The organism is Desemzia sp. FAM 23989 (assembly GCF_045528345.1).
GTDB lineage: Bacteria > Bacillota > Bacilli > Lactobacillales > Carnobacteriaceae > Desemzia.
This window is the reverse complement of record NZ_JBGQQT010000001.1, coordinates 1-57671: the sequence shown is the minus strand read 5'-3', so window position 1 is coordinate 57671 and position 57671 is coordinate 1. Positions and strand designations below refer to the sequence as shown.

The 57671-nt window shown below is 37.5% G+C and carries 49 protein-coding genes and 1 pseudogene; 7 read left to right on the top strand and 43 right to left on the bottom strand.

The genetic code is table 11. The annotated features are described in order from the left end of the window. Positions 1 to 235 precede the first annotated feature (235 nt). Positions 236 to 1426, top strand: a complete 1191-nt coding sequence (locus ACEN36_RS00250) for a polysaccharide pyruvyl transferase family protein (protein ID WP_407102241.1) — start codon at positions 236 to 238, stop codon at positions 1424 to 1426. A 33-nt stretch (positions 1427 to 1459) separates the two neighbouring features. Here ACEN36_RS00250 and dat read toward each other — a convergent pair whose 3' ends face one another. From dat to ACEN36_RS00235, 3 genes are all read right to left on the bottom strand, one after another. Next, complete coding sequence (gene dat, locus ACEN36_RS00245) at positions 1460 to 2329, bottom strand: D-amino-acid transaminase (protein ID WP_407125740.1); 870 nt, start codon at positions 2327 to 2329, stop codon at positions 1460 to 1462. Positions 2330 to 2423: 94 nt separating this feature from the next. Next, positions 2424 to 3647, bottom strand: coding sequence for an ABC transporter permease (locus ACEN36_RS00240; protein WP_407125739.1), 1224 nt, complete (start codon positions 3645 to 3647; stop codon positions 2424 to 2426). Continuing rightward, on the bottom strand, positions 3644 to 4384 hold the full coding sequence (locus ACEN36_RS00235; RefSeq protein WP_407102239.1) for an ABC transporter ATP-binding protein: 741 nt from the start codon (positions 4382 to 4384) through the stop codon (positions 3644 to 3646). The genes ACEN36_RS00240 and ACEN36_RS00235 overlap by 4 nt, the downstream gene beginning before the upstream one ends. A gap of 152 nt (positions 4385 to 4536) precedes the next feature. On the opposite strand from ACEN36_RS00235, the gene ACEN36_RS00230 reads away from it, so the two are divergent. The 3 genes from ACEN36_RS00230 (at position 4537) to ACEN36_RS00220 (ending at position 6608) form a co-directional block, all read left to right on the top strand. Then, a complete protein-coding gene (locus tag ACEN36_RS00230; protein ID WP_407095723.1) occupies positions 4537 to 4971 on the top strand; it encodes an HIT family protein in 435 nt (144 codons plus the stop codon). After that, positions 4968 to 5345, top strand: a complete 378-nt coding sequence (locus ACEN36_RS00225; protein ID WP_407095722.1) for a YtxH domain-containing protein — start codon at positions 4968 to 4970, stop codon at positions 5343 to 5345. Before ACEN36_RS00230 ends, ACEN36_RS00225 begins: the two co-directional genes overlap by 4 nt. Positions 5346 to 5588: 243 nt before the next feature. Continuing rightward, entirely contained in the window at positions 5589 to 6608 is a 1020-nt protein-coding gene (locus ACEN36_RS00220; RefSeq protein ID WP_407102237.1) for a peptidylprolyl isomerase, read from the top strand. 55 nt (positions 6609 to 6663) lie between these two features. Here ACEN36_RS00220 and ACEN36_RS00215 read toward each other — a convergent pair. The 5 genes and pseudogenes from ACEN36_RS00215 to ACEN36_RS00195 all read right to left on the bottom strand — a co-directional run bounded on the left by ACEN36_RS00215 (position 6664) and on the right by ACEN36_RS00195 (position 13009). Further along, positions 6664 to 7518: pseudogene (locus tag ACEN36_RS00215) on the bottom strand (DsbA family protein). Next, positions 7515 to 7706 carry a hypothetical protein gene (locus tag ACEN36_RS00210; protein ID WP_407102236.1) on the bottom strand — a complete coding sequence of 64 codons (192 nt, stop codon included), beginning with the start codon at positions 7704 to 7706 and terminating at the stop codon, positions 7515 to 7517. The pseudogene ACEN36_RS00215 and the gene ACEN36_RS00210 overlap by 4 nt, the downstream one beginning before the upstream one ends. A 162-nt stretch (positions 7707 to 7868) precedes the next feature. Then, positions 7869 to 8837: a 3'-5' exoribonuclease YhaM family protein gene (locus tag ACEN36_RS00205; protein WP_407095719.1), complete on the bottom strand. Its 969-nt coding sequence runs from the start codon at positions 8835 to 8837 to the stop codon at positions 7869 to 7871. 85 nt (positions 8838 to 8922) lie between these two features. Next, complete coding sequence (locus ACEN36_RS00200) at positions 8923 to 11775, bottom strand: AAA family ATPase (protein ID WP_407125738.1); 2853 nt, start codon at positions 11773 to 11775, stop codon at positions 8923 to 8925. Further along, positions 11765 to 13009 (bottom strand): metallophosphoesterase, encoded by a 1245-nt coding sequence (locus ACEN36_RS00195; protein WP_407125737.1) that lies wholly within the window; start codon positions 13007 to 13009, stop codon positions 11765 to 11767. Before ACEN36_RS00195 ends, ACEN36_RS00200 begins: the two co-directional genes overlap by 11 nt. Positions 13010 to 13267: 258 nt before the next feature. Between ACEN36_RS00195 and ACEN36_RS00190 the strand changes: the two genes are divergently transcribed. Continuing rightward, positions 13268 to 13438, top strand: a complete 171-nt coding sequence (locus ACEN36_RS00190; RefSeq protein ID WP_407095716.1) for a hypothetical protein — start codon at positions 13268 to 13270, stop codon at positions 13436 to 13438. Positions 13439 to 13612: 174 nt separating this feature from the next. Here the strand turns inward: ACEN36_RS00190 and ACEN36_RS00185 are convergent, their stop codons facing one another. The 33 genes from ACEN36_RS00185 to ACEN36_RS00025 form a co-directional block, all read right to left on the bottom strand. Continuing rightward, positions 13613 to 13966 (bottom strand): YlbF family regulator, encoded by a 354-nt coding sequence (locus ACEN36_RS00185; protein WP_407095715.1) that lies wholly within the window; start codon positions 13964 to 13966, stop codon positions 13613 to 13615. A gap of 121 nt (positions 13967 to 14087) precedes the next feature. Further along, complete coding sequence (locus tag ACEN36_RS00180) at positions 14088 to 16205, bottom strand: PBP1A family penicillin-binding protein (protein WP_407125736.1); 2118 nt, start codon at positions 16203 to 16205, stop codon at positions 14088 to 14090. A 316-nt stretch (positions 16206 to 16521) separates the two neighbouring features. Further along, the gene (locus ACEN36_RS00175) at positions 16522 to 17478 is read right to left on the bottom strand and encodes a DHH family phosphoesterase (RefSeq protein WP_407095713.1); all 957 of its coding nucleotides are present in this window, start codon (positions 17476 to 17478) and stop codon (positions 16522 to 16524) included. Between the two features lie 45 nt (positions 17479 to 17523). Further along, the gene (locus ACEN36_RS00170) at positions 17524 to 18864 is read right to left on the bottom strand and encodes a DRTGG domain-containing protein (protein ID WP_407095712.1); all 1341 of its coding nucleotides are present in this window, start codon (positions 18862 to 18864) and stop codon (positions 17524 to 17526) included. A gap of 27 nt (positions 18865 to 18891) precedes the next feature. Continuing rightward, positions 18892 to 19575 (bottom strand): metal-dependent hydrolase, encoded by a 684-nt coding sequence (locus ACEN36_RS00165; RefSeq protein WP_407095711.1) that lies wholly within the window; start codon positions 19573 to 19575, stop codon positions 18892 to 18894. A 711-nt stretch (positions 19576 to 20286) separates the two neighbouring features. Continuing rightward, positions 20287 to 21414, bottom strand: coding sequence for a DNA polymerase IV (gene dinB / locus ACEN36_RS00160; protein WP_407102230.1), 1128 nt, complete (start codon positions 21412 to 21414; stop codon positions 20287 to 20289). A gap of 94 nt (positions 21415 to 21508) precedes the next feature. After that, entirely contained in the window at positions 21509 to 22156 is a 648-nt protein-coding gene (locus tag ACEN36_RS00155; protein ID WP_407095709.1) for a metal-dependent transcriptional regulator, read from the bottom strand. A gap of 221 nt (positions 22157 to 22377) precedes the next feature. Beyond that, positions 22378 to 22653: a post-transcriptional regulator gene (locus ACEN36_RS00150; protein ID WP_407095708.1), complete on the bottom strand. Its 276-nt coding sequence runs from the start codon at positions 22651 to 22653 to the stop codon at positions 22378 to 22380. Positions 22654 to 22841: 188 nt separating this feature from the next. Next, entirely contained in the window at positions 22842 to 23171 is a 330-nt protein-coding gene (gene yajC, locus ACEN36_RS00145) for a preprotein translocase subunit YajC (RefSeq protein ID WP_407095707.1), read from the bottom strand. Positions 23172 to 23261: 90 nt separating this feature from the next. Further along, positions 23262 to 24407, bottom strand: coding sequence for a tRNA guanosine(34) transglycosylase Tgt (gene tgt, locus ACEN36_RS00140; protein WP_407095706.1), 1146 nt, complete (start codon positions 24405 to 24407; stop codon positions 23262 to 23264). A gap of 35 nt (positions 24408 to 24442) precedes the next feature. Beyond that, entirely contained in the window at positions 24443 to 25048 is a 606-nt protein-coding gene (locus ACEN36_RS00135) for a TetR/AcrR family transcriptional regulator (RefSeq protein ID WP_407095705.1), read from the bottom strand. Positions 25049 to 25557: 509 nt separating this feature from the next. After that, a complete protein-coding gene (queA, locus tag ACEN36_RS00130) occupies positions 25558 to 26589 on the bottom strand; it encodes a tRNA preQ1(34) S-adenosylmethionine ribosyltransferase-isomerase QueA (protein WP_407095704.1) in 1032 nt (343 codons plus the stop codon). Positions 26590 to 26605: 16 nt separating this feature from the next. Beyond that, on the bottom strand, positions 26606 to 27622 hold the full coding sequence (gene ruvB / locus ACEN36_RS00125) for a Holliday junction branch migration DNA helicase RuvB (protein WP_407095703.1): 1017 nt from the start codon (positions 27620 to 27622) through the stop codon (positions 26606 to 26608). A gap of 22 nt (positions 27623 to 27644) precedes the next feature. Continuing rightward, positions 27645 to 28256 (bottom strand): Holliday junction branch migration protein RuvA, encoded by a 612-nt coding sequence (gene ruvA, locus ACEN36_RS00120; protein ID WP_407095702.1) that lies wholly within the window; start codon positions 28254 to 28256, stop codon positions 27645 to 27647. A 291-nt stretch (positions 28257 to 28547) separates the two neighbouring features. Next, the gene (gene msrB / locus ACEN36_RS00115) at positions 28548 to 28985 is read right to left on the bottom strand and encodes a peptide-methionine (R)-S-oxide reductase MsrB (RefSeq protein WP_407095701.1); all 438 of its coding nucleotides are present in this window, start codon (positions 28983 to 28985) and stop codon (positions 28548 to 28550) included. 111 nt (positions 28986 to 29096) lie between these two features. Next, complete coding sequence (locus tag ACEN36_RS00110) at positions 29097 to 29612, bottom strand: DUF3592 domain-containing protein (protein WP_407102229.1); 516 nt, start codon at positions 29610 to 29612, stop codon at positions 29097 to 29099. A 33-nt stretch (positions 29613 to 29645) separates the two neighbouring features. Beyond that, on the bottom strand, positions 29646 to 30062 hold the full coding sequence (locus ACEN36_RS00105) for a hypothetical protein (RefSeq protein ID WP_407095699.1): 417 nt from the start codon (positions 30060 to 30062) through the stop codon (positions 29646 to 29648). A 28-nt stretch (positions 30063 to 30090) separates the two neighbouring features. Beyond that, complete coding sequence (gene mutL / locus ACEN36_RS00100) at positions 30091 to 32091, bottom strand: DNA mismatch repair endonuclease MutL (protein ID WP_407102228.1); 2001 nt, start codon at positions 32089 to 32091, stop codon at positions 30091 to 30093. Positions 32092 to 32114: 23 nt separating this feature from the next. Further along, entirely contained in the window at positions 32115 to 34721 is a 2607-nt protein-coding gene (gene mutS, locus ACEN36_RS00095) for a DNA mismatch repair protein MutS (RefSeq protein ID WP_407125735.1), read from the bottom strand. Positions 34722 to 34794: 73 nt separating this feature from the next. Continuing rightward, positions 34795 to 35601 carry a TIGR00282 family metallophosphoesterase gene (locus ACEN36_RS00090; RefSeq protein ID WP_407095696.1) on the bottom strand — a complete coding sequence of 269 codons (807 nt, stop codon included), beginning with the start codon at positions 35599 to 35601 and terminating at the stop codon, positions 34795 to 34797. Between the two features lie 286 nt (positions 35602 to 35887). Further along, on the bottom strand, positions 35888 to 37489 hold the full coding sequence (rny, locus tag ACEN36_RS00085; protein WP_407095784.1) for a ribonuclease Y: 1602 nt from the start codon (positions 37487 to 37489) through the stop codon (positions 35888 to 35890). Between the two features lie 323 nt (positions 37490 to 37812). Further along, complete coding sequence (gene recA, locus ACEN36_RS00080; RefSeq protein WP_407095695.1) at positions 37813 to 38868, bottom strand: recombinase RecA; 1056 nt, start codon at positions 38866 to 38868, stop codon at positions 37813 to 37815. A gap of 133 nt (positions 38869 to 39001) precedes the next feature. Next, positions 39002 to 40267 (bottom strand): competence/damage-inducible protein A, encoded by a 1266-nt coding sequence (locus tag ACEN36_RS00075; protein WP_407102226.1) that lies wholly within the window; start codon positions 40265 to 40267, stop codon positions 39002 to 39004. A gap of 134 nt (positions 40268 to 40401) precedes the next feature. Then, complete coding sequence (gene pgsA, locus ACEN36_RS00070) at positions 40402 to 40983, bottom strand: CDP-diacylglycerol--glycerol-3-phosphate 3-phosphatidyltransferase (RefSeq protein WP_407095693.1); 582 nt, start codon at positions 40981 to 40983, stop codon at positions 40402 to 40404. An 80-nt stretch (positions 40984 to 41063) separates the two neighbouring features. Then, positions 41064 to 41963 carry a helix-turn-helix domain-containing protein gene (locus ACEN36_RS00065; RefSeq protein WP_407102225.1) on the bottom strand — a complete coding sequence of 300 codons (900 nt, stop codon included), beginning with the start codon at positions 41961 to 41963 and terminating at the stop codon, positions 41064 to 41066. Between the two features lie 157 nt (positions 41964 to 42120). Next, positions 42121 to 42846: an elongation factor P 5-aminopentanone reductase gene (ymfI, locus tag ACEN36_RS00060; protein WP_407125734.1), complete on the bottom strand. Its 726-nt coding sequence runs from the start codon at positions 42844 to 42846 to the stop codon at positions 42121 to 42123. Between the two features lie 4 nt (positions 42847 to 42850). Next, positions 42851 to 44143, bottom strand: a complete 1293-nt coding sequence (gene yfmH, locus ACEN36_RS00055) for an EF-P 5-aminopentanol modification-associated protein YfmH (protein WP_407125733.1) — start codon at positions 44141 to 44143, stop codon at positions 42851 to 42853. Beyond that, complete coding sequence (gene yfmF / locus ACEN36_RS00050; protein WP_407095689.1) at positions 44140 to 45405, bottom strand: EF-P 5-aminopentanol modification-associated protein YfmF; 1266 nt, start codon at positions 45403 to 45405, stop codon at positions 44140 to 44142. The genes yfmH and yfmF overlap by 4 nt, the downstream gene beginning before the upstream one ends. Positions 45406 to 45603: 198 nt before the next feature. After that, positions 45604 to 46563: an ABC transporter permease gene (locus ACEN36_RS00045; protein WP_407095688.1), complete on the bottom strand. Its 960-nt coding sequence runs from the start codon at positions 46561 to 46563 to the stop codon at positions 45604 to 45606. Between the two features lies 1 nt (position 46564). Beyond that, entirely contained in the window at positions 46565 to 47641 is a 1077-nt protein-coding gene (locus ACEN36_RS00040; RefSeq protein WP_407095687.1) for an ABC transporter permease, read from the bottom strand. Continuing rightward, positions 47631 to 49202, bottom strand: coding sequence for an ABC transporter ATP-binding protein (locus ACEN36_RS00035; protein ID WP_407095686.1), 1572 nt, complete (start codon positions 49200 to 49202; stop codon positions 47631 to 47633). The genes ACEN36_RS00040 and ACEN36_RS00035 overlap by 11 nt, the downstream gene beginning before the upstream one ends. A 422-nt stretch (positions 49203 to 49624) precedes the next feature. After that, the gene (locus ACEN36_RS00030) at positions 49625 to 50701 is read right to left on the bottom strand and encodes a BMP family protein (RefSeq protein ID WP_407095685.1); all 1077 of its coding nucleotides are present in this window, start codon (positions 50699 to 50701) and stop codon (positions 49625 to 49627) included. Between the two features lie 211 nt (positions 50702 to 50912). Beyond that, entirely contained in the window at positions 50913 to 53294 is a 2382-nt protein-coding gene (locus ACEN36_RS00025; RefSeq protein WP_407125732.1) for a DNA translocase FtsK, read from the bottom strand. Positions 53295 to 53623: 329 nt separating this feature from the next. Between ACEN36_RS00025 and ACEN36_RS00020 the strand changes: the two genes are divergently transcribed. Together ACEN36_RS00020 and yidC are read left to right on the top strand one after the other, a co-directional pair. Next, positions 53624 to 53911 (top strand): acylphosphatase, encoded by a 288-nt coding sequence (locus ACEN36_RS00020; RefSeq protein WP_407095783.1) that lies wholly within the window; start codon positions 53624 to 53626, stop codon positions 53909 to 53911. Positions 53912 to 53980: 69 nt separating this feature from the next. Further along, positions 53981 to 54901, top strand: a complete 921-nt coding sequence (yidC, locus tag ACEN36_RS00015; RefSeq protein ID WP_407125731.1) for a membrane protein insertase YidC — start codon at positions 53981 to 53983, stop codon at positions 54899 to 54901. 121 nt (positions 54902 to 55022) lie between these two features. Here the strand turns inward: yidC and ACEN36_RS00010 are convergent, their stop codons facing one another. Together ACEN36_RS00010 and ACEN36_RS00005 are read right to left on the bottom strand one after the other, a co-directional pair. Then, positions 55023 to 56411: an ATP-binding protein gene (locus ACEN36_RS00010; protein ID WP_407095682.1), complete on the bottom strand. Its 1389-nt coding sequence runs from the start codon at positions 56409 to 56411 to the stop codon at positions 55023 to 55025. A gap of 146 nt (positions 56412 to 56557) precedes the next feature. Further along, positions 56558 to 57250 carry a response regulator transcription factor gene (locus ACEN36_RS00005; protein WP_204210399.1) on the bottom strand — a complete coding sequence of 231 codons (693 nt, stop codon included), beginning with the start codon at positions 57248 to 57250 and terminating at the stop codon, positions 56558 to 56560. Between the last annotated feature and the right edge of the window lie 421 nt (positions 57251 to 57671).

Below are 57671 nucleotides of genomic sequence, written 5' to 3'. Positions count from 1 at the left end.
ATATCAGCTCAGACATCCATCCTACTCTTCGTTATCTATTTTAGATACAAAACTACCATCAGTCAAGCAACAAATTCAAAAATACAGAACTTCTAACGATGTAATAGTTTTCAGTCATTTTATGCAATAAACTTATGAGGTGCAAAAATGTTTATCTTTTGTTATTGTATCATTAATTCATACTTCTTTTTTTAAATTAAGCACCCTTATTGAGTGACCGAAAGGATGATGAGAAATGAAGAAAAGAGTCCTCGTTATTGGTGAGCATTTCTCAGAAAATTTAGGTGACGGAGTCATTTGCCAATCTGTTGAATTCCTGATCAAAGAAGCTTTTTCCAGTTCAAAGTTAGTGCGTTCTGACTTATCCGGGCGATCAGATTTTATGAATGAATACAACGGACAAAATAAGCTCATTGGTCGAAGCAAATACCTCATCTCTAAATGGGCCCATAGAGTGTTGAACAGAAATACTTTTCTTTACGCCTTATATATTCATGGACGCTGGAAAAGATCGAAAAAAACCAAAGAAATCAGCGACCAACCCTATGATTTAGCAGTATTTGCAGGTGGTCAATTATTTATGGATTATTTTAGTCTGCCTATCCATCGGCATATGAAGTATTTAGCAAAACACGATACACCGACCATTTTTAATGCATGCGGCATGGGGCGCGTCAACAGCGTATTATTGCAAAAACAGCTGCAACATGCTCTGAATCATCAAAATATTGATTCTATCAGTGCTCGGGATCACTTGAATCAAATGAATGAGAGATTACTTCCTACTCATCTGCAAGCTGCTCAATCTCATGATTGTGCTCTGTGGGCCTCTGAAGCTTTTGATATCCAAAAAAGCGGAAGCAATGTAATTGGTCTAGGAGTTATCAGCCAAAGCCGTAAGAAAGACGACAAAGTCATCAAAATGTATTCAAATATCATTACGTCATTGAATGATAGGGATATACGCTGGGAATTATTTTGCAATGGCAGTTTTGACGATTATGAGTTAGCACTTAAAATAGCCCAATTATGCGGCTATGATGAATCGGCTATCGCCAAGCGTCCATTGAAGCCGATAGAGTTAGTTCAAACCATAGCCAGCTACCGCAGTATCATTTCTTTCCGTCTGCACAGTCACATTATTGCTGTCTCTTTGGATATCCCTACCATTGCGATAACTTGGGATAGTAAAGTAGATTTCTTTTTTGAAAATATTCAACAGCCAGACAGAGTGTTCCAATATGGTTCTCATTTTAAAGAAGTTTTAGAAAAATTATTTGAAGCTGAACAAATTGGTTACAATAAAGAGTTGATTGACTCCCAAAAGAACGAGTGTCATTCTCTTTTAGTAAACACTGTTGCTCCAGCTCTAACCGACGATTTACTTGAACAAGAAGAAACACCCTTAGGCAGCTTAGAGTTGTGATCTCTGAGCCCCTGCAGGGTGTCTTTTTTTAACTTAGTTAGTGATGGTTATACTTCCACACTGAGCTTCGATCTCAGCCACAAAGTACTGTTGCAGCTTCTCAACGACAGGACCTCTTTTTCCTTGTCCTACAGCTACTCCGTCAATTTCAATGATCGGCATAGCTTCAATAGTCGTACTAGAAGAAAAAGCTTCGTCCGCTTGTTTCAGATCCTCTAACGTAAATGTTTCTTCTTTTACAGGGATGCCTGCTTTTTCTGCAGCTCTAAGTAAAACGATTTTAGTGATCCCCGGAAGGATCAAATTACCATCTGGATGTGTATAAACTATGCCGTCTTTTACCATCCACATATTAGAAGAAGAACATTCCGTCACTATTCCATCTCGATGCAAAACAGCTTCATCAAAACCTTCTTTATGCGCGGTATGCTTCGCTAAAATATTGCCTAATAAACTGATGGACTTGATATCACAATGCAGCCAACGAGTGTCAGGGACAATACCAGCAGTAATACCGTTCGTCATTTTAACTTGATTTCTTGGGACTACTGTCGTTGACGCCGTAAAAACCGGCGGCACATCAGTAGGGTCTGGAAAAATATGGTCTCTAGGAGACGATATTCCTCTACTGATTTGGAAATAAACATTCCCAGTATCGATTTTATTGATTTGGATCAATTCTTTTAAACGGCTTTTCAATTCATCTTTTGTAAAAGGAGCTTCCAGATCGATTTTATTCATGCCGGAAAAGAAACGGTCTACATGTTCATCTAAAGTGAAAAACTGTCCATTATAGGCCCGAACAACGTCATAAATCCCGTCCGCAAATTGATACCCTCTATCTTCCATATCAATTTTCACTTCACTTCTATCAACAATTTGGTCATTCCAGATGACTTTCATTTGCTTTCCTTCTCCCTAAAAAATTTTTATTTTTTTTCTATCCTATCAAATTTTTTTCGTAAATGCATTATTTTTTTTATTTGTCTGTTTGATTTTACCCTTTATTGAGCTTTTTGATGCGGGAAGCTAAGTAGAATCGACTGAACAACCAACTAAACAGGACATTTAATATAAATAACCCTATACTGACAACGATAGGCATTGTTAATAGATTAGCCACTAAAAACAAACTGCTTTGAATCACTAGTAAGAATAACAAAATGGTTTGCATCGCAGATAATTTCTGATTCTTATCAACAGGATACAAAACGGATAACAAATGGTTATCGTAATGGTAATACAATGGAATCAATTGGAATCCTGTCAAATAAAGAAATAAAACACTCATCATACCATTCAACAGAGGATTGGCTAACAAAGCAATCACCACAACACCTATCAAGCTCAAACGAAACACTAATCCGCTATATTCAGTTCCTCGCACAATAGCTTTAGAAAACAGATACAAGTAGGTGTTTTGATGTTTTAATGGAATCCGCTTTAATAGGTTGTCAAAATATGCTCTTCGTTTGATCGTTCCTTTTAGTGCTGGAATGTCTGTAAATAAATTAATAAACTGATAAATCAATTTTAAACGTGCCGTTTCTTTTTGGACCAAGTATTCCCATTGATAGCGGAAGATTTGTCTAGCCTTTCCTATTTGGAAATGCCAGAACACACTTCCTGCAACAGCACTGACAAGACCAGCTAATGGATGCAGATATAACGCGAACATACTGCTCACTACGACCAGAAGAATCACCAGAATGGTTAATTTGCTGCGCTCTTTTTCTATGGGTTGTTTGATTTTCAACCATTGCGCATCTAATTCTACTTCCTTCAGGACAGCTAAGTAAGCAAAAAAGAATATCCAGTCCGTAAACATAAATGAACTGGTCGCTACTAATAAAGGCATCACAGCGGCCGAAATAAACGCTATAACAGCTAATGGCAGAATCATGCTGTAGCCTTTAGCCTTCTTGAAATAAGCGTCCATCTCCTTTTCTTTTTGCAATAAAAAGACGATATCTGCTGACTGAGTTAGAGTGGCTAATTTCCCAATAAACAGGATACTCGAAAAAACAATTACCGCTATCATACGTCCGTAAATGAAATTTGTAGACACCGTTTTTAACGTTTCTGAGTAGCCGTACCCTAATGCTCCCAATAAAAATAAACAAACGATGACAAAGTGGTCATTCAGTACATACTTCAAATACTTCATCATCGTTTTTTGATGATCTGCTAAGCGTCTTTTCCATATGTCTACCACACTCATACTGAACGACCTTCTTCTTTGGTCAGCTCGATGTAAATCTCGTCTAGATTAGCATCCGGCATATGGAAAGCTTGCCGCAGATCGGCTAAGGAGCCTTTTGCCCGAACTTTTCCATCATGAAGAATGATAAATCCGTCGCAATATCTTTCAGCAGTCGCCAAAATATGGGTAGACATCAAAATGGATGCTCCAGATTTTTTCTTCTCGTCCATCAATTCCAGCAATGCATGGATAGCTAAAGGATCAAGACCTAAAAAAGGTTCATCAATGATGTAAAGACTTGGATCAACTAAAAAAGCGCAAACGATCATGACTTTTTGTTTCATCCCTTTTGAAAAATTCGCCGGAAACCACTCCAGTTTTTTTTCTAAACGAAAGGTTCTTAATAAGTGATCCGCGCGTTTCATAGCTTCTTCCATAGGAATATCGTAAGCCATGGCCGTCACTTCAATGTGCTCTCTTAAGGTTAATTCTTCGTATAATGCAGGAGTTTCAGGAACAAAACCAAACTTTTTTCGGTAAGCAGAAGCATTTTCTTTTAAGGTTAATTGATCAATCGTAATATTTCCTTTGAAAGGATCCATCAATCCGATGATGTGTTTTAAGGTCGTACTTTTTCCAGCTCCGTTTAACCCAATCAAACCGATCAATTGACCATCCTCAATTTCAAATGAGACATCTTTTAATACTGGTACTTGGCTATATCCACCAGTGACATTTGCTACTTCTAAACTCATTCAGGTAATCCTCCAGTACTTCATTATTTTATTTATTGTACCATAAGAAGCTTGTCTTATTTCACTTTAAATCGGTTTTATGATACATTTGACGTATACTAAGTTAGATTTCCGGATTTGTAAAACTATTGATTTGAGAAAGAAGGATTTGCATGGAGGATTGTATTTTTTGTAAGATCATCAATAACGAAATACCAAGTAGAAAAGTGTATGAAGATGACGTTGTCGTTGCTTTTTTGGATCTCACACAAGTGACTAAAGGCCATACTTTAGTGGTACCCAAAAAACACGTAGCGGATATTTATGAATACGATAATGAATTAGCTGAAGAAGTTTTTTCACGTATTCCTAGAATTGCCAGAGGATTGAAAAAATCAGACTCTTCCATTCAAGGAATGAACATTATGAATAACAATGGAAAATTAGCTTACCAATCTGTTTTCCATAGTCACATTCATTTGTTGCCTCGTTATGATGAAAAAGATACGTTCAGTATTCATTTTGGAGATAATTCAGAGAACTATTCTCCTGAAGAATTAGATCAACTAGCTAAATCAATTCGACATGAAATGGAGGAATCAGTATGAAAATAGGATTAGCAAGCGGGTTAGTATTTGGTGCGATCGTAGGTGGAGCATACGGATTATTAAAAACCCCTAGAACCGGTGAACAAAATCGTGAAGCGATGAAAAGTTATTTAGATGACACGACTGTTTTGGTCCAAGATGTAACGGACAAAGTTAAAGACTTGAAAGGTGCTATCTCAGAATTAACAAATGAAGGAAAAACGTTGGCTACCGATTTTGCCAAAGACATGAACGAAACGGTTCAGGAGTTTTCTTACGAAGTTGAACCTAGAATGCGCAGAATTCAAGAACAAGCAAACAAATTGAATAGTGATGTGCAAGATATGACAGAAAGTATGAAATCTTCTGCCAATCAAGAAGATACAAAAAACTAATCGTCACAGTTCATTAAATAATGATAAACCAGCATACTTATACAGGTGGATCACCTAAGATCTCGCCTGTATTTTTTTGATAAAAAAACTTACTTGACAAAGAGTATGATTTTTCTATGATTTTTCATTGATTTTAATAGAAAACTTCTCAGAGAAGATTTTTTTATCAAATCTATTGTGTTATATTAGTAATCGAGGTTGTTGATTTATTAACAGCGAAAATTAGGAAACGGATGTGTTTGAATGAAGAAAATGTTATTAACAGCTACAGCTGTTTTAGCAGGAATTGCATTAGCTGGATGTGCTGATGATACAGTGGCTTCCACTACAGCAGGCAAAATCTCACAAGATGCGCTATACGAAGAAATGAAAGAAACATATGGAGCTGCAACGCTTCAACAAATGATCATTACAGATGTATTGGAAGAATCTTATGGAGAAGCTGTCAATGACGAAGCTGTTGCCGCAGCATTCGAAGAAGAAGCTGCTGCTTATGGCGGAGCTGAGGGATTTGAATACGTTCTATCTTCATCAGGCTACACTGCTGATTCTTATAAAGATTTAATTCGTTACAGCTTATTAATTGAAGAAGCTGTTAAAGACAATACAACCATTGAAGATGAGGATCTTCAAGCTGCTTACGATGCATATGTTCCACCAATGACAGCTTCTCATATTTTAGTAGCTGACGAAGAAACAGCTAACTCATTGATTGAAGAATTAAACAATGGAGCTGACTTTGCAACATTGGCTCAAGAAAATTCAACAGATGAAGGTACTGCTGCTAATGGCGGTCAATTAACTTTCACCACTGGAGAAATGGTTGCCGAATTTGAAGAAGCTGCAATGGCATTAGAAGAAGGCGAAATAACTCAAGAACCAGTACAATCTACCTATGGTTATCACATTATTAAGATGGATGAAAAACCTGAAAAGGGAACTTTAGAAGAAGAAACTGAAGTATTGACAGAACAAATCATAAATGAAAAATTAGCGGATGACGAATATGTCTTCAACATTCTTTCCGGCATTCTAAAAGACGCAAATATCCAAATCAATGACGAAGATTTACAAGGCATCATGGATACTTTCATAGCCCCTGCTGAAGAAACAGGTACTACGTCTGAGGAGTCTACTGATGAATCTGGAGAATCTACTGAATCTACTGAATCTACCGATGAGTCCGAAGAATCAACTGAATCAAGCGAAGAATCTGCTGATGAATCAAGTGCATCAACTGATGCAGAGTCTTCTGAAGAATAATCTCAGAAAAAGTTTAAGACCCGATCAAAATGATCGGGTCTTTCTTTATCTTCAATTAGTGCAATTTATAATACATTTCATTCATGATCATTTCTGTTTCAAATTGATCAGCCGATAGTTGTGAAGTTACAAATTCAAGCACTGTTTCTTTTTCAAGATTATACAACACTTCAATTTCTTTAGACATTAACGTCGGATGACCTTTCGCTACTTCAGTTAAACTAGGAACAGTCTCAGGAACTGGACTCGTTCCTTCTGGTAAAATCTGTTCCAGAGCACTTACTAACGCTTCAAAAGGTTGAGCTTCCACAATTTTCAATCCTTGATTTTGACTATTGACCAAAACAACAGTCGGAAATCCGGATGCTTGTAAAGCTTGAACCATTTGCAAATATTGGACCAATAATTCTTGTCCAGCTGCGCCTTCTGCTTCTTCAAGGATAACTTGACTATCCAATCCTACCTTTTCCAGAATCGCCTCTAAGACACTTTTCTCTGAAATGTCTTGATTGCGCAGCATGATTGCTTCACGGATCTGGCGTAACGTTTTGTCAGCGGATTCGGGAAAGTCTCGTCGTACAATCTCAAACACCCGTGAGCTGGGATAAGATGAATCAATGGGTTTTTCTGTCCATATCGTTCCATCAATCGGCATTCTAGTATATTGCCCAATCTCTTGCCAGTGATGTGTGACGTCGGCAGCTTTTTAAATCCCATTTCCTGGGTCTCCCCCAAAGGTATCCCAACTAGGAATCATACCGCCCATTAAAATCGTATCTGCCGCTAAATAATGTTTATATTGGTAACGGAATTTAAGCAGGGTTGGTTCAAATGCCCAACAAAATGAACATAATGGATCTGTTGCGTAATAAAGGTCTACTGTCGGTACTGATTTTGTCGCACGCGTCATTCATTATCCTCTCTTTCAACTGATTGATTATTTTTGACTGTTTTGAAAAAATCAACTTGTAAGGGTTCAATCGTTTCTTGAGTAGTAGAAACCGTACCACATATACCTGTGTTGATATCACATATCCAGGCTTCGTTTCCAGTCGATACAGATTGTATCTGGGAAACATCAACTGATTTTTTTTCCAAATAAAACCTCTCCTTCCAAAAAAATGTTCTCGAAATGATAGAAAAGAAAGTATTTTAACCATACGTTAAAATACTTTCTTTTTGTAAGTTATCTATAGTTAACCATATTTTACTGTCTATTTCAATCTTTGTTTCAGAATAGGTGTCATTTTCATCTACTTCTTATTCGCTTTTTGGGGCAGTTGAAACAGAAGGATTGTAAAACGAACGATTCTCCAATCCAAATATTCTTTCTGAAAATGTCCCTGGTTCTGTGCGGCTCAACGCTGTATCCAGCATATTGATCGTCGCATCTAAATGATCGATATGATAAAGGATCTCGGCTTCCCTCAATTTAGGTTGTACAGGAGAACCGAATTCTTGTTTTCCATGGTGTGCTAACACCATATGTTTCAAAAGAAGTACATCTTCACTGTGTTCATCTATTTTTAATACAGCACAGGCTTTTGATATTTCTTCATCTACTAACACAATATGCCCTATTAAATTACCTTCTAAAGTATACTCGGTTGAAACAGGACCAGTCAACTCAATTACCTTTCCTAAATCATGAATGATGACTCCTGCATACAATAGTGATTGATTGATATTCTCATATTGATTTGCAATAACTTTAGCCAGTCTGAGCATAGAAATAGTATGGAATGCCAAACCTCCATGAAATGCATGATGGAATCTTTTAGCTGCTGGAGATTCAAAATATTCTTTTTGGTATTTTGTTAATAAATGACGAACAATTCGATTCCAGTGCGCATTTGTAATTTCAAATAAAGTTTGGTTCAATTCCTCTACCATATCTTCTTTTTTAATGGGGGATTTTTCGATAAATTGTTCTGCTGAATCTGGTTCTCCTACTGAAGATAAACGTAATTTATACAATCTGATTTGAGGATTCCCTTGGTACAGTTCTCTTTTTCCAGATACTTTTACAATAGCGCCTGAAACATACTTTTCAATATCTTCATTTGAAGCATCCCAAAACTTCCCATCCATTTGTCCACTTTTATCTTGGAAAGTAAAGGCAATAAATTTCTTGCCATTTTTTGCTACACGTACCTCCGCAGACTTGATCAACAGAAATATCTCAAACGTTTCGTCCACATTGTAATCATACAAGTTCTTTTCTGACATCATACTCCTCCTCGTCATAAATCTTTTACACAAAGTTGCTTTTTAGTATTAAAATCAGCTAACATCAACAGTTTCTACGTTTTCATTATAGCATTTCTACCAGCTGATTTGGATAAGTTTGTTTGATCGTTTCATCAAATGTAAAATAAAGTATTTGGGTGGTCTCACTCATCTTTTTCAGTAATTCAAGCATTTCACTTTTCCTTGCAGTATCAAAATTCACGAACCCGTCATCGATCAACAAAGGAAGTTTGACCAAGTCACTGGTATTTTTAACAAAAGCAAAGCGTAAGGCTACATACAACTGCTCTGCTGTCCCTTTAGACAATTCTGAGGCATTGAATAAGGCTCCATCTTGGTGCTGCACCAGCAGCTCTTCTTCTTCTACAAACACGTTTTGGTAGCTTCCACTTGTCAATAAATGAAAGAACGCTGTAGTATCCTTGATGGTTTGAGGAAACCGATCTTTTTTTGCTAAGTTGAGCGTTCGTTCGATGATTGCGGCAGCCACTTTGTAACTTGACCATTGATCAACCAATAACTGTAATTCACTTTCCAAATTACTTACTTCTTGCAGCAGCACCGAATACTCTCCGCCTTCTTCTAAACGTTGCATAGATAACTCAAAATTTATTTTTTCATTGAGTTTTGCTTCTTCTGCTTCTTTCATCGTTTGAATATCAGATGCTAACTGCTGAACGTTTTCTTGTAATTCCGTTTGGTCTTTAAATTGATTGTAGAGTGTAATATCCTGTGTCAATTGGTTCTCTAATACATTTAAACGATTCTTTTTCTCTGTAAGATTTTGGAATAAAATATACTTTTTGCGAAATTCATCTTCGTCTTTAACTTGTATAGAACGGAAGAGTTTAGTTCGTTGTTGTTCCAGCTCTTTTTGCTGCTTGTCCCAATGCTGCAATCGAGTATGGATTTCTTTTTCAGTCTGCAATAATTGATTGCGTTGGATCCTTTCGTTGGTTACTTCCTCTTTGTAATGTTTTACTCCATTGATAATACTCGGTAAGGAATTCCAATCCAAAAAAATCACAGCTTCAAGAATATTCGTCTGATCCCTCCAAGAATAAACGCTTTGTTCCAAAACTGCTATGCGCTGTTCTTTGAGACGTATCTGCTGATCTATTTCACGCATAGATCGATAAGGGTCTTCTTCTCGTTCAAGTTCCATGAGAGAGAAAGAATAGGGATAGCCGTGTTCTTCTTTTAACGATCTTTCCTGTTGTTTCAATAAACTTATTTTTTTCTCCAGTTCTATTTCCAATTCTTTTACTTGATTCAAATCAAACGTTACTTGATCATTCTCAGCTAATTTTTCGCGCCATTGTTTTTTGATTTCTTTTTGCTGTACAAAAGATTCATACGAAACAAGCGGATCTTCCTTTTCCGCTGCAGACAGCTCATTTGCAGCCTCTTGAGATTTACTAAACGAATAGCTGAGTGTCCAAATCGCTAATATGGCCCCCATAGCGACCAAACCATAGCCTAATAAATTGCTCATCACTAATCCCACTATTGCTAGCAGCACACCAAAGACTAGGGAACTCATTTGTTTAGGTTGATTCTTCATCTTGGAGCGGCGGACTTCTTTAGACGTAATATAGGTATTTTGTTCTGAATGTTGTTTTTTAAATGCTTTTTCTGCTTCTTGAAATTGATCTTGACTCCACAATTGTTGTTCTAACAGATCTAATTGCTGGTACAAATGTTGATGTTGATAATTTAAATAGTGAGCTTTTTCGTTAGCAGCAGTTTGTTTCTGTTCAATCTCTTGCCATTCCTTGGATAACGCAGAGAATAATTGTCTCTTCTCCTCCGTCAGCTGTTCAGGAACAGGACTATCCGGAGAAAGTCCTGCTTTAAACTTCGCTTGGATCAATTCTTGTTCCAACTGATGGATTTCTGTTTGCACTTGTTCTTGCTCCATAGCTTGTTGCTGAATGTCCTCTAACTCAGCTAGCAGTTCTTCAATCAATTGCTCATGGTTGAAGTAAAAGCTCAGTTTTCTAGAAGGCTCTTGTTTTTCTTGAATACTCATTAATTCTTCATGAATATCGGTGATTGTTCCTTTTATCTCATGGATCCGTTCTTGTAGATTATTGAGTTGGTACAATCCTTCTTCGGGCAGATCAGCTAATTTTTCTTTGGCTATTTGTTGTTGGATAGATTGCATCTCAGCATAATGACTCCAATTAGCGTTTAATCTTTGATAATGACTGATCGCGGCTTCCATTTTATGCCGTTTTTCTTTACTTGTTTGAATGTCTTCTTCTAACTGCGATTTTTGCTGGTAATACTCCATGTACTGTTGATTTTTGTCTTTTGCTTTTTGCAGCTGCTTTTGCTTGGATTCTACTTGACGAATTTTTTGATTGATTTCAGGTTTTCGTCCAGTCGGCTTAAACAACTCATTAGCTTGCTTTTCAAATCTATCCGCTACTCTCAATAATTGTTCGTTTCCTAACGTTCCGATACTTAAAAAATAACGATTGAGTTTCTTTTCATTCATTTTCTGCATATCTTGTAAGCCGTCTAAATCAAATGAAAACAACGTTTGGTAAGTCTTTTTGTCTATGCCGTACAATATATTTTCCAGCAACTCATCAGATCCGATTACTCCATTGGATAGAGTTACTGTGACATCTCCATTAGCTTTCCCTTTTACTCGTTCTATTATGGCTCCACCATATGGAGTCTCTTCTACGATCAGCCGGCCGCCATAGCGCGTACTTTCTTTTGGTTCATAACGCAACTCAGAACTCTGTTTTGTAGGAAAACCAAATAAAATACTGTGTATAAAAGACATTAACGTTGTTTTGCCAGCTTCATTTTGTCCGTAATAGACTTGCAATTCGCCAATGTCCGTAAACTTTTTGTCTACCCATTTGCCGTATCCGTAAATTTCTATTCCTTTAATCTTCATCAATGCCACTTCCTTCGTGACCTAATTGTTGACGTATTTCTTGTTCGGCCATTTGAACAATGCGTTGTCGGTATTTTTCATCTCTGTCAATCAAAACATCCTTCAAGCGTTGACTATCAAAGAAACTTTGGGTGGTCTCTTTGAAGGCCGTCCCTGTTTGAAGTTCCTGTAGCGTTTGCTGCCATTCGTCTGGAAATAGCTGAACCAAAGAAGGCAGAGTCTGTTCCTTTTTCGATTGAAGAGACAATTGAACCACAAAAACAAACGGTACGGTTTGAGAAATTTGTTGCAGTCCTTCAAGCAAATCTCCTTGTCGGATTTTACGCAACACTCCCTCAATCAAATCACTTGTATTGGTTAATTCTATCGCTAATAACGTGCTGTGAATTTCATTTTGGTAAGTACGGATTGTTTCGTTCAAAACTTGATAGACTTCTTGCAACGATTTTTTACCCTTGAGTGACACTTCTACCGTTTCCCATTTAATAGGCGCTAAAGGAAAAAAGTCTATCTTTTCTGTTTTATTCGCCAAAGTCACCAAATAACATCCCTTTGGTCCGCTTTCTGTTCGATTTCTACCTTGAGTATTCCCAGAATAAACAATCAACGGGTGTTCTCCGAGTACTTGGCGTTTATGGATGTGTCCCAAAGCCCAATAATCGTATTGTTTACTTCTTAATTCAGGCAAGCTAAAGGGAGCATATTTATCGTGTTCAGAAGCATTTCCTTCTTGGTAGCCATGAAGCAAGCCAATGTGATAATCTGCTTGTGAGCTGCGCATCGGATAATCCGTTATTTTTCGTTCACTGATCCATCGTTTATTGTAACTAAAACCTGTTAAGGCAATTCTCTCGTGTTTAGTCGTTTCATAATGCAGTGTTTCTGCTGCTGATGGAAATATAGTAACGTTATCCGGCATATCTAATTGCAATCCATTTTGCTCCACGTAATCATGATTCCCATGAATCAAGTACACTGGAATACCGGCTTCTTTTAAACGTACCATCTCTTTTTTTAAATAAGCTTGCGCTTTTACACTACGATCTTCTCCATCATAGATATCCCCTGCTAAACAAATAAAATCCACTTGCTTTTCAATCGCTAAATCTACCAAATGAGTTAAAGCTTGAAAAGTAGATTGGTATATAGCCTCCCAAATAAAAGCGGGCAAGCCTTTGATCCCTTTGAAAGGACTATCTAAATGTAAATCGGCTGCATGAATAAATTGCACCATTTACTTCTACCTCTTTCTATAATATTGTCTTCTTCATTATACACAAAAAACCGCACATATGTTCTTTTTTAAGCGCAAAAAAATATTTAACCTATCATAAACTAGCTGCAGGTTTTACATGAATATAAAAAAAGGATAACTACATGGTCTTAAACAGTTAAAAAAGAAAGCATTTTATTAAAAAAAAGACCTATCAATGTTAAAGTCATTATAAAGTGTTCTATTTTTTCTAATCCCGGTAAAAAGGAGAGAGGATTCATGTTAAACTACCTAGCCGTTAGCGGAATTGCTTTTAGCATTCTGTTTGTCTTATCCGAAATAGGTATCACTGTTTTTGGGCATTTGATACAGATGAAGAGAGAAACTGGAGTTCCTATAAAAATTCAATTCATACATGCCCTAAACAGAAATGAAGACAAAAGTTTATAACAAAAAACTCATTCTCAAATTTGACGACACTTTTCATCAAATTTGGAGAATGAGTTTTTTATTTTTATCCTTAATTTATGACAATATGGTAAGACAAAAGACGGATTTCACCTTTTGTCCCAACCCTTTTCAATGGAAACAATTCTGAAGTTTGTTTTTCCACAAACTTAGGTACTATTCTCCTTGAGCTTGATACAAATCTTGAATAGGTTGCATGATGATGCGGTTTAAATCATCGATCATTGAGCTGATTTGTTGTTCAGCTTCCATCAAATTTTGAACTTTTTCGTTTGCGCCAGCTTTTTCAGAGATTACTTGAGCTTCTTGAATGTGCTCTTCAGTAATTTCTTGTCCGCTTTGTTGCATTTGTTGTAATTTCATTTGGATCCCTTGAACTTCTTGGAATACCGCACTTGCGTCTGCATCAGATTTGATTTCTCCTAAAGCAGCTTGTAATTTTACATAAGCTTCTGATTCTCTTAATTCTCTTTCTAATTGGTTAGCTGTATCATAAACGTTTGTACTCATATAGTCACTCTCCTAGAAAATTATTGTAACCTGTTGCATCTCAATAACTATAACACTACAAGGATTATTTCACTATCCATACAGGTTAATTCACATAAAACGTTAATGTTTCACTGAAAACTCAATTGCCCAGCAAACCATCCAGCCAGTTAGCTGTCTTGTCTTTAAGTTCAGAAACTCCATCATTGACTTTTTCTTTCCAATAATCAACCGAATCTTGCAGGTTATCGGTCCAATTCTCTTGAGGTTCTTTTTCAGCCAGAATGGCTTCTGCACTTTTTGTTTCAAAAGCCGTCAATGGCGTTTCTGGTAAAATTTCTTCCATTTGTGCTTTAAACAATGGTCCAACACCTGTTGCACTGCTGGTTGTCATATAATGGTCTTCGTCCGTACTATCGAATCCCATCCATGTAGTCAACACAATATCAGGAGTATACCCGACTGTCCATTGATCTTTCGTACCATCTGTATTGTCACCAAATGTTAGCTGAGTACTACCTGTTTTTCCTGCAATCGTATAGCCTGCTGGTTTATTGCTTTTTCCAGTACCGCTGGTAAATACACCCATCAACAGACTGGTCATTTCTTCAGCTATTTCTGGGGAAGTAGCTTTATTCTGTTCAGGTGTCGTATTGTCTACAACCACAGCTCCTGTAGAATCGACTATTTTTGTAATGAAGTACCCTTCACTTCGAATCCCACCATTTGCTAAAGCGGTGTATGCACTCGCAATGTCTATTGGAGAAACGCCAGTGGACATACCTCCTAGTGCTACGGAAGATAAATTTTTGTCCTTTTTCCCTACTTCGATACCAAATTTAGATAAACTTTTTATCCCTGTATTTAATCCAATATCATTCAACAACCAAACTGCCGGCACATTTAAACTATCCGCCAATGCTTCGTACAATGGAACTTCTCCAAGGTATTGATGGTTCCAGTTTGAAACAGAGTAATTGTCTTCTCCAAAAGTCAGCCCTTCTTCATCTGGAAGCATAGAATCTATTTCATAATTTCTTTCCAAAGCTGGAGTATAAATGGATAAGGGTTTCAACACCGATCCTGGTTGCAGTGCAGCTTGTATTGCACGGTTGTAACCTCTGAAGATATGCTCTCCACGTCCGCCTACAACGGCTAGCACACCGCCCGTTTTTGAATCCAACATGATAGAAGCACTTTGCAGCAAAGTACCATCATCTGCGTCATCAAAGAAAGAATCATTTTGATACACTTGATCCATTTCCTGCTGATAGGATTGATCTAAAGAAGTATAGATTTTGTATCCGCCGCTTAGGATTTCTTCTTCTGAAAACCCGTAAGTCAACTCTGCTTCACGAATGATCGCATCAAAGTAATACGGATATCTATAACCATTTGACTCTTGGTAATTGTCTACTAAAGCCAAACTTTCTTGCTGAACTGCACTTGCCGTTTCTTGCGAAATAGCCTCGTTGTTCACCATCAAGCTCAACACAATATCACGACGGCCAACAGCATTTTCCATGCTGTCGATTGGATTATACGAAGACGGGCTTTTCAGCATCCCTACTAAAGTAGCCGATTCTGAAAGATCGAGTTCAGAAGCTGATTTCCCAAAATATTTTTGCGAAGCATCTTCTACGCCCCAAACGCCGTTCCCGAAATAAGACTTATTAAAATACATCTCTAAAATTTCATCTTTGCTGTATTCTTTTTCAACTTCAATAGATAAAAATAATTCTTTTAATTTTCTAGTCAAGGTCTGATCCAACGTTAAAAAGCTGTTTTTAGCCAACTGTTGGGTGATGGTGCTCCCTCCCCCGCTGATTTGACCACCGTTGATCACGTACTGGACAGCCGCACGAGCAATTCCGATGACATCGAATCCTTTATGCTTATAGAACCGATTGTCTTCAGTAGCGATAACTGCATCGATCAATTCAGGTGCCATATTATCCAGTGAGACGAATGTCCCCCGTTGAGAATACAACGTTCCGGCCTCTTCGCTTTCAATATCGTATACTTTAGTGACTTCTTCAATACCAGCTTTCAGGTCCTCAACATCTTCTGCTTTAGCATAAATATACAAAGAGATTGTTGCAAATAGAGCCGCAATTAATCCTGCTAAAACAAGAATTTTTCCCACGTGGAATCTTCTCCAAAATCGTACTACATGATTTTTAACTATTAACAGATATGGCAACAGCCATTTCCAAAATTGATGTAAATAAATTTTTTGTTTTTCTTTCATCTCATTCATTCCTTAATTTTTATATCCGTCATTTAGGAGCTTATTTTCTAAAAGTCTATGATAGTTTACCAAACATCCCTCAAAAAAACATCCTACTCAAGTAGGATGTCTGCCTAAAAACATGGTGACATCTCTTCTCCTGCAGTCTGGTGGTTACAATTGCTCTCTCAGCTCTTGCTTTAGCAGCACCTATACCATGGCTGTATGACTTATTTCTATTGTACCCTATTAAATTGACTAAATTATGGCAAAAATATAAAGAAATGAACAATTTATTGTGAGCAACAAAAAAGACCGGAATAAATTCCGATCTTTTTAGCTAGCTTTATTTGGGCCAATCGTTGGCTAAGCTTTCGAAGGCCGTTATAATTTCATTGATTTCTTCCAGATCTTTGGCATTAGCGCCACTGGCTAATGGATGTCCGCCGCCATGATGTTGCTTGGCGACTTCATTGATAATTGGCCCTTTTGATCGCAAACGGCATCTGAAATAGCCTTCTGGCTGTTCTACAAATATTCCCCATACCAACACATCATCAATCGTTCCTGGCAACGAAACAATTTTAGCAGTTTCCGTATCTGTCACACCAAATTGATTCATCAATTCAGACGTTAACACTACTTTTCCTACTCCAGAAGGACTGATTTCTAAATTTTGCAATACATATCCAGATAAATGAGCGACTTTTCTAGACATCGTATTCAAGTGATTGCTGATCTCATTTGGGATAAAATCGTATTCCATCAGTTCAGCCGCAATACGCATCGTTTGTGAGGTCGTTGCTGGGTAAAGAAAACGTCCAGTATCTCCAATGATACCGGCATAAAGCAATCTAGCTGCTTCATCAGACAGCTTCAGCCGATCTTTTTGCTGCACATAGAAATCAGCAATAATCTCACTGCAGCTGCTGGCATCAATATTGACTAAAACAATATCGCCATAAGGTTCATCATTGGGATGATGATCTATTTTGATCAATTTGTCCCCCAAATTATACCTTTTATCACTGATGCGAGGTGTGTTTGCTGTATCTGTTACAATCACCAAAGCTCCTTTATAGTCTGCATCCGTTACTTCATCCATTTCAGCTAAAAAGTTTAAATCGCCAACAGACTCTCCTGCTTTCAGAATTCTTTTTTCAGGAAAAGAGGCTTTCAGCATCTCTGCCAAACCCGCTTGAGATCCGATCGCATCTGGATCTGGCCTCATGTGACGGTGAATAATAATAGTGTGGTACTCTTCTATCGTATCTAAAATTTGTGTGTAATGCGATTCAATCATCCTAACTCTCCTTTGTCTATTTAAGTTAATAGACTTGCTTTCTTATTAAGCACGTTGCATCATTTGACAGACAGCTACAGCTTTAGCTACCAGAATATTTTCGTGATAGACTTCAATATCTAGTTTAGAAGAACGTCTTCCTACTTCAAATATTTTTGGCTTAATAATCAGTTCACTGCCCATTTGAATCATTTTTATCGAAAATAGATTGAATTGTTCAATTACGGCATTTCTTTTCTTAATATTTTCTAGACTCATTGTAGCTACATAAGTGATTGTCTCGCTTAATACCCCGATAGATAAATTTCCAACTGGATCCGTCATTTGTGGAGTCACTGTAAAGGAATATTTCGGCAATTCCTCTACCAATGCAGGTGGGGTATTTTCCGAATCTGCTATTTTTTCTACTTGTTCTACAATTTGATCCGAAATCGTCACACCCATTTGAGGTTGCCGTTGTGTGGTCTGCATTGCTTTCATGACATCTTGTCTGGAAATGATACCGATCAAGGTCAAATCATCCTTTACTACCGGCATGACTTCCAATTCATCCCAAATCATCAAATGTGCCACACTGGCTACACTCATATGAGTTTTCACGGAAGCTGGGTTTCTCGTCATTACCCGTTCGACTTTGACAGAATCAGCTTTTCCGATCACATCTTTAGCTGTCACAATTCCAACTACCCGCATATTTTTATTTACCACTGGAAAACGTGAATGCTGACTTTGCTCATTTAAATTTCGGTATTCTTTGATCGTATCATCAATTGATAAATAAATCGTTTCTGGTAAAGAAATGTAAATATCTTCAATCAACATGACTTCTTTTTTGATCAGTTGATCTGCCATTGCTCGATTGATCATAGTCGCTACGGTAAAAGAATCGTAACTCGTTCCGATAATCGGCAGATTAGTCTTATTAGCCAGCATGATAACTTCTGGAGAAGCCTTGAATCCCCCAGTGATCAATACTGCGGCGCCATTTTCTAACGCAAGTCGTTGCGCATTTTCCCGGTTTCCAACAATCATTAATGACCCTGGTGTAATATACCGGATCATAGCCTCTTCTTCCATGGCCCCAATGATAAATTTCCGCAAAGGATTATCCAACCCTTCTTCTCCACCTAAAACAGAGCCTTCAATAATATTCACGGTCTCTCCGAAAGTCAATATTTCAATGCTGTCAGCTGTTTTTCTTTCAATCCGAATGGTACCTACTCGCTGGATCGTCGAAACCATCCCTGAAATTTCTGCATCCTTAATTGCTCTGTAAGCAGTTCCTTCACTAACGCTTAAGTTTTTAGCGATAGAGCGGACAGAAATTTTTGCTCCTACAGGTAGATTTTCAATATGATTTAAAATTTGATCGTGTTTCGTTGCCATTCCATACCCCTACTCATCTAAGTTAACTTATATTAATTCAACTATTTCTCCGATTTCCAAATGCATTCCCTGATCGCCTGGCAAGCTCTCACAAAAAGCTTTGCCATCTTGTTCAATCAGTGGAAAAGTATTGTAATGAATTGGAACGACTTTATCTGCATTCACAAAATTTGCTGCTACTTTAGCGTCTTCCGGTCCCATAGTGTAATTATCCCCAATTGGCAGTAAAGCAATATCAATGGATTTATACGCGCCAATTAATTTCATATCACTGAACAGTGCTGTATCTCCTGCATGATAAATCGTATGATCATCAGCCGTAAATAAAATCCCAGCAGCTAAACCTAATGTGAAGGGCATCCCATCTATTTCATATGAAGAACCATGAATAGCAGGCGTCATCTTGATTTCCCCAAATTCAAATACATGTTTGCCACCCATTTGCATACCGTGCGTATCGAATCCTTTAGCAGCAAAATAAGCAGCAATTTCAACGTTTGCGATGATTAAAGCTCCTGTCCTTTTGGCAATGGGTTCAGTGTCTCCTATATGGTCATCATGTGCATGAGTCAGAATAATCACGTCAGCCTCAACAGTATCTGCATTTAAGTCGCTTTTGTCATTCCCAGTTATAAATGGATCAATAAGAATATGGTGCTCTGAATCAGTCACAATTTTTATACAAGATTGTCCATGCCATGATAATTTCATTGCTTACCTCTCCTTTATTAGTACACATTCTTTAACTGTATCATTCTTTTTTATTATACCACCCAAGAACCGTAAAAACTAGGAATGCAAGGTGAAGATCGCGTCATGCGCATGAAAAGTACTTTCTCTCAAAAATTAAGGTCTTCTTTTTAAAACGCTCTCTTAATAAGTAGGGGCGGCTCTATGGGATGAAATTTCCTCCGGAATGGACGGGTTTGCTTGTGGAAAGCCATGGGACCGTCTGGAGCCTGTAGTCTCCAGACTTTCAAGCTTCAAACGGAATCGTAAGCGCTGAAGTGCCAACGCTCCGTAATTCACATTTCATTTTTTACATGGCTACAAGCAACCCCTATTCCTCCAGAAATATCACGGGTCTCAAACGAGTCACAGCCTAAAAAAGCGTGTCGTCTAAGTATTTCGGGAAGTTCAAAGAAAGCGGGTCTTTTTCATAATGAAGACCGAAGTCTTCCACTTCACTCAGCAGATGGAAAATCTCGTTCATGTCGCCCGCCTCTGCATTTTTCTTTTAGCATACCAGAGCCGATAGGATTCAGAATCTTATTTTTTATTTAAATTTTTCATGCGTATGACATGGGTCAAGATTCTCTTGTATAAAAAGGGAATACTTAGGAAGCTGCTCAACAAAAAAAGACCCGCTTCAAAAAAGCAGTTCTTTTTTCTAACCTATTTAAACAAGTGAGTCAATCTGGCTCAATCATTTTGTTCCCATAATGGGAGGATGATATTTTCAAAAGAGATCGGATCCAGATTTGTAACAGTAACCCCTAATAAACGAACTTCTTTCTCGATCTGACCAATTTCATACCACATATTTTGGGCGTAAAAGAAAATATCGCTTTCGTTGGTTAAATAATCTGGTAATGTCATTCTTTTTGTAATGGTCTCAAAATCCGCATATCGAATTTTAAGTACAACTGTCTTGCCATGCCTTTGATGTTTAACAAGGGTCTGATAGACTCTATTAGACAAATGCCTCAGCTCGGCTATGACTTCGTTATCTGTCTGCAGCACTTGATTATAGGTGTTTTCTTTGCCGATTGATTTACGCTCACGACTCACTCGTACTGGACCATCATCAATTCCGCGTACTTTTCGATAGAGCGAAAATCCCATTCTGCCAAAATGATGGATCAAAGTCATTTGATCCATTTGATAGAGATCTTCACCTGTGTAAACCTCTAATTCATGCATTCGTTCCACTGTTTTTTTGCCGACTCCATAAAATTTTTCAATCGGTAAGTCACGCAGAAATACTAAAGCATCATCAGGAGGAATAACGGTTATTCCAGAAGGCTTTTGGTAATCTGAAGCGAGTTTTGCAATAAATTTATTGTACGAAACTCCAGCGGAGCAAGTTAATTGAACTTCATCCCATACTTCACGCTGTATTCGTTTGGCAATAATCGTAGCACTTTTCATATCTATTTTATTTTTAGTCACGTCTAAGTAGGCCTCATCTAATGAAAGAGGTTCGATCAGGTCTGTGTAACGCTTAAAAATCTCTCGTACTTGTGCAGATACTTCCCGGTACAACTCAAAATTACCCGGAATAAAAACCCCTTCTGGACAAAGCTCATAAGCTTTTTGTGAACTCATCGCAGAATGAACCCCATACTTACGAGCTTCATAATTAGCCGTTGCGACAACGCCTTTTCCTCCTGTTTCTTTCGGATGCCGAGCTATAATAACGGGCTTGTCTTTTAGACTTGGATTTTCACGCATCTCTACCGAAGCATAGAAGGCGTCCATGTCCACATGAATGATTTTTCTAGAAGTATCTCTTTTTGGTTCGTCAAAATGCAGAATACCTATGTCCAACCTTCTCAACTCCTCCTCTTTTTAGTATACCGGATTCTTCACAAGACTGGCAAAAAACACTCTTTCTCAAAGAAAAGAGTGTGTGGATCCAATCTTAAATTTCTTCAATATAAATATTCGAAGCTGCTTTGTAACTGATTTGTTTTTCCTCATTGTTGTATCCTAGAATAATAGGTCCTTCATAAATACCGTATTCTTTTACAGTATAGATTTGTCCTACTTTAATATCTAAAGAAGAAAGGTAATCCAATAATTCTTTGTCATCCAACACTCGCTTGATCCGAATATCTGTTAATTTTCCAAAATGAACCAAACTCAAATTATTTTTTTCAGAGAATTGTCCACTATTTGATGGGATTACTCCACCATGAGGACACGTTTTAGGATAGTCTAGAAATTTTTCTAATTTATCGGCCAATTCTCTAGAGGTTACATGTTCCAACACTTCTGCTTCTTCATGCACTTCATTCCAAGGAAATGCTAACTTTTCCACTAAAAAGACTTCCCATAAGCGATGTTTACGTACCAAAACACTGGCTTTTCGCTCGCCTTTTTCGGTTAATTGCACCCCTTTATAAGGAATATGAACAATGTAGTCTTCTTTTAATAGTTTTGTCATCATTTCACTCACACTGGGTGCGGAAACTTGAAGACTGTTCATAATTTGTTTGTTTGTTACTTTATGTTCGGTCCCGCCTAGTTCGAAAATAATTTTCAAATAGTCTTCTTTATTGGGAGTCATCATTTATCACCTTTAACCTTATAAAGTCTGCTGTTGCTTCTTTGTTTGATAAAGATCCGTTGCGAACCTAAAGAGATTTTATTTTCGAGTACGATAAAAGGTCCGATCCTGAGTGATCCGACCTTTATCATTACGTATGACTTGCCTACAGCAACTCACACTCTTCTTAAACAACCCATAAAAATCCAGGATGTCTTATCCATTTTCTAAGCGCTTTTGATCTAGAAAAATGCATTTAAATCCATTTCATCCAAAGAAGAAACTTTTACTTGTGCTTCCAGAGATGCAAAATCTAAGTAATGATTGGGCTCAATGGACATTATTTGTTTCACACGTGCATAGTAATGTACGGGTTGCTTTCTTTTCCAGCAAAATTTCACCAAATAATTCCAGATATCCTCTGCATTGATTTCTGAATAACCTAAACGATTGAACTCTTTTGCTTTTAGGTTGATCCACGGCTCATATTGAGAAAAACTTAATTCGAGAGCGACCATTAGAATTCTACACCTCTTTTCTAAGCACGATTCGGTTCTTATCTCTATACTTACCTTTATTTTACTTTTTTTTGGTTTAAAATCAATCTATAATAGCAAACAAAATAGAGTTAGTAAGACAAGAAAAGGAAAGGCACTATACCTTTCCCCAACAATACTGTTTCAGCTGTTTCTCTGAAACTATTTTCTTACATGTCGTTTGAATCTGTATTTGTAGGAGTGTTATCTCCCAACATATCAACTGCATCAGCAGGTGCAGATGTGACTACGCGTGCGATAGCACGTCTTTCAAAAGTTAAGAAAATACCTTCACAATCGATAACGACTGTCTTATCCGCTTCTCTAACTTCATCGATCATTCCATGCAAACCGCCGATAGTGACAACTGTGTCTCCTTTTTTCAAAGAATCCAACATACTTTTTGTCTGTTGTTGTGCTTTTTTTTGTGGGCGAATCATCATAAAATACATCAATACCATGATTAACGCAAAAGGAAGCAAACTAAAAATAAATTCCATTTGTTTCACTCCTAAAAATTGATAAAATAGATTTTAATTTATTTCTCACTCATAACTGTACCAAAAATAAGAGTTCAATACTACACATTTTTAAAAGTTTTTTGCATTGGGTTTGTTGTATCCATACTCTTCCATAAACGCTTCGCGATATTCTAAAAGGTTGTCATCAAGAATAGCTTGGCGAATATTTCGCATCACTTCTAATAAGAAATATAAGTTATGGTAGCTTGTCAGACGCAAACCAAATGTTTCGTCAGATTTAAATAAATGACGAATATAAGCTCGTGAATAATTGCGGCAAGTATAGCAATTGCATTGATCATCCAAAGGCCCAAAATCTCGTTCATACTTCGCATTTTTTATCACTACACGGCCTTTGTGGGTCATACACGTTCCGTTACGAGCAATTCGAGTCGGCAATACACAATCAAACATGTCTACTCCACGAATAACGCCATCGAAGAAAGAGTCAGGAGTACCCACTCCCATTAAATAGCGTGGTTTATTTTCTGGAATCAATGGTGTCGTAAACTCTAACACACGATTCATTTCTGATTTAGGTTCTCCAACAGACAATCCTCCAATTGAGTATCCTGGAAAGTCCATTGAAACTAAATCGCGCGCACTTTGTTCTCTCAATTCTTTGAAACCGGCTCCTTGGATAATTCCGAACAAACCCTGTCTATCCGGATTAGCATGAGCCTTTAAGCCTCGTTCTGCCCATCTCGATGTACGTTCTACAGACTTCTTAACGTAATCGTAGCTTTCATCAAATGGTGGACATTCATCAAAACTCATCATAATATCTGGTCCGAGTTTATTTTGGATATTGATGGCTTTTTCGGGAGACAAGAACATTTTTGAACCATTTAAATGATTTCTAAAATGAACACCTTCTTCTTCAATTCTCCGCATGTCCGCTAAAGAAAAGACTTGGAAGCCGCCAGAATCCGTTAGAATTCCTTTGTCCCAATTCATAAACTTGTGTAGGCCGCCCGCTTCTTCGACAATGTCTTCTCCCGGACGCAGCCATAAATGATACGTATTGCTAAGTATAATGGATGCACCCATCTCATCCAGTTCTTCTGGAGCTATACTTTTTACCGTGGCTAATGTCCCCACAGGCATAAACATGGGTGTTGGAAACGTTCCATGAGGAGTAATGATTTCTCCCAAACGTGCTCCAGTACGTTTATCTGTTTTGATTAAACGGTATTTAATTGCTGGTTCTGACATTTTACAGTTCCTACTTTCTCATTATATCCTGTCGACTATTTAAGCATTTTTACCATCATTTCGATAATATCTTCCAAGTCAACTCTACTCTCTTCTGTGTCTTCCATGTATTCTCTACGTACATTATCAATCAGCCAGCTCAAAATAGCTCCACTGAAAATGTACACAATCGTTTCATATTCTTGTTCGCTGATTCTATGTTCCATTGAAAAAGATTTTAATTTTTCACACAAAGAATTGTTGACGTAATCTTCCTTATAATTTGAAATAGACTTCATATTTTCATTGCCTACTTCTTTAACCGTTCCAATAACAATTGTACGGTGACGATGGTACATTTCAGCAATAAAGCGACCAGCTTTTCGCATTAAGTCTTCCGTATTCTCAAATTGATGACTAAAAAACTCATCTACTTCATCTGTAATTTGAGTAGTGTGTTGTTTATATGCAGTATCAATCAATATTTGCTTTGTCTTGAAATTTTTAAAAATCGTTGTTTCATTAACTCCAGCTTGATCTGCGATTTTTTTTGTTGTGGTACTTTTATAACCGATATGTGATATCAAATCTAACGCAGCGTCAACAATTTTTTGTTGAGTTTTTGTTAATTGCTTGATATCCAAGGGATGTAAGTCTTTCAATTAATGAGCCTCCAAATCTAATCAGCTTTATCATCACTAAATTGCTGACCCAATGGTATATACTATCATACTTTGTTTTTTAACTAAAGCACATTTCTGTTTTTCATTTCTTATTCACTTTAATTTTTGTCAAAAAAAGTTAATAAATACGAGCATTAAATTAGTAACCGCTTCCTAATTGTGCTATTCTATAAGTGGGAAGAGGAATGCAACATGGAAGATAGGTTTCTATGTTTAAATTAACAGCTTTTGGAACATTCTTTTTGAACAATGCTTTAAGATTTACCGTACTACAGATCGATCTTTCAAGCTTAGTTAAGAAATACAGAATCACGAAACGTATGCAACAACTTAACAACGAAAAATTTATGAACCAAAAATCTTTTAGATAAACCGAATCAAAGTTTAACCAAGATTTTTAAAACTCAATTCAAATTAACCTATCTTCCTAATTCCTCTGCAAACCAATAGAAGTTGGCGTTTCATAGCCAACTTCTATTTTTGTATCTTTATTTAACGAACATCGCATCTCCAAAACTGAAAAAACGGTATTTTTCTTGTACCGCATGCTCATAGGCAGCTAATACATTCTCTCTCCCAGCAAATGCACTTACCAACATCACTAGGGTTGATTTTGGTAAATGAAAATTTGTTGAGAAAGCTTCAACTATTTTAAATGTATATCCTGGAGCAATAAAGATATCCGTCCAGCCACTGTCGGCTCTTAGTTCACCATCAAATTTCGTTCCAATAGTCTCCAAGGTACGAATAGAAGTTGTTCCAACGGCCACAATTTTCCCGCCATTCTCACGCACTTGATTTAATTGGTCTGCAGCTTCTTGAGTGAAATTGTAAAATTCAGAATGCATTTTGTGTTCTTCGATGTTGTCCACACTTACTGGTCTAAATGTTCCCAGCCCAACATGCAGTGTCAAGAAGACTAATTCTACACCCTTTTCTTTAATTTGCTCTAAGAGTTCTGGTGTGAAATGCAAGCCCGCTGTTGGTGCTGCAGCCGAACCATTTTCTTTCGCATATACTGTTTGGTAACGTTCTTTGTCTTCTAATTTTTCTTTGATATATGGAGGCAGAGGCATTTCTCCTAATGATTCCAACACTTCTAGAAAAATACCATCATAAGTAAATTCAACGATTCGACCACCATGTTCCAACTCTTCTTTGACCACCGCTTTTAGACGTCCGTCTCCAAATTGGATCATTGTGCCCGTTTTAGCTCTTTTAGCTGGTTTAATTAGCGTTTCCCAGTTATCACCTTCGTTATTTTTCAATAACAATACTTCAACGTGACCCCCAGTTTCTGGTTTAACTCCATACAAACGAGCTGGTAATACGCGAGTATCGTTCATAACCAACGCATCTCCTGGATTTAACTCGTCTAAAATAGAAGTGAAATGAGTGTCTTTCACTTCTCCTGTCTCTTTATTTAGCACTAACAATTTTGAGCTCGAACGATCAGCCAATGGAGTTTGTGCGATCAGTTCTTCAGGTAGTTCAAAATCAAAATCTTCTGTTGTCAACATTGCCATTTCTCCTAATCTATTTATCTATACTGGGCATAGGATAGCCTAAATGTTCATATCCTAAAGCAGTAACTATTCTACCGCGCGGAGTCCGTTGAATCAAGCTGTTTTGCAATAAGAACGGCTCTACCATATCTTCAATGGTCTCGATTTCTTCACTGATATTTGCAGCAATGGTTGATAAACCAACTGGCCCTCCATTATAGCTTTCAATCATTATTCTCAGCAGCTTCTGGTCAACAGTATCTAATCCTTTGTCGTCAACTTGCAGCATTCTTAAAGCAGAATTTGCTGTACTTTCCGTAACTACTCCGTCAGACTCTACTTGAGCGTAATCCCGTACCCGTTTCAGCAATCGATTGGCTACACGAGGTGTTCCTCTTGAACGTCTGGCGATTTCTATCGCTCCGCTTTGAACAATACTGGTTTGAAAAATATCTGCCGAACGCAAGACAATATCAGTTAAGTCTTCCACTGTGTAATATTCCATATGCGATACAATACCAAAACGGTCTCGTAACGGAGCTGAAAGTTGTCCAGCACGCGTCGTTGCTCCTACTAAGGTAAATGGAGGCAACGGGAAATGTACAGGGTGTGCGTTTGGTCCTTCACCAACAATAATATCAATGAAGTAGTCTTCCATAGCTGAATATAGGACTTCTTCTACTATTTTTGGCAAGCGGTGTATTTCATCAATGAATAATACATCTCCTGCTTCTAAATCGTTTAATAACGCTACTAAATCACCTGATTTTTCAATGGCTGGTCCACTAGTTGTACGAACGTTAACACCTAATTCATTCGCAATAACCATTGCCATAGTTGTCTTCCCAAGTCCAGGCGGTCCATACAACAGTACGTGGTCTAATGCTTCTTGTCTTAGTTTTGCTGCTTCAATATAAATGGATAGTTCTTTTTTCACTTTGTTTTGCCCAATATATTGACTTAAGTATTGAGGACGCAAAGATTTCTCCACTATTTCTTCTTGATCACCCTCAACATCTCCAGAAATAATACGCTCATCATAAGCCATATGCACTCACCTCTTTTCCGACTTATTTTTTCATCAATAATTTTAAACCTTCTCGTAAATAAGCATCTGTCGAATCTCGCTCTATTTTTTCTAATTCGCCAGCAACTTTTTTCACTTCTCGAGCAGAATAACCCAAAACTTTCAAAGCTTCAAGTGCTTCTTGTATATGAACATTTTCGTTCTCTTCTCCCAGAGATAAAGCAGTTCCTTGTATGTCAGCCCATTCGATATCCAGATCGCCTAATTTGCCTTTTAAATCTAATACGATTTGCGAGGCAGTTTTCTTACCGACTCCTGGGAAATTCGTTAAATAATTGGCATCATTGTTTTCTATCGCATGAATCAATCCAGCGTGGTCTTCGTTTGCTAAAATAGCTAAGCCACTTTTTGGACCGATCCCTGAAACATTCAATAATTTCAAATACAATTTTTTTTCATTTAAATTCTTGAATCCATACAATGTTATATCATCTTCCCTAACAGCTTGGTGAAGATAAACCGTTACTTCTTCGTTCATCTGAGTAGAAAATCGATACGGATTCGCTGCATAGATCTGATAACCGATTCCTTGATTTTCCACCACTACATAGGCAGGACTCACATAAGTCAACGTACCTTTTATGTACTCATACATCACACAATTCCCCTATTCCTTTTTCATGCAAACAGCACACTTGTTCCCTCCATTTTATCACACAACCCTACAAAGAACCAGAGAGCGTAAAAAGTCGTTTAGCTCTCGTAGAAAAAAAGGCTCTTCATCTTCTAACGTTGGTAATGAACATTCGAGAACTGAGTTTCTAATAGATTTAGAATAAAAAAGAAGTGTATTTTCTACTCACCAACGTCAAATGTTGTAGAACCAAAAAACCAAAGAAAAAGCTGCCTCGCTATGAGACAGCTTTCTCTTTAATGACCGTTTTGCTTAGGCGAACAGCTTATGGTATTCTGAATAACCTTCTTCATCTAATTTTCCAACTGGCACAAAACGTAAGGCAGCTGAATTGACGCAATAGCGTAAACCGCCAGCTTCCATCGGTCCATCTGGAAAAACATGTCCTAGGTGAGAATCAGCTTCTTTACTGCGTACTTCAATTCTTCTCATCCCATATCGAGTGTCCATATTTTCGATGACTTCTTTGCTTTCGATTGGTTTAGTAAATGAAGGCCAACCGCAACCCGCATCGTATTTATCATTTGATGAAAATAGCGGTTCTCCACTAACGATATCGACATAGATACCTTCTTCATAAAAATCATCGTATTCTCCTGTAAAAGGACGCTCAGTTCCTTCGTTTTGGGTGACTTCAAATTGTTCCGGAGTTAATCGTTGTTTCAATTCTTCTTTTGAATATTTTGCCATACTTTTCACTCCATCCTTATTTCACTTTAAGTTTGTTCGATTGCTTACTAATAGTCTACCGCATTTCCGTTTGGATTTCAATTGACTGAATTAGTTTGATGATTCGGGCCCTTACTGATTTCCAAATATCATAAACAATATGATTCCTAAAATAATGTAGCCTATCCCTAACCCAATAAAAATGGCAGATATGAGACTTTTCGGTCGTCTCTGTACAAAGTTTTCTTTCGGTTTTTCTTTGTTGTAATAAACATCTAGTGAGGATCCAATAGGAAATAATTCTTGCATAGGATTCGTAGAAAAAGCGCTGTTCCGTTTGATATGCAGCGATTGATCAAATTTACCACTCGTCACTTCTGCATCTTTATAGGCTAGGCTTTTTTTCTGAAAAACTGCACGGTAAATCAGCTTTCCTTTGTAGTTCTTCCCATTTACTTCATATTGAACGACAGGCAGCCAAACTCCATTTCCTCTTGAATTGAAACCCGTCACTTCACCAATCGTTTTCGTTGTGCAACGATCTAATTTTTTGGTGGTACTGATTTTGATCAAGACACCAATTACGATAAGAATAATTGCTAAACCACAGAATAAGGTCAGCATCAAAGCAGCTCCATTTAGTTCCATTTAATCTCTCCCATAAAATAGTGCTTTACTTGTTTAGGTTTTTTTGACGAATTGTGTTTTACAATTGGGACAAGTAATACGGATCTTGTTCTTTCCTTTTGGAACACGTATTTTTTGTTTGCAGGAAGGACAATTGTAAAAGCGATAGTGTTTTCTCTGACTCCAACGATTTTTGAACAACTGGAATTGTTTGTTGACCGTCCGTTTTATAGTTAAGTAGTTCTTATTTTCTTGCCAGCGTTTGGAAGTATTTTTTGACAATATCCTTACATAAGAGTACACAATGAATCCCAATCCTAAAATAGAAAAGAAGGATAGATTAGTCACATTGGCTAGTAAGATAAAAATCAAACTAGTTACGATTAAAAATTTTGAATATTCATCTACTCCATACCGATCTTGCATAAAACGACTGACTTTTATTTTTAATGTGTATATAAATTTAGCCATAACTTATCTATCTCCTCTACCCCCTTATTTAATGAGGGTCTTGAATCCGTTTAAACATTTTTTCCATGTCCTTATTGCCAAAATGAATGATCACAGGTCTTCCATGCGGACAATTATAAGGATTTTCTGTTTTTGCTAAATCGGCTAATAAATTTCTTGCTTCATGGGCATTCAAATAATGGTTCGCTTTAATCGATTGTTTACAGCTCATCATGATAGCTGTTGCTTCTCTAAATTTGGCTACAGAAATTGACCCATGTTCTAGGAGAAGATCGATCATTTCTCGCACTATTTTTTCTTCTTCACCAGGTGTAAACCATACTGGATGTCTGCGCAACAAGAAACTGTTTTGGCCAAATGGCTCAAGATATATGCCAACTTCTTCTAATGACTCTTTGCTCTCTTGTATCTTTATCGCATCGCTATTGGGATAATCCAGCATGATCGGCACCAGCAATTCTTGCAAATCAGAACTGACCTCTCCGATTTTCGTGCGGAAATATTCATATTTAATCCGTTCTTGTGCAGCATGCTGATCCAGAATATACAGCCCTTTTTCATTTTGAGCAAATAAATATGTCCCATGCATTTGGCCAATGTATTCTAACCTAGGAAGTTGTTTGTTTTCCACTTCTTCTGCCATCATTTTTTCGGCTGCCTTTACATGCGATCCTTGGTGCAGCTCAGCTAAATCGCTTAGCGTATCTAAGGATTCACTAAAAGACACTTTTTCTTCCATTTGAGAACCTTTTACTTCATCAGCAGATTCCTTCTCGTTTTCCTGTTCATTAAGGTAAAATGGGTCTTCATTTGTTTCAGATCGCGCACTTTCCTTATCAGCGTAAATAGATTCAGCCTTAACAGGGGAAGAAAATTCTGTGTTCCCTTTAGTAGAAATATCTGGAGAAACTTGCCAATTCTCTTTATGCATTGTTTGATCAGGTTCATCTTCATTGAATTCCATTTGAATTTGTTCCGGCTTATCCATGGTTCTTTTAACTTTATTTTTGAATCCTAAATTCTCTAAAGCATCTGGAATAAGCTGTTCTTTGCTGAGGGCTTCCCGAATGGCTTCTGCCAGCAGCTCCATCAATTCTTTTTCATTGCTGATGCGGACCTCTTGTTTTGTCGGGTGTACATTCACATCTACCAATAAGGGATCCATCTCGATTTCAATCGCCGCAATCGGAAAACGGCCCACCATCAATTTTGAACCATATCCTTGGACGATCGCTTTATTCAACAAATAGTTCTTGATGTAACGCCCATTGATAATAATCGACAAATAATTCCGACTAGCTCTTGTGACTTCTGGCAAAGAAACATACCCGCTTATCTTAAAATCTAAGTTCTCATTTTCGATTGAACGCATTTTTTTAGCTATCTGCACGCCGTATATCCCCGCAAGAGTTTGTCTCAAATCTCCATTCCCAACTGTCCGCAACATTTGATTCCCGTCATGTACTAGACGAAACGCAATGTTTGGGTGACTCATAGCTAAGCGGTTAAGAATGTCTCCAATATTCGCCAATTCCGTTTGCAACGTCTTAACGTATTTTAAACGTGCTGGCGTATTGAAAAAAAGATTTTCAACGGTTATTTTTGATCCTTTGCGTGCATCACTAGAGCGCTCTTCAAGTACTTTCCCGCCTTTTAAATACATATAAGTACCTTTTTCACCACCCGTTGAGGTTTCTAATGTGACTTCGGAGACTGAAGCAATACTAGGTAAAGCTTCTCCTCTAAAGCCCAAAGTACGTATCCGAAATAAATCATCTCGAGAATGAATTTTACTAGTAGCATGGCGCTTAAAGGCTTTTTCAACTTCCGAAGCAGGGATTCCATCTCCATTATCGATCACTTCGATTTTTCTCAAACCTGCTTCTTCGATTCGAATATCGATCTGAGTACTATGCGCATCGATGGCATTTTCTACTAATTCTTTGACAACAGATGCAGGGCGCTCGATCACTTCACCAGCAGCAATCTGGTTGGCGAGCATTTCTGAAAGTTCTTCAATTTTAGCCACTCATACCATCTCCTTCACATTTCCTAGTCTTGTAATCGTTGCTGCAACTCATTTAATTCATTTATCGCCTCTAAAGGAGTAAGTGTGAGCAAGTTCAGTTTTTTCAATGCCTGAATCACCTCTTTTTCTGCTGGATCTTCGAAACTAAACAGAGACAATTGTTCTTCTGAAGATTCTGCTGCAAGGAATTTTTCTTCTTCTACTTTGTCTTCAACCTCAACAACTTCCTGGACGATAGGTTTTTGCTGCTCTAATTTAATCAATATCTTGGAAGCCTTTTTCAGTAATTCGTGAGGTAATCCAGCAAGCTTGGCTACTTGGATCCCATAACTTTTGTCTGATGGTCCTGGGAGCATTTTATGCAAGAAAACCAATTCTCCCTCTTCCTCAACGGCTCCAACGTGACTATTTTTCAAACGAGGCAGTTCGTTTTCTAAAGCTGTTAGCTCATGGTAATGAGTAGAAAATAACGTCTTAGCACGAACATTCTCATGAATGTATTCAATAATCGCTTCTGCCAAGGCCATTCCATCATAAGTAGCTGTTCCCCGTCCGATTTCGTCAAATAAAATCAGACTATTTTCGGTAGCATACGTTAATGCTTGATTGGCTTCCATCATTTCTACCATAAATGTACTTTGACCAGAAATTAAATCGTCTGCGGCACCGATACGCGTAAATATCTTATCAAATATCGGCAGCTTAGCTTGATCCGCTGGCACAAAGCAGCCGATTTGAGCCATAATGACCGTTAACGCCAATTGACGCATGTAGGTGCTTTTCCCTGACATGTTCGGACCAGTGATCAACATAACTTCTGTATCTTTATCCATCTCAACATCATTTGGAACATAGGTTTGTTGCCCTAATACTTTTTCCACTACCGGATGTCTGCCTTCAGCTAAATGGATTTCTTGGCTGCCTTGACTCATGACTGGTCGTACATAATGGTATTTCTCACTCACAACTGTAAAACTTTGCAGCCCATCAATGGTTGCTACTGTTTTAGCCAAATTTTGTAAACGTTCAATAGAGTCTTTTACTGCTTCTCTAACTTCTGTGAACAATTCATATTCTAGTGCAGTAGATTTTTCTTCTGCCTCTAAAATAATCGATTCTTTTTCTTTTAGTTCAGGGGTAATAAAACGTTCTGCATTAGCAAGAGTTTGCTTCCGTTCATATCTTCCCTCAGGCAAGTTCGCCAGATTAGATCTGGTTACTTCAATATAGTACCCGAATACTTTGTTGTAGCCGATCTTCAAGTTTTTAATTCCCGTTTGCTGTCTTTCTTCAGCTTCCATACTAGCGATCCACTGTTTCCCATTTCTCATTGCGTCACGGTATTCATCCAACTTATCATTGAAACCGTCTTTAATGACGCCGCCGTCTTTAATCGCAATTGGCGGATCATCATGAATCGCGCGCTCTATCAACTCTACGACTTCTGAAACTGGATCCAATTGGTTCAACAATTGAGTCCATTCTTCTTGTTGATTCATGCTTTCAATTAGACCAATGATCAAGGGAATCTGATTTAACGACGTTTTTAATTGAATCAAATCGCGACCATTCACATTTCCAAATGCAATTCTGCCTGCAAGGCGTTCCAAGTCGTAGACTTTTGTCAACACTTCATTTAAATCACTGCGTTCAAAAAAGTGGTTCAATAAATTTTCCACTATATTTTGTCTCGCTTCGATCTTCCCTTTATGGACCAACGGCCGATTGATCCATTGTTTCAACAGTCTGCCCCCCATAGCGGTTTTTGTTTCATCCAACAACCACAATAAAGTTCCTTTTTTCTGTCCTTCACGAATGGAAGTCGTTAATTCTAAGTTTTGTTTTGAATAATGGTCCATTTTCAAAAAATGGGCCGGAACGTATTCCTCAGCAACTTGCAGGTGATCTAAACTTCTTTTTTGCGTTTCTCCTAAATACGTCAACAATAGTTTTAAGACCATTTGTTTCGATGCTGACTCCACATTCTTCATTAAATCAGCGAATAAAAATTCTTTCTCACTCCATTTTTGAGTGGAAATCAATATCCCTAATTTTGTATTCAGCTCTGTTTGGGCCTCGATCGACTGCCCTTCAACGAAAACCGTTTCTTTCGTTTTCAGACTGATCAACTCACTCACTACTTCTTCTTTGGTGTCTACTTGAGTGACCTTCAGCTCCCCCGTGCTTAAATCTACATACGCCAAATTAAAGCGACGATTATCGTCTATGTGTAGAGCAGTCAGATAGTTGTTGCTTTTACCGTCTTGGCTTTTTAGGTCCATTGCTGTTCCAGGAGTGATCACTTGTACAACATCACGCTTGACCATCCCTTTAGCTTGTTTAGGATCTTCCATTTGCTCACATATAGCAACTTTGTATCCTTTTGCGATCAAAGTATCGATATAGCCCTGAGCTGCATGATAGGGAACTCCACACATAGGTATAGGATCATCGGCATTTTTATTTCGACTTGTCAGCGTTACTTCCAATAACTGAGAAGCTTTGATTGCATCTTCATTGAACATCTCATAAAAATCACCTAAGCGATAAAAAAGAAACGCATCTGGATACTGCGCTTTCATTGCTAAATATTGTTCCATCATTGGGGTGTGTTTAGTTTTTTGAGGCATTTAATCATTCCCCTATTCTATCTACATTTTAATTCTTTTCCATTAGGCAAAGAAGCCTATTTTTCATTTATGTTTAGCGGTCTAATCCAAAAGGACGATCTTCATTGATCATGATCGGTTCGATTTTTTTGGCTTTTCCTGTCACATCATCTATTTCAATGTAGCAAGCAGATAGGATTTGCCGTCCTTCATTAGGCACTTCAAATCTTGTGGGCAGTTGTGTTGTAAAGCGGCGAAGAACCTGTTCCGTTTTCATCCCCAATACAGCATCGTATGGTCCAGTCATTCCTGTATCGGTCAGATAAGCGGTTCCTTCCGGCAGGATACGAGCATCATTCGTTTGTACATGGGTGTGTGTTCCCACAACAGCTGAAACTCGTCCATCCAAGTACCAACCCATAGCTTGCTTCTCACTAGTCGTTTCCGCATGAAAATCGACAAAGATTTTATTGGTGCGTTCTTGTGCTTGTTTGATCAGTTCATCGGCCTTTTTGAAAGGGTCATCGACATCACTCATAAACGTTCTTCCATGCAAGTTGATCACAGCCAACTCATGACTGTTTACTTTAACAAATGTCATTCCCGTCCCCGGTGTCGTCCCTTCTGGAAAGTTAGCTGGTCGAATCATTTTTTTAGCATCGTGAATAAATTCAAAAATATCACGATTGTCCCATGTATGATTCCCCATAGTGACTACATCCACGCCATCTTGTAAAAAACCTTTGTAAATTTTTTCCGTGATTCCACGGCCTGCAGCTGCATTTTCACCATTCAAAATAGTGACTTGTGGTTTATAGCTTTTTTTTATTTTCGGCAAATAGTCATGAACCATATCTCTTCCTAATGATCCTACAACATCTCCTACAAAAATTAATCTCATTCAAAATCCTCTTCTCTAAAGTGTCACGCATAGCAAAAAAATAGACTGTTAACGTTCGCTATATCTCCCTAATTTTAACAAGAATCTGCTTGAAAAGAAAGGTTATCCCATAACGATTCTTTTAAGCATGCCAAAAATAAAGGGATCTTCATCTTCTAGCGTTGATAAAGAAATTTTTAAAGGTTTAGAATTAAATTTTTTTCTCTTACCAACGTCAAATGATGTAGAACCAAATAAAGAAGCGCCGGTTTTTAGGCCGGCGCTTCTTTATTTGAGCATTCATCTTTTATTTCGCGTATTCAATAGCTCTTGTCTCACGGATAACCGTAATTTTAATATGACCTGGATAATCTAATTCTTCTTCGATTTGCTTACGAACATCTCTTGCTAAAGCAATAGCCGTTAAATCATCAATTTTATCCGGTTTAACCATAATTCTGATTTCACGACCCGCTTGGATCGCATAGCTTTGTTCCACACCATCAAAGTTTTTCGCAATAGATTCCAATTTTTCAAGTCTATGAATGTAGTTTTCAAGCGATTCGCTTCTTGCACCCGGTCTAGCAGCAGATAGGGCATCTGCAGCAGCTACTAAGACAGAAATAACAGACGTTGCTTCTATATCTCCATGGTGAGAGGCGATGGCATTGATTACAGTATCATTTTCTTTGTATTTGCGGGCTATTTCAGCACCGATTTCTACGTGAGAACCTTCTACTTCATGGTCCAATGCTTTACCTATATCATGAAGTAATCCCGCGCGTTTAGCTAATGTAACATCTTCACCTAATTCGGCAGCCATTACACCTGCTAATTTAGCAACTTCTAACGAATGATTCAACACGTTTTGACCGTAGCTGGTTCTGAATTGTAAACGTCCGATAATTTTGATCAAATCTGGATGTAATGAATGAATACCGATATCAAATGTAGCTTTTTCCCCAATTTCACGAATGCGTTCATCCATCTCTTTACGAGACTTTTCAACCATTTCTTCAATACGAGCTGGGTGAATTCTGCCATCTTGAATTAGTTTTTCTAACGTCATTTTAGCGATTTCTCTTCTAATCGGATCAAATCCGCTAAGAACAACTGCATTAGGAGTGTCATCAATAATAAGGTCCATACCCGTCAAGGACTCAATCGTACGGATATTACGGCCTTCTCTCCCGATAATGCGGCCTTTCATGTCATCATTTGGCAATGTGACCACTGAAACAGTCGTTTCAGACACTTGATCAGCAGCACTTCTTTGAATAGCTGAAGCAATTAAGTTTTTCGCTCTACGATCTGCCTCTTTTTTAGCTTCATCTTCAGATTGCTTGATCATAACAGCTGTTTCATTCGCCAATTCTTCTTTTGTTTCATTCATAATGATTGCTCTTGCATCATCTCTTGAGAGAGCTGCAACTTGTTCTAACGTTTCTTGCTGCTCAACAATTAAATCTTTGGCCTTTTGCTCTAAATCGTTAATTTGTTGTTGTCTCGAACTTAATCGTTCCTCATTCGCTTCAATATCGTGTTCGCGTTTCTCTAACCCGTTACTTTTACGATCGAGTTTATCTTCTCGTTGAACTAATCGATTTTCTTGTCTAGAGACTTCTGCTCTTCTTTCTTTCAGCTCAACTTCAATTTCAGTTCTATATCTGTGGCTTTCATCCTTCGCTTCTAACAACGCTTCTTTTTTCATGGTTTCTGCTTCTTTGTTTGCATTCTCCAAAATTCCAGTTGCAGTGTTTCTAGCATCATCCAAATCTTTTTCATAAGTTGTTTTGCGGATGATGTACCCAACAAACAGACCGACAACTAAAGTAACGATAGCGAAGGCAATATCTAGTAAGTCCAAATTAACACCTCCGTATCTATTATTTAATTTGTCTTTTAACATTTTCATTTAATTGGCAAATCCCTATTTTTTGCCAAAACTTATATCTATTTAAACTATCTTTTAATAGATAACTTAATTTTAATTGTAGCAAGTTGACATGTCAACTTAAATAAAGATTCAAACAGTAATTCTTATACAAGAATTACTTATATTATTCTATTTTTATTCATTCGTTTAAAAGATTTTATCTTTTATTTCCAATCCTAAGACGAAACAACTTTTATACCGCTTGTTTTCATTTTATGCAAAAAGTCCAATGGAACAGTATTACACTATCCCAATGGACTTTTATGAGCATTTATTTGTATAAAAATTCAAATAAATTAATCTTCTAATAATTCGATTTCTTCATTTGTGTCGTTTTCTTCTTTTTCAACTGGTGGGACAAATTCGCCAAACCCATAAGCTGCACGCACTTTTTGCTCTACTTCTTCTCTTAACTCTGGATTATCTAAGAAGAATTGTTTTGCATTTTCTCGTCCTTGTCCGATTCTTTCATCACCGTATGAATACCAAGCTCCAGCTTTATTGATGATTTCTTTTTCTGCACCTAAATCCACCAGTTCGCCAACTTGAGAAATACCTTTTCCATACATAATATCAACTTCAGCGATTTTAAATGGAGGTGCAACTTTGTTTTTTACAACTTTAATGCGAGTACGATTTCCTAATATTTCTTGTCCTTGTTTGATTTGTTCAGCTCTTCTGACATCTAAACGAATAGTGCTGTAGAATTTCAAAGCTCTTCCACCTGGTGTTGTTTCAGGGTTCCCAAACATAATTCCAATTTTTTCACGAATTTGATTAATAAAGATCACGGTTGTTTTTGTTTTATTGATCGATCCGGACAATTTACGTAAGGCTTGAGACATCAATCGAGCTTGTAGTCCCATGTGAGAGTCTCCCATTTCGCCTTCGATTTCTGCTCTTGGTACCAAAGCCGCTACAGAGTCCACAATAACGATGTCTACAGCTCCACTGGAAACCAATGCATCTGCGATTTCTAATCCTTGTTCCCCAGTGTCCGGTTGGGACAGCAATAATTCATCAATATCTACTCCAAGGGCAGCAGCATATTGTGGATCTAACGCGTTTTCTGCATCAATAAAGGCTGCCGTTCCACCGGCTTTTTGTGCTTGGGCAACAGCATGCAACGCAACAGTCGTTTTCCCAGAACTTTCTGGACCGTAGACTTCAATGATTCTCCCTCTTGGGTATCCGCCTACACCAAGAGCTACGTCTAAAGTCAATGAACCAGAAGAAACAGTAGAAATTTTTGTATCTACTTTATCTCCCATTTTCATTACTGAACCTTTTCCATAGTTCTTTTCAATTTTTTTCAATGCCGCTTCTAACGCTTTTTTACGATCTTCTGACATGTTGTATCCTCCCTGAATTCATTTATCTATTGTTTAGTTTAACTTTAATTTATCCTGCAATCTTTCCTTGATACATTGTTAATCATAACTGTTTGGAAACTAAAAAGCAAGAAAAAAGCGAACAAACATTCGGTTAATTATTAACTTTTTTTGACGGTAAATCCAACAATAAACGGCGAACGATATCTAATCCAGTGAGTACTGTACGTTGTCGGTTGTTATTACGATCTTTGACAAAATGGGAATGATAAGCCGTAGTTTCTTTTCCGGATACAGCTAACCCGATCCAAACACTACCTGCCTTTTCTCCATCGATTTCTTTTGGACCAGCATATCCTGTAAAAGATATTCCGATATCTGCGTCAAACATTTCTTTTATTCTGTCCGCCATCTCTGTTGCGCACTCAAAACTCACAACACCATAATGATCGATCGTTTCTTTGGCTACTCCTAGTACATTTTCTTTTACTCCTTCACTGTAAGAGACTAATCCTCCAATGAAGTTTAAGCTTAACCCAGGAATATTGACCAGTGTACTTTGGAACAACCCGCCCGTTAAACTTTCTGCTGCAGTAATACGATAATCTTTATCCACTAATAAATCCCTTACTACTTGAGCTAAAGAAGTATCGCTTCCTATACCATAAATGTATTCCCCTACAAGATTTCGCACTTGGTTTTCTAGTACATCCAGCAGTTGATTGCATTTTTCAGCCGTTTTTTCTTTAGCCGTTATACGAATAGATACTTCATTCTCTCCAGCATAAGTAGCAATCGTAGGATTCGTTTGATTGTCTATAATGTCTGCTAAAGTATCTGCTAATTGTGATTCTCCAATACCAAATAGACGCAAGACTCGAGAGACTAAGATTTCAGTATCCTCTGCGCGTACCGATAAAATGGGAACAATTTCGTCTCTAAACATAGGTTTTAACTCATTTGGGGGGCCCGGCAAGAGAATGTATTTTCTATTTTCGTGCTCTAAATACATCCCTGCTGCTAAACCCGACTGATTGTTTAAAACAACAGCTCCTTCAATGACTAGCGCTTGCCGCTGATTATTTGTCGTCATTTCTCGCTTCATTTCGTTAAAATAATTAGTGATTTGTTGTTCCGTTTTTTCATCTACTCTTAAAGACAGCCCCAAATGATCCGCTAAGACCTGTTTTGTTATGTCGTCTTTAGTAGGCCCCAAGCCTCCAGAAAAGACAATTAAATCTGCTCTTTGTTCAGCTATTTCAACAGCTTCCTTTAAACGTTGTTCATTATCTCCTACAACAGTATGATGAAATACATCAATTCCCAGTGCTGCTAATTCGCTGGATAAATAACTGGCATTACTATTCACGATCTGCCCTAATAAAAGTTCCGTTCCTACTGCAATAATTTCAGCGTTCATTTATTTATCCCCTTTCTATACTATACACAATGAAGCATCTTCTTTTTTAATTTTAGCACAATTTATCTCTTAACAAACGTAAAGTGGCTATACCAAAAGAATCTTTTTGGTATAGCCACTTTATAATGAATGGATTACATGGAACCTTTAAAAATTTGACTGTTTTTGATAAAGTAATCTGCTCCTGAATAAATCGTAAAGAACAGACAAATGTACAACATGACTTCCCCAATAGAAAAAGGCAACAACCCAAATGGAAAATCATTTAACAACAAGAATATGATAGCAAACATTTGAGTATTGGTCTTGATTTTTCCAGGCCAAGCAGCTGCTAAAACTGTTCCGCCTTGTTCAACCAATAGTAAACGAAGCCCTGTTACCGCTAATTCTCGCATAATAATAATCGCAACTACCCAAGCAGGTGCAAGATCTTGTCCTACTAAAATAATCATCGCTGTAGCAACAAGTAATTTATCCGCTAAAGGATCGGCAAATTTCCCAAAGTTCGTAATCAAATTTCTTTTGCGTGCTATATGTCCATCTAGCCAATCCGTAAAACTAGCGACAATAAAGACAAGCGTTCCTACAATTTGAGTCACTTCAATTGTAGATCCTAGAACACTGATTTCTCCCCAATTCAATGGCGCAAGAATGATGAGCATAAAAACGGGAATTAAAATGATTCTGACGACAGTTAATTTATTCGGTAAATTCACTGCAAATCCTCCTTTAAAAAGCAAGAAAGCCTGTGGCACAATACCACAGGACTTCTTACTGTTGGTTTAATTTTGTGTGCTTACTCTTCAGATTCTGTGTCAGATCCTGAAGCATTCGTTTCAAATTGAAGTTCAATTTCTTGGCGTACATTTTCAGAAGCTTCTGGTGCATATTCAATCGCTTGTCCATTCAATTGAATAGTCGTATTTGGAGCACTGCCAATGATCATTACCACAGATTGTGTCCCTGCTGGAACTTCAGCATCCAATGTATCTCCATCACTGACCAATCCTTGTTCTACCATTGATCCATCAGCCGCAATACTTACCCAAGTATCGCCGCCTTCTGCAGCTAAAGTAACTGTGTTGGTTTCTTCAGGACTTGAAATAGAATACACAGAAGATGAGCCAGTAGAAGAGACCAATTCTACACTTGGCGCAGATTCAGATTCTTCTGATTCGCTTTGAGAACTTTCTTCTGCAGAAGATTCTTCCTCTTCTTGAGCTGAACTTTCATTTTCGCTTGAGACGACAGTCGAGGAATCTACCGATATCATATTTTCCGAGTTATTGCTTGCTGAATTAGTTACGGCTACATAAATAGCCACAACGATTGCAATCACCAACAATACGATTAAAATCGTTGGCAAATGGTCTTGAACTTTTTCCAGAAAAGAATCTTGTTTCTTATTCCCTGATCTCGTTTGACTGGAAGATACTTTTTCAACGAATTCTTCATCATGTGTATGTGGAACGGTATCATCGTATTCTTCTAGCAATTGATCTCCGTTTAAACCTACTGTGTCGGCATATTGTTTAATAAACGCTCGTGCATAAAACTTACCTGGCATCACATTGTAGTTGCCTTCTTCAATGGCAATCAAATAGCGTTTTTGAATTTTCGTAATTTGTTGTAAATCGTCTAAAGTATATCCCTTAGCTTTTCGGGCTTCTTGTAATTTTTCTCCTACTTCTGCCACAGAGCTTCTCACCTTCCTATTCTATGAAATTAGTGAGCATATAAATCTCATTCATCTAAGAGTATAACATACCCCTATAATGAGAAACATCTTTTTTGCTGTTTTTTAAGAAATTCCTTAACAATTCTTGAATCTGCTTTTAAAAAAACATCCTTTTTTATCTTAACCAGCCGCCGCTTACCGTAATCGTTTGGCCAGTTAAATACTCACTTCTTTTATCTACTAATTGCTTTACCCAAAAACTAACATCCTGTACATGCCCCAATCTTCCCACAGGAATGTCTTCTTTTAGTGCCTCTAATTCTTCAGGCGTAAAATCTTGGATCATATTTGTCTCTATTGCACCAGGCGCGAGGGCATTTACTGTGATTCCCAGACTGGCCACTTCTTTGCTGTAAGCTTTGACAAATGCCGATTGAGCTCCTTTAGCTGTACTGTACATCACTTCCATTGCACTGCCAGCCTCTCCATAGACCGAACTGATAAACACCACACGTCCAAATTCAGATTTAGCTAGTTTAGTTTGAAGCAGCTGAATAATTTGAATCGGCGTAGTGAGATGAACTGCTAACAAATCGTGTATCTCTGTTACACTTACTTCTGTCAATAAGTGATATTCTGTAAAACCGCTGGCAAATACAACTGCATCTACTTGAAACAAGTTTTCAACGAACTTCGAAACTGACTCTTCTCTTTTCATATCCATCTGCAAGGCAAAAAAGTCCTGTTTGGGAAATTGTTCCTGCAATTCTTTTATCTGTTGTTCTACAGTGTCTCTTCCGTTGTTGTAATGCAAATACAAAGACCAACTATCTTGAGCTAATTCAAAAGCAATCGCTTGTCCGATTCCTCCGCTGGCTCCCATAATCAACGCAAATTTCATGAGCTTATTCTCCTTTAGGCAGAATACTAAATGTACTCATGTGTTCTGATACCATGAACTTAGCTGCTACTTCTTTTATATCTTCAAGTTGAATCGATTCAATGATCGGGACCATATCAAATAAAGTAGCTTCTCCAAACAGCTCTTGGCTGTATTGATTCGCAATATACTCTAAGGAATTCAACGATTGCAAATGCTGCCCAATCATTTTCTTTTTGATTAACATCAAATGCTCTTCATTCAGCTCTGAGCTATCTTTAGCTGACAACAACAATTCTTTAATAGTCTGAGCAAACTTTTCAGGCTCTTTCGTATCACTGCCTATATCTAGAAAATGGAACGACCGCTCCATCGTAAAATCATAGGAAAAGCTGTCATCAATTAAACCAGAATCGTATAAGGCTAAATAATTTTTAGACGTTGTACCGAACAATAAACTCAACAGAATACTCATCTTGGTTTTATAAGCTAATCCGTCTCTTCCAGTTGGAGGCTCTGTTACTCCTTTGACACCGATAATACTTTTAGGACGATTGACAGGCAATGTTATCGAACTGTACGCTTCAATATCCTCAACCGTTTCTTCCAGAAAATAACGTACAATTTCTTTGGGGTCGGCAAATTGTTTGTTCTTTTGATTGTCTCGGATTTCCTGCATCATCTGTTCTGGGTCTAATTTGCCGACAACAAAAAGATTCATGTTGCTGGGGTGATAAAAAGTATGGTAGCTTTCATATAAATCATCCGCTGTAATATCCATGATACTCTCTACTGTTCCAGCAATGTCGATGTGTAATGGGTGTTTAGGATACAGATTCGTCAGTAATCCAAAAAATAGGCGCCAATCTGGTTCATCATCATACATTTGTATCTCTTGAGCAATGATCCCTTTTTCTTTGTTAACTGTTTCCTCAATAAAATAAGGCTCTTGTACAAAATCGATTAACGTCATCAAGTTTTCTTTCACTTTTTCAGTGCTCGAAAATAAATAGCTTGTACGTGTAAAGCTGGTAAAAGCATTTGCTGAAGCGCCAAACTTCCCGAACTTTTGAAAGACGTCGCCATCTTCTTTTTCAAATAATTTATGCTCTAAGAAATGGGCGATGCCGTCAGGAACAGTTGCCATTTCTTCTTTTCCTAATGGTACAAAGGTGTTGTCGATTGAACCATAATTGGTTGTGAATAACGCATGGGTTTTATGAAACTCATTTTTAGGCAGTAAGGTTACCGTTAAGCCGTTGCCCATTGTTTCTGTATAGAGTGTCTCCTGCAATTGGTCGTATTTGATTTTCTTCATTCCGCTGTGCCTCCTGTTAAAAAGAAAGTTGCTTTCAGTTGTACTTCTTTAGCAACAAAAATGACTTCTTCTTTAGTCACTTGTTCAAGTTTTGAAATCCATTCGTCAGTATCAATGACCTTGTCTAATGCTAGTTGATTCGCATATGTGCGTTCAATAACAGAACCTGGATTATCTTCAGATTGAATCACGCTATTTTTCAACATGCTTTTAGTTTGTCGAAAATCTTCTTCCGAAAAATTCCCATTTTGCATTTCTATCAGTTGTTGAGTCACAATCTCTTTTACTTTTTCAACTTCTTTACTATCAATTCCCGTTTGAACGATCATAGTTCCGTTAAAGGTATCTAAAGAACTTGAAGCATAGTAAGCTAAACTCTCTTTTTCACGTACATTCATAAACAACTTAGAATGCGGATAACCACCAAACAGCCCATTAAAAACTTGACCAGCGTAATAATGTTCATCATGGTAAAAAACAGGAGTAGTGTATCCTAAATTATACTTAGCTTGTGTAACTTCTTGGATCTCCATTTGTTGATTCGCAGTCGGTACGGCTTCTTCCCTATAAAAAATGGGAGTTTCCTTCTTCAATCTATCTTCAAACTCAAATTTAGTAAACACTTCGGCTACTTTTTCCTCTGTTACATCTCCTAAAACATATATGTCTATCTCATCATGAGATAATAAATCTTGATAATCGTTAAATAGACTTTCACTGGTAATCGATTTAAGGTCGGATTTCAATCCGATACTCGGCACTTGTTGATTTTCATCTTCAAATAATAAGCGCAGCAAAGCTAATTTAGCATATGTTTGTTTATCATCTAAAAGACTGTCGTAATCATCAGCCAGTTTGGCTTTTTCGCGAGTAAATGTTGTCTTATCGAAGGCATCATTTTCAGCATTTGGATAGAATAAAATTTCTTTCAGAAAATCTGCTGCTTCCTCTAATAAGTTTGATTCCATACTGATAAATTTATCATTTACTATACTCATTCCAACAGAGAAGATATGATAAGAACCTTTTTTGGAAATGGTCGTTCCAAAACCAGCACCGTATAAATCAGACAGTTTTGATCTTAAAGCTGTTTGATTAGGGTATTTTTTACTGTTTACTTCTAACAAACTAGCGATTAGTGTTCTTCTCGTGGCTAATCCTTTCTTCAAAGGTGTTTTGAATTTCAAGCTGATTTGAATCGTTTTATATTTTTTTGTTGGTAATACGTGTAAATGGACCCCTTTTGCTAGGTTCGTCACCATAGTTATTCCTCCTCAATCAAATAAACTGCACTTATTTATCTTAGTTGAAATAGCTTGAAAAATAAAGGGATTGGAAAACAAATAAAAAAAAGTGTTGCAGCTCAATAAATGAACTGCAACACTTTTTTTTGAATGGAAAAAGAGGATGCTGACTTCATGAAAAATGCTCAACGAGTCAAACTATTCTGTTCCACGTTCTTATTTTGACTTGATGTATGTTACACCATTTGCTGCTGGTCCTTCTGATTTTCCGATTACTCCTACTAATACTACAATAGTGATGACGTATGGAGCGATATCTAAAAAGACACTTGGAATGGTATTGATAACTGGGATATAAGAACCGGTAACAGCTAAACTTTGTGCTAAACCAAAGAAAATCGCTGCTCCCATTGCTCCAAGTGGATTCCATTTACCAAAAATCATTGCAGCCATAGCCATAAATCCTTGACCAGCTATGGTAGATGCCGCAAATTGAGAAGAAATCAATTGGGCTTGAATCGCTCCACCCATACCACCTAAAACTCCAGAAATTAACACTCCTGAATATTTCATAGCGTAAACATTGATTCCTAATGTATCTGCTGCTTGCGGGTGTTCACCAACTGCTCTTAGTCTTAGGCCAAAGCGAGTTTTAAATAAGATAAACCAACATAAAACAGCTACCACGATACCAAAGAAAGCTGGTAAATAAGTATTGTTAAAGAATATATCTCCTATTACCGGAATATCCACTAATAGAGGTACATCTGAAATCCCAAAGTTTTGAGAAATAAAATCTGTTTGTCCACGTCCATCATAAAGGATACGAGTCAAAAAGATAGCTAAAGCCGGTGCCATTAAATTGACTACTGTACCTGAGATAATGTGATCGGCTCTTAAATTAACAGTAGCTACAGCATGAATTAAAGAAAATGCTGCTCCGAATAATCCACCGATAATCATACCTACCCAAGGGGTCATATTTCCTAACTGTCCTGCAAAAGAAAGATTAAATACGATAGATGAGAAAGCCCCAATCACCATAATCCCTTCTAATCCAACGTTTACAATTCCACTTCTTTCAGAAAAAGTACCGCCTAATGCTGTTAAGATTAGAGGTGCAGAATACATCAATGCTGAGGAAACTACTAGTTGTAATAATGAAACGATATCCATTTTACTTCACTCCTCCTTTGACATCTTTTTTACCGGAAAATTTATTGATAAAGAATCGAATCAAATAGTTTGCTCCAACAAAGAAGATGATTGATGCAATAACAATATCTACCACTTCAGTTGGTACGCCAGATCCAAGAGGCATACTTGCTCCACCAATTTTCAGTACTGCAAATAATAATCCTGCAAAAACAATTCCGATAGGATGACTCAACCCTAATAACGCCACGGCCATACCATCAAACCCAACATTAGGAATACCTGCTTGAACGAAGATATTGTTAAATGTTCCTAATCCTTCTAAAACTCCGCCTAATCCAGCTAATCCACCACTGATCAGCATAGACAAAATAATATTTTTCTTAGCATTCATACCTGCATATTGAGAAGCAAACGGGTTCATTCCAACAGATCGGATTTCATACCCCATAGTCGTTTTAGTCATAAAGACCCATACTAAAATCGTTACTACAACTGCAATAAACAACCCTGCATTCACACGCGAACCACCAGCTAATTGAGACAACCAATCCATTCGAAGGCTTGCTTGTTCTGGAATACGAGATGTTGCATCTGATGAATCAGTCAACACGTTACGAATCAAATAATTGGTTACATGAAGAGCTGTATAGTTTAGCATAATCGTAATGATAACTTCACTTGTTCCAAAGTAAGCACGCAATACGCCTGCAATACCAGCCCATATTGCCCCAGCTAATACTCCGACAATTACACTAACAGGCAGTAAAATGAATCCTGAAACATCTGGAAAACTAATCGCTACCCAAACGGATACAAGCCAACCCATTAAAGCTTGTCCAGAAAGCCCAATGTTAAAGAAACCAGCTGAATTAGCAATGGAAAAACCTAATCCAATAATAATTAAGGGGCTTGCATAACGCAAAGTTTCTCCAATATAAAAGGGACTTCCTAAAGCTCCGTTTATCATGGATTGGTATCCAGCTATCGGGTCATAGCCAAATCCAAGCATAATGACTGCTCCCAAAACTAATCCCAATACAACAGATAAAATAGGAACCGTCAAATTTGTTAAGGTCTTTTTATTCTCATTTAACATTTGCTGACTCCTTTCCGCTTTGACTTTCTGAAGCTTTTGCTTTTTCTAATGAAGAACCTGCCATTAGCAACCCTAATTCTTGCTCGGTAACTTCTCTAGGATCAACAATTCCTACAATTTTTCCTTCGTACATTACAGCAATACGATCGGATACATTCATAACTTCATCTAATTCAAAACTCATTAAAAGAACAGCTTTTCCATTATCCCGTTGCTCTACTAAACTGCTGTGAATGTACTCTATTGCTCCAACATCTAATCCACGAGTGGGTTGAGCCGCAATCAAGAATTTAGGTTGGCGGGAAATTTCACGTGCAATAATGGCTTTTTGCTGATTTCCTCCTGATAATGACTCAGCAGTACTATTTTCACTTTGTGTTCTAACATCATATTGTTCAATCAATTTACGAGCACTCTCTTGCATAGCATCTTTATTCAAGAAAGTATTCTTGCTAAATGGTTCTTTATAATAAGTTTGTAATGCCATATTTTCATAAATAGTCATCGGTAAAATAAGTCCGTATTTGTGTCGATCTTCTGGTATGTGTCCTAAACCTGTTTCTGTAATCACTCGCGGCGGCAAGTTTTGGATCTCTTGACCTTCTAAAGTGATCGTTCCAGATTCTACTTTTGCTAATCCAGTGATTGCATGAATCAATTCACTTTGACCATTGCCATCAATTCCAGCAATTCCTAGAATCTCACCCGCTCTAACTTCTAAACTTAAGTCTTTAACGGCTTCTAGGCCACGATTTTCTTTTACTACAAGATTTTTTATCGTTAATACCGGATCTTTAGGTTGCGCAGGCATTTTATCCACTTTAAATGAAACAGAACGTCCAACCATCAAGTCTGCTAATTCTTGTTGTGAGGTAGATTTAACATCAACTGTATCGACACTTTTCCCACGTCGAATAACCGTACAACGGTCAGCAACAGCTTTGATTTCTTCGATTTTGTGCGTAATAATGATAATGGATTTTCCTTCTTTGGTTAACGATTTTAGAATATCCATTAATTCAGCGATTTCTTGAGGAGTTAACACAGCAGTTGGTTCATCTAAAATCAAAATATCATTTCCACGGTACAATGTTTTTAAAATCTCTGCTCGTTGTTGCATCCCTACTGAAACTGATTCTACTTTAGCTGAAGGATCTACAAATAATCCATAACGTTCAGAAAGCTCTTTGATTTCTTGTTGTGCTTCTTTTCTTTCCAAGAAACCTAATTTAGTCTTCTCAGTTCCCAAAATAATATTTTCAGTAATGGTAAATTGATCTACTAACATAAAATGTTGATGAACCATCCCAATACCTAATTTAGATGACGCACTAGGAGAAGTGATATGTACCTTTTCTCCATTTACATAAATTTCACCTGAAGTTGGTTCCAACAATCCGGAAAGTATGTTCATCAATGTTGATTTTCCTGCGCCATTTTCCCCTAATAACGCATGAACTTCTCCCTTTTTCACCGTCAAATTGATATTATCATTAGCTTTGAAGCTGCCAAATTGTTTTGTAATGCCACGCATTTCAATAACATTTGCTGTGTCGGGCATGATAATTTCACTCCTTTATTCGTTTGTCTGCTTTTTAAGCTTTAAAGATGGGAACTCACTTTTACATATTTTATCGAATTCTTAAGGTAAATACTAGTATTCATTTATTTAATGAAGATTTTTTTAATCTTTGCATGATAAAAGGGAGCCGTCCAAAAGAATATTTTGGTCGAACCCCCTTTGGTCTTTTTCAATGTATAAATTCTATCTAAGTTCTTATTTACGGGTAGTGATGAATGCCGCTGACATTCAGACTTTTAAACGCGTGAAAACCCGAACTCTTGTATCGATTCACGGTTGCCAAAGAACGTATTTTCCGCCTATCACAATTTAGAGAATAACCATACAGAGTTTTTCGGGTTTTGCACGCTTGCTCTATTAAGAGAAAAATTTATATTTTACGTAATACTGAATGCCAATAATTATTCAGCTGTTACGTCGTCTGGGTTTTCAGGAACTACAATTGTTCCATCAATGATTTGTTGTCTGTAATCTTCAACAGCAGCCCAAGCTTCATCAGTTAAATTGCCTTCAGTTAAATCAACACCGTCTTCAGCTAAACCATAGTTGCTTACTTCTCCACCAGCAAAAGTATCGTCCATTGCTTCGTTAGACATATCTTGAACAACTTGGCCTACACCTTTAAGAGTAGATGTCAGCGTTAAGTTCCCACCATCATAGTTACCTTCATCCGTTTGGTCACGGTCAACACCGATTACCCAAAGTTGTTGATCAGGATTTGCATTCATACGATCTCTAGCTTCTGTAAATACACCGTTACCTGTATCACCTGAAGCGTGATAGATGATATCCGCACCATTTGAGTACATAGCAGCAGCTAATTGTTTCCCTTTAGCAGCATCTCCAAATGATTCAGCGTATTGAACATCTACCGTGATATCTGGATTAATAGCGTAAACACCTGCTAAGAAACCAGCTTCAAAACGGTCAATAACAGCACTTTCTTGTCCACCTACAAAACCTACGTGGTCAGTTTCAGTAGTTGACGCAGCTGCAACACCTGCTAAAAAGGCAGCTTCATGGTCTTTAAACAATACAGAAGCAACATTGTCGGCTTCAATAACGTCATCAATAATCACAAATTTTTGCTCTGGATTTGCACTAGCTACTTCTTCCATAGCTGGTTTTAATTTAAATCCAATCCCATAAATCAAATTGAAATTCCCATTAACAGCTTGGTTTAAGTTAGGTACAAATTCTGAATCTTCATTAGATTGAATATATGCATAACCATTGTTTTCTTCTTTTCCGTTTTCTTCTCCCCAAGCTTGCATACCTTCCCAAGCTGATTGGTTAAATGAACCATCGTCAACTCCACCGATGTCTGTAACCATGATAATAGAAAAGTCTTCCGCAGATCCTGCTTCATCAGAAGTTGTTTCTGTATTCTCAGAGTCTCCTCCATTTCCGCAAGCTGCTAAAACCAAACCTGTTGTTAATCCTAACCCCAATAAACGCTTAATATTGCGATTTTCCACTATAATTTACCCCCGTAAAATATTTTGTAGTTTGAATTGATACTCTACCAATTCATCCTCGCTTTCATATTAACATCATTATTCAAAAAAATAAATAACAAAACGATAATTGAAACCGTTTTTGCTTAAAATCGTTCATTTTTTAACCTTTTTTTAATTCTTGACAAGTTAAGATAAATCGTAACCTGTTCGGAGCCAATCGTTACACATTTTAATTTTGTCTTGGGTCTTCTTCCAGTTCATCTGGTTCTTTTTGCAGATTCACTTTTCTTGGTTTACTTCCTTCAGAAGGTCCCACTATCCCTCTCATTTCCATTTCATCCATGAGACGAGCAGCGCGATTGTAACCTATACGAAAACGCCTTTGCAGCATTGAAATGCTGGCTGTTTCCATATCTACCACTAAAGATACGGCTTCATCAAACAATTCATCTTCTGCCTCTCCAGCCAGAGCATTTTCCGGTTCGTCTGAAGGCATCATTTCTTCAACGTAATTCGCGGACTGCTGAGTGGTTACAAAGGAAACAATTCGTTCAACTTCTGAATCAGATAAAAAGGCTCCTTGGACACGGGCAGGTTTATTTTGTCCCATTGGTAAATACAACATATCTCCACGGCCGAGCAACTTTTCGGCTCCATTGCTATCAATAATTGTTCGGGAGTCCGTACCACTCGAAACTGCAAAAGCAATCCTTGAAGGAACATTGGCTTTGATGATACCGGTAATAACATCTACACTTGGACGTTGTGTAGCCAAAATCATATGCATACCAGCAGCGCGGGCCATCTGTGCCAATCTGGTGATAGCATCTTCTACTGAATTACTTGCTACCATCATCAAATCAGCCAACTCGTCTACAATGACTACAATGAATGGTAATGTAGGCTGGTTTTCTCCATTTTCTGCGTTTTTTTCATGGACATGCTCATTATAACCAGTAATATTTCTCATTCCAGTTGTTGCAAACAATTCATAGCGTCGTTCCATTTCCTCTACTACTTTTTGTAAAGCCTGTGCCGCTTTTTTAGGATTTGTTACAACAGGTGTCAGCAAATGAGGAATCCCGTTATATACATTCAGCTCCACTTTTTTAGGATCGATCATCATCAATTTGACTTCATTCGGCTTGGATTTCATTAATAAACTAGTAATGATTCCATTGATACAGACTGATTTCCCACTACCCGTTGATCCAGCAATCAGCAAATGAGGCATCTTGGTTAAATCGGCTAATGCAATATTCCCCGATATATCTCTTCCTAGTGGAACTTCCAGCATTTTTTCTTTGTTCCCCGCATAATTTTCCATCACGTCTCTGAAAGAGACGACATTTACTTCATTATTCGGCACTTCAATACCAATAAAAGGTTTTCCAGGAATAGGAGCTTCCATCCGAATATCTTTAGCTGCAAGAGAAAGCGCAATATCATCACTTAGATTAACGATTTTACTCACTTTTACTCCAATAGCTGGTTTAACTTCGTATTTCGTGACTGCTGGACCTAGTCTTGCTTTCACTACCTTAGCGTCGACGCCAAAACTGTCAAATGTTTCTTCCAACTTTCTAACATTCTTTTCGACAATTTTGTATTCTCCAGATTGGTCCTGATGCTCTACTTCATTCAACAATGTAAATGGCGGCAACTGATAATCTTCATTTTCTACTTCAGCTGAAATATCAAAATCCAGCGGCACTGCCTCGCCTTGTTCAGATTCTTCAGAAGCCGCCTGCTCCTTATTGACTGAATTACCTTTTGTTGGATTTAGAGATGGATTTTGTTGATAACTATCAATTTCTAACGTTACTTGTTCTGCTTTTTCATGGTTTGCATTCTGTTCTCCCATAGAAGCAGAGTCTGCAAGAGATAAATTTTCTTTCGGCTGAACCGGCTCTTTTGCCTCAGTCTTTTTGACAACTGTTTTTTTTCCGGTTTTTTTGTTAGATTCTTTTCTTGTAGCTTGTTTCTGCCGCGTTTTTTCTTTTACGACTAAACTCACTTCTACTATTTTATGCGCTACAAATTTCAGTCCCGAACGGATATACTCTAACGCTTTTCCAAAAGATAACTGAAAGATAAAGAAGACGCCGATCACTCCTAATACAGCCGAGAATAAGTAGCTTCCCCATTGTGCTCCTAGAAAATAGCTGGCAGCATAAACCAATGCCCCCAACATACCTCCGCCTAAGGGGTGTATCAATTCATTATTGCTTAAATCAACCATAAAAAAGCGTAAGGTAGCTGTGATGACATTGGTCCCAGGTTCCATGAGCCCTGTAAAGAGACGGGTATGCAGGAACAGAAGAATGCCTAAATACAACAAGAACATCCCAACTAAACGCTTATTTTTGAAAGGAGGTTCCTCGCCTTTTAATAGTAAAAACAACCCATACAATCCTAATAAAATGGAGGCTCCCAGATAGGTGTCTCCAACAAAGAATCGAAATGCATTTGCGCTTAATACTCCAATAAAGCCTACACTTGTAATAGAGAATAAACTTAAAATAATAAATATAAATCCAATAACTTCAATAGAGATACTTTGTTTCTTTTTCGTTTTTTTAGTTGTTTTTTTTCTTTTAGTAGCCAACATTTTACCCCTTTCGCATACTCTCTTCCTTATTATACACAAAATTTCGATACTAAGGAATGCGTCAGTTCGATTTGTTATCTCCTTCAGTGTCTTCTCTATTAGTTGACCTTGATTGTGTAACTCGATAAAATAGAAGTGCTTAATAGTCGGTAGAATTTTTCATGTATCGTATCGGACAGAGATGATTCACATCTCTTTTAATTTAAATGGATAAGGGGGTTTTTATAGTGAAAAGTTTTTTCTCACAACTAAAAGGTAAACTGACGGGTGATTCTAAAAGCAATAAAGCTTCGGTCTCTTCTTCCACAACTTCTCCCATCAATCAGCCCATGGATCCAACTACAAGAAAAATCCGCATGATTGTTGAAGGGTTAGTGCAAGGAGTAGGTTTTCGTTATACGACCAAACAAGTTGCTGATCGTATTGGAGTTTCTGGAATCGTACGCAATGAAAATGACGGAACAGTTTATATTGAAGCCAATGGTGAAGTAGACAAAATAGCTGAATTTATTGAAGCTATAAGAAAATCGCCTTCTCCAAGTGCTAACGTTGAACACGTTACTATAGAGGAAGATGCAACTATTGAAGAACGTGTTAAATTTTCTATAAGCAATTGAAATGCTTTATTGAATCCTGTATAGTTATCGTTAGTATTGACTTTTAAACTATACGAAGGATTGTGAAAAATGATAAAGAATAAAAAAGTTCAATTAACAGCAACACTCGCTGGGCTGATGCTTTTCCTTTCGGGATGTATGAGTTACGACACAAATGGGAATCCTACAGGCGTTATTTATGAGTACTTGGTGACGCCCTTACAACAATTGATTATTCGGTTAGCAGACCTTTTTGGAGGCAACTATGGTTTAGCGATCATCGCGATCACCATTATTGTACGAGTCATTATCTTACCAATGAATCTAAGCCAGTCAAAAAAAGCTTTGGTTCAGCAAGAAAAAATGGCTTTAGTAAAACCTGAAATGGATGAAATTCAAGCAGCTTTGAAAAACGCACAAACAAATGAAGAAAAAGCTGAAATTCAACAAGAAATGATGGCATTTTATAAAGCCAATGACATCAATATGCTTGGTGGTATCGGATGTCTGCCTTTATTGATCCAAATGCCCGTGTTTACAGCAATGTATCAAGCGATCAATTTGTCCAATGAAATTGCCAGCAGTACTTTCCTTGGTGTGAATCTGGGAGAATCTTATATTCCATTTGCAATTATTGCAGGAGCGATTTACTTGGGACAAGCCTATGTTTCCATGATGGGAATGACGCCTGAGCAAAAGAAACAATCTCGTACCATGATGTTTATGAGTCCGATTATGATTACAATGATTTCCTTCTCCTCTCCAGCCGGATTAGCTTTATACTGGATCGCTGGTGGAATATTTGCAATGGCACAATCGTTCATCACAAATATGGTTTTCAAACCTAAATTGAAGGCTAAATTAGCAGAAGAGTTCAAAAACAAACCAAAAGTTGAACTGAAAAAAAGACGTCCAACAATTATAGAAGAAAAAGAACCTACTCCACAGACCTCTTACCGAGAGCGCAATAGCAGTCAAGGTAGAAATGCTGGAAAACAACGAAATAAATAATACAACACAGAAAAAAACATCTATCTGCGTACGATAGATGTTTTTTATTTTTCGCCGCATGATTCATTTGAAAAAGCATTTGGGCTGGAAAACCCAAATGCTTTATTCAAATTGATTCAGTTTATCCGTTTAGTTTATCTGTTTCTTTATAAATAGGTAATGTAATTCTAAAAATAGAACCATGGTTTAATACACTGTCTACTGAAATATTGCCTTTATACCCCAACAATAATTCTTTAGCAATAGATAAACCTAAACCATTTCCGCCTTTATGGCGACTTCTGGCTTTATCTACTCGGTAAAAACGATTAAAGATTTTATCCGCATCTTCAGGTGTCATGCCTTCTCCGAAATCTTGGATCGCTACATGAACGAACTTATCATCCGAAGCAATAGATATATGCACTTCATTCCTGTCAGTCGAATATTTAACGGCATTGTCTAGTAATATAATGAGAATTTGTTCTAAGTGATTGCGGTAAATGGAAACGTATATTTCTTCGTCTACATCATCATCTAAATTAAAAACAAAATCAGGATGGATCATTTTAAAGTTGTTGAAATTTTGATGAACCACTTGCTTGATCGGTGTTTTTTCATTTTTGTAATGAATCTCCACTTGTTCTGCACGGGATAAATCCAACATTTCTTGAACCAGTGTCTTCATTCTCCCTATCTCTTGCAAGGAGGCTAAAAGGGATTCATCCAATATTTCAGGATCTTCCTTGCCCCAACGGTTCAATAGTTTCAAATGACCTTCCATAACCGCCACAGGAGTCCGCAGTTCGTGAGAAACATCCTCTACAAATTGTTTTTGTTGTTCAATATACTGCTGCATTTTATCCAACATATCGTTAAAAACTGTTGATAAATAAGCCAGTTCATCATTTGTATCCGATACAGGAATACGAGATTGTGATTGAGTATCTTTGCGAATATCGTTCATAGTGTTGGTCATCGTTTTTATAGGTTTTAAAAATCTGCTCGCCAATAAGAATCCCGTAACGCCACTAAAAAGAAACGCAAATATTCCAATCAAAAACACAGCCGAAATAATTTGATCAGACATATCATGATAATCTTGTAGTGCATTTGTCACGTGCAAATACCCAATCAAAATTCCGTTTTGGCTGGAATAGATGGGTGCAATTCCAGCTATTCCTTCTTTGCCATTGATATCAATCAAATTAACGGTTAATTTTGATTTTGGTTCGAACGAAACATCACTCGGCTTAGACTCAAACAATAACCTTGATGTAGGACTATAAATACGTACAACGACACCTTCTTCACTCATCTCGGCATAGAGGGTGTCTTCGTAATTTCCTGATGGACCAATCAACAGATTACGCTGATCAAAGTTCCCATCTACTTCAGAAGCAGCGGGTGTGTACGTAGGACTTAGCGCTTGATAGACCGTCGCTTTGGTTAATACATCTGATTCAATATTTAGCCGATTCGTTACACCTGTAATAACATCTTTTACATTTTCATCTTCTTGACTCAGCATAATCTGCCTAAAACTGAAAAAGATGGTAACAGAAAATATCATGTACGTCAGAAAAATAGCTATTGCTACGATAATGGACCATTTCCATTTTAGAGAAATCCGCTTAGATGTCTTTGCTTCTTTGTTCCTATTATTAAGGAAGTCTCTCACGAACGCATCACATAGCCTGTTCCGCGCACTGTTTGAATATAACTTTCATGTCCTGGAACATCCAGTTTATTCCGCAAGTAACGAATGTAAACATCTACTACATTTGTTTCTACTTCTGTTTCATATCCCCAAACTTTATTCAGCAAAACATCTCTTGATAACACAACGTTTACGTTTTCCATCAATTCTAAAATCAATTCATATTCACGTTTAGTCAATTCAATAGCTTCTTCGCCTCTGCGAACGATACGATTTTCTTTTTCAACAACAAGGTCGCGATAGCTGACCGTAGTTTGTTTGGTCATATTTTGTTCGCCTTCAATATCGATACGACGCAATAAAGCCCGTAAACGAGCTAATAATTCTTCAATTGCAAAAGGTTTTACAATGTAGTCATCTGCTCCGTGGTCTAATCCAGAAACTCTGTCAATAACCGAATCACGTGCTGTCATCATAATGATAGGTACATTGCTGACTTGACGAATACGGCGACAAACATCGATCCCATTCAATTCAGGCAACATAACATCAAGCAAAATGACATCCCAATGTTCTTTTTCATCTAATGCAGCTTCTAGACCATTACGACCATCGTAACGTACATCGGTTTCGTAACCTTCATGTTTCAATTCAAGTTCCACAAATCTAGCTAAATTCTTTTCATCTTCAATAATCAATACTTTACTCATAGAGGTAATTTCGCTCCTTTTTTTATCCATATCCGTTGACACGCCATTGTTACAATAGCACGATTATTTAAACTTCTCAATGAATTTCTCATTTCTCTTTTACCATTTTACCATAAATTAGAATAAAATGAGAACAACAACTTTCCAAAGTCTCAAATTATTTAGCGAATGGTGATGGAGTCTCCTGTTTAATCCAAAAATGAAAAAATATTTGACACAGCCTGTCTAAAGAGAGCATAGAGAAGGACTTCCTGCTGATGGACCGACCAACTATTCTTTCCCCGTCAATTTAGAGTAAGCCCGATGAAATTAACCGCATAGAAAGCCGGAAATTCTTCCTGTATGATAAGACTATCTTAATCAGAAGGAGGAATTTTTGTTATGCCAAAACAACCCCATCACACCATCGTCCCCGTCTCAC

What these genes read in the sequence shown, in the direction of transcription:
- tgt (WP_407095706.1), bottom strand. Translation starts at nt 24,407, where the DNA reads ATGTCAGAACCAGCAATTAAATACCGTTTAATCAAAACAGATAAACGT.
- rny (WP_407095784.1), bottom strand. Translation starts at nt 37,489, where the DNA reads ATGTTAAAAGACAAATTAAATAATAGATACGGAGGTGTTAATTTGGAC.
- ACEN36_RS00230 (WP_407095723.1), top strand. Translation starts at nt 4,537, where the DNA reads ATGGAGGATTGTATTTTTTGTAAGATCATCAATAACGAAATACCAAGT.
- ACEN36_RS00240 (WP_407125739.1), bottom strand. Translation starts at nt 3,647, where the DNA reads ATGAGTGTGGTAGACATATGGAAAAGACGCTTAGCAGATCATCAAAAA.
- ACEN36_RS00185 (WP_407095715.1), bottom strand. Translation starts at nt 13,966, where the DNA reads ATGAGTACAAACGTTTATGATACAGCTAACCAATTAGAAAGAGAATTA.
- yfmH (WP_407125733.1), bottom strand. Translation starts at nt 44,143, where the DNA reads ATGAAGAAAATCAAATACGACCAATTGCAGGAGACACTCTATACAGAA.
- ACEN36_RS00180 (WP_407125736.1), bottom strand. Translation starts at nt 16,205, where the DNA reads ATGAATGAGATGAAAGAAAAACAAAAAATTTATTTACATCAATTTTGG.
- ruvB (WP_407095703.1), bottom strand. Translation starts at nt 27,622, where the DNA reads ATGGCTTATGATGAGCGTATTATTTCTGGAGATGTTGAGGGTGATCAA.
- ACEN36_RS00220 (WP_407102237.1), top strand. Translation starts at nt 5,589, where the DNA reads ATGAAGAAAATGTTATTAACAGCTACAGCTGTTTTAGCAGGAATTGCA.
- ACEN36_RS00035 (WP_407095686.1), bottom strand. Translation starts at nt 49,202, where the DNA reads ATGCCCGACACAGCAAATGTTATTGAAATGCGTGGCATTACAAAACAA.
- ACEN36_RS00200 (WP_407125738.1), bottom strand. Translation starts at nt 11,775, where the DNA reads ATGAAGATTAAAGGAATAGAAATTTACGGATACGGCAAATGGGTAGAC.
- recA (WP_407095695.1), bottom strand. Translation starts at nt 38,868, where the DNA reads ATGTCAGAAGATCGTAAAAAAGCGTTAGAAGCGGCATTGAAAAAAATT.
- ACEN36_RS00205 (WP_407095719.1), bottom strand. Translation starts at nt 8,837, where the DNA reads ATGTCAGAAAAGAACTTGTATGATTACAATGTGGACGAAACGTTTGAG.
- ACEN36_RS00020 (WP_407095783.1), top strand. Translation starts at nt 53,624, where the DNA reads ATGGATCCAACTACAAGAAAAATCCGCATGATTGTTGAAGGGTTAGTG.
- ACEN36_RS00150 (WP_407095708.1), bottom strand. Translation starts at nt 22,653, where the DNA reads ATGGTCGCTCTCGAATTAAGTTTTTCTCAATATGAGCCGTGGATCAAC.
- ACEN36_RS00170 (WP_407095712.1), bottom strand. Translation starts at nt 18,864, where the DNA reads ATGGCAACGAAACACGATCAAATTTTAAATCATATTGAAAATCTACCT.
- ACEN36_RS00040 (WP_407095687.1), bottom strand. Translation starts at nt 47,641, where the DNA reads ATGTTAAATGAGAATAAAAAGACCTTAACAAATTTGACGGTTCCTATT.
- ACEN36_RS00010 (WP_407095682.1), bottom strand. Translation starts at nt 56,411, where the DNA reads ATGCTGAGTCAAGAAGATGAAAATGTAAAAGATGTTATTACAGGTGTA.
- ACEN36_RS00025 (WP_407125732.1), bottom strand. Translation starts at nt 53,294, where the DNA reads ATGTTGGCTACTAAAAGAAAAAAAACAACTAAAAAAACGAAAAAGAAA.
- ACEN36_RS00225 (WP_407095722.1), top strand. Translation starts at nt 4,968, where the DNA reads ATGAAAATAGGATTAGCAAGCGGGTTAGTATTTGGTGCGATCGTAGGT.
- ruvA (WP_407095702.1), bottom strand. Translation starts at nt 28,256, where the DNA reads ATGTATGAGTACATAAAAGGTACGTTGACTTATGTGAGTCCTGCCTAT.
- mutS (WP_407125735.1), bottom strand. Translation starts at nt 34,721, where the DNA reads ATGCCTCAAAAAACTAAACACACCCCAATGATGGAACAATATTTAGCA.
- ACEN36_RS00165 (WP_407095711.1), bottom strand. Translation starts at nt 19,575, where the DNA reads ATGAAATTATCATGGCATGGACAATCTTGTATAAAAATTGTGACTGAT.
- ACEN36_RS00105 (WP_407095699.1), bottom strand. Translation starts at nt 30,062, where the DNA reads ATGGCTAAATTTATATACACATTAAAAATAAAAGTCAGTCGTTTTATG.
- dat (WP_407125740.1), bottom strand. Translation starts at nt 2,329, where the DNA reads ATGAAAGTCATCTGGAATGACCAAATTGTTGATAGAAGTGAAGTGAAA.
- ACEN36_RS00005 (WP_204210399.1), bottom strand. Translation starts at nt 57,250, where the DNA reads ATGAGTAAAGTATTGATTATTGAAGATGAAAAGAATTTAGCTAGATTT.
- msrB (WP_407095701.1), bottom strand. Translation starts at nt 28,985, where the DNA reads ATGGCAAAATATTCAAAAGAAGAATTGAAACAACGATTAACTCCGGAA.
- ACEN36_RS00195 (WP_407125737.1), bottom strand. Translation starts at nt 13,009, where the DNA reads ATGGTGCAATTTATTCATGCAGCCGATTTACATTTAGATAGTCCTTTC.
- ACEN36_RS00190 (WP_407095716.1), top strand. Translation starts at nt 13,268, where the DNA reads ATGTTAAACTACCTAGCCGTTAGCGGAATTGCTTTTAGCATTCTGTTT.
- queA (WP_407095704.1), bottom strand. Translation starts at nt 26,589, where the DNA reads ATGTTGACAACAGAAGATTTTGATTTTGAACTACCTGAAGAACTGATC.
- ACEN36_RS00250 (WP_407102241.1), top strand. Translation starts at nt 236, where the DNA reads ATGAAGAAAAGAGTCCTCGTTATTGGTGAGCATTTCTCAGAAAATTTA.
- ACEN36_RS00075 (WP_407102226.1), bottom strand. Translation starts at nt 40,267, where the DNA reads ATGAACGCTGAAATTATTGCAGTAGGAACGGAACTTTTATTAGGGCAG.
- ACEN36_RS00155 (WP_407095709.1), bottom strand. Translation starts at nt 22,156, where the DNA reads ATGACTCCCAATAAAGAAGACTATTTGAAAATTATTTTCGAACTAGGC.
- ACEN36_RS00045 (WP_407095688.1), bottom strand. Translation starts at nt 46,563, where the DNA reads ATGGATATCGTTTCATTATTACAACTAGTAGTTTCCTCAGCATTGATG.
- ACEN36_RS00235 (WP_407102239.1), bottom strand. Translation starts at nt 4,384, where the DNA reads ATGAGTTTAGAAGTAGCAAATGTCACTGGTGGATATAGCCAAGTACCA.
- yajC (WP_407095707.1), bottom strand. Translation starts at nt 23,171, where the DNA reads ATGGAATTTATTTTTAGTTTGCTTCCTTTTGCGTTAATCATGGTATTG.
- ymfI (WP_407125734.1), bottom strand. Translation starts at nt 42,846, where the DNA reads ATGAAATTTGCGTTGATTATGGGAGCCAGCGGAGGAATCGGACAAGCG.
- ACEN36_RS00110 (WP_407102229.1), bottom strand. Translation starts at nt 29,612, where the DNA reads ATGGAACTAAATGGAGCTGCTTTGATGCTGACCTTATTCTGTGGTTTA.
- ACEN36_RS00090 (WP_407095696.1), bottom strand. Translation starts at nt 35,601, where the DNA reads ATGAGATTAATTTTTGTAGGAGATGTTGTAGGATCATTAGGAAGAGAT.
- ACEN36_RS00175 (WP_407095713.1), bottom strand. Translation starts at nt 17,478, where the DNA reads ATGATTGAATCGCATTACACACAAATTTTAGATACGATAGAAGAGTAC.
- yfmF (WP_407095689.1), bottom strand. Translation starts at nt 45,405, where the DNA reads ATGGTGACGAACCTAGCAAAAGGGGTCCATTTACACGTATTACCAACA.
- yidC (WP_407125731.1), top strand. Translation starts at nt 53,981, where the DNA reads ATGATAAAGAATAAAAAAGTTCAATTAACAGCAACACTCGCTGGGCTG.